The sequence below is a fragment of the Herpetosiphonaceae bacterium genome, from assembly GCA_036374795.1.
GTDB lineage: Bacteria > Chloroflexota > Chloroflexia > Chloroflexales > Kallotenuaceae > LB3-1.
Genome location: DASUTC010000123.1, coordinates 1 through 57,671, shown reverse-complemented (window position 1 = coordinate 57,671; position 57,671 = coordinate 1). Strand labels below are relative to the sequence as shown.

Annotated in this window: 48 protein-coding genes and 3 tRNA genes (1 of these 51 running past the window's edge); 27 read left to right on the top strand and 24 right to left on the bottom strand. The window is 64.0% G+C overall.

The window, feature by feature from the left end; genetic code table 11:
• Positions 1 to 974, top strand: the 3' portion of a protein-coding gene (locus tag VFZ66_08540) for a hypothetical protein (protein ID HEX6289224.1). 793 nt of this gene lie to the left of the window's left edge; the window shows 974 of its 1,767 coding nt (coding positions 794-1,767); the start codon falls outside the window, past its left edge; it ends in the stop codon at positions 972 to 974.
• 22 nt (positions 975 to 996) lie between these two features.
• A complete protein-coding gene (locus tag VFZ66_08535; GenBank protein HEX6289223.1) occupies positions 997 to 1,245 on the top strand; it encodes a hypothetical protein in 249 nt (82 codons plus the stop codon).
• A 195-nt stretch (positions 1,246 to 1,440) separates the two neighbouring features.
• On the opposite strand, the gene VFZ66_08530 is transcribed toward VFZ66_08535, so the two are convergent.
• The gene (locus tag VFZ66_08530) at positions 1,441 to 2,031 is read right to left on the bottom strand and encodes a hypothetical protein (protein ID HEX6289222.1); all 591 of its coding nucleotides are present in this window, start codon (positions 2,029 to 2,031) and stop codon (positions 1,441 to 1,443) included.
• Between the two features lie 461 nt (positions 2,032 to 2,492).
• Here VFZ66_08530 and VFZ66_08525 point away from each other — a divergent pair, with 461 nt between their 5' ends.
• The 14 genes from VFZ66_08525 (at position 2,493) to VFZ66_08460 (ending at position 24,483) form a co-directional block, all read left to right on the top strand.
• The gene (locus VFZ66_08525; protein ID HEX6289221.1) at positions 2,493 to 3,857 is read left to right on the top strand and encodes a branched-chain amino acid ABC transporter substrate-binding protein; all 1,365 of its coding nucleotides are present in this window, start codon (positions 2,493 to 2,495) and stop codon (positions 3,855 to 3,857) included.
• Positions 3,858 to 4,001: 144 nt separating this feature from the next.
• Positions 4,002 to 5,171 carry a branched-chain amino acid ABC transporter permease gene (locus VFZ66_08520; protein ID HEX6289220.1) on the top strand — a complete coding sequence of 390 codons (1,170 nt, stop codon included), beginning with the start codon at positions 4,002 to 4,004 and terminating at the stop codon, positions 5,169 to 5,171.
• A 9-nt stretch (positions 5,172 to 5,180) separates the two neighbouring features.
• Entirely contained in the window at positions 5,181 to 6,548 is a 1,368-nt protein-coding gene (locus VFZ66_08515; GenBank protein ID HEX6289219.1) for a hypothetical protein, read from the top strand.
• 59 nt (positions 6,549 to 6,607) lie between these two features.
• Positions 6,608 to 7,474 carry an ABC transporter ATP-binding protein gene (locus VFZ66_08510; protein ID HEX6289218.1) on the top strand — a complete coding sequence of 289 codons (867 nt, stop codon included), beginning with the start codon at positions 6,608 to 6,610 and terminating at the stop codon, positions 7,472 to 7,474.
• A gap of 13 nt (positions 7,475 to 7,487) precedes the next feature.
• The gene (locus tag VFZ66_08505; GenBank protein ID HEX6289217.1) at positions 7,488 to 8,198 is read left to right on the top strand and encodes an ABC transporter ATP-binding protein; all 711 of its coding nucleotides are present in this window, start codon (positions 7,488 to 7,490) and stop codon (positions 8,196 to 8,198) included.
• Between the two features lie 210 nt (positions 8,199 to 8,408).
• On the top strand, positions 8,409 to 11,300 hold the full coding sequence (locus tag VFZ66_08500; GenBank protein HEX6289216.1) for a glycosyltransferase family 39 protein: 2,892 nt from the start codon (positions 8,409 to 8,411) through the stop codon (positions 11,298 to 11,300).
• Positions 11,301 to 11,350: 50 nt separating this feature from the next.
• Positions 11,351 to 12,589, top strand: coding sequence for a glycosyltransferase family 4 protein (locus tag VFZ66_08495; protein HEX6289215.1), 1,239 nt, complete (start codon positions 11,351 to 11,353; stop codon positions 12,587 to 12,589).
• Positions 12,590 to 12,792: 203 nt separating this feature from the next.
• A complete protein-coding gene (gene iscB / locus VFZ66_08490) occupies positions 12,793 to 13,968 on the top strand; it encodes an RNA-guided endonuclease IscB (protein ID HEX6289214.1) in 1,176 nt (391 codons plus the stop codon).
• 26 nt (positions 13,969 to 13,994) lie between these two features.
• The gene (locus VFZ66_08485; GenBank protein HEX6289213.1) at positions 13,995 to 15,323 is read left to right on the top strand and encodes a nucleotide sugar dehydrogenase; all 1,329 of its coding nucleotides are present in this window, start codon (positions 13,995 to 13,997) and stop codon (positions 15,321 to 15,323) included.
• The gene (locus VFZ66_08480; GenBank protein HEX6289212.1) at positions 15,320 to 17,407 is read left to right on the top strand and encodes a glycosyltransferase family 39 protein; all 2,088 of its coding nucleotides are present in this window, start codon (positions 15,320 to 15,322) and stop codon (positions 17,405 to 17,407) included. The genes VFZ66_08485 and VFZ66_08480 overlap by 4 nt, the downstream gene beginning before the upstream one ends.
• A gap of 31 nt (positions 17,408 to 17,438) precedes the next feature.
• Entirely contained in the window at positions 17,439 to 19,694 is a 2,256-nt protein-coding gene (locus VFZ66_08475) for a glycosyltransferase family 39 protein (GenBank protein HEX6289211.1), read from the top strand.
• An 18-nt stretch (positions 19,695 to 19,712) separates the two neighbouring features.
• Entirely contained in the window at positions 19,713 to 21,821 is a 2,109-nt protein-coding gene (locus VFZ66_08470; GenBank protein ID HEX6289210.1) for a glycosyltransferase family 39 protein, read from the top strand.
• Complete coding sequence (locus VFZ66_08465; protein ID HEX6289209.1) at positions 21,818 to 23,953, top strand: tetratricopeptide repeat protein; 2,136 nt, start codon at positions 21,818 to 21,820, stop codon at positions 23,951 to 23,953. The genes VFZ66_08470 and VFZ66_08465 overlap by 4 nt, the downstream gene beginning before the upstream one ends.
• A 161-nt stretch (positions 23,954 to 24,114) precedes the next feature.
• Complete coding sequence (locus VFZ66_08460; protein ID HEX6289208.1) at positions 24,115 to 24,483, top strand: response regulator; 369 nt, start codon at positions 24,115 to 24,117, stop codon at positions 24,481 to 24,483.
• 66 nt (positions 24,484 to 24,549) lie between these two features.
• Here the strand turns inward: VFZ66_08460 and VFZ66_08455 are convergent, their stop codons facing one another.
• From VFZ66_08455 to VFZ66_08430, 6 genes are all read right to left on the bottom strand, one after another.
• Positions 24,550 to 25,371 carry a sortase gene (locus VFZ66_08455; protein HEX6289207.1) on the bottom strand — a complete coding sequence of 274 codons (822 nt, stop codon included), beginning with the start codon at positions 25,369 to 25,371 and terminating at the stop codon, positions 24,550 to 24,552.
• Positions 25,372 to 25,439: 68 nt separating this feature from the next.
• Entirely contained in the window at positions 25,440 to 26,594 is a 1,155-nt protein-coding gene (locus VFZ66_08450; GenBank protein ID HEX6289206.1) for an aminotransferase class V-fold PLP-dependent enzyme, read from the bottom strand.
• Between the two features lie 114 nt (positions 26,595 to 26,708).
• Positions 26,709 to 27,347: a GNAT family N-acetyltransferase gene (locus tag VFZ66_08445; GenBank protein ID HEX6289205.1), complete on the bottom strand. Its 639-nt coding sequence runs from the start codon at positions 27,345 to 27,347 to the stop codon at positions 26,709 to 26,711.
• Positions 27,344 to 28,078, bottom strand: coding sequence for a glycerophosphodiester phosphodiesterase family protein (locus VFZ66_08440; protein HEX6289204.1), 735 nt, complete (start codon positions 28,076 to 28,078; stop codon positions 27,344 to 27,346). The genes VFZ66_08445 and VFZ66_08440 overlap by 4 nt, the downstream gene beginning before the upstream one ends.
• A 75-nt stretch (positions 28,079 to 28,153) precedes the next feature.
• The gene (locus VFZ66_08435; protein ID HEX6289203.1) at positions 28,154 to 28,441 is read right to left on the bottom strand and encodes a hypothetical protein; all 288 of its coding nucleotides are present in this window, start codon (positions 28,439 to 28,441) and stop codon (positions 28,154 to 28,156) included.
• 489 nt (positions 28,442 to 28,930) lie between these two features.
• The gene (locus tag VFZ66_08430; GenBank protein ID HEX6289202.1) at positions 28,931 to 29,512 is read right to left on the bottom strand and encodes a response regulator; all 582 of its coding nucleotides are present in this window, start codon (positions 29,510 to 29,512) and stop codon (positions 28,931 to 28,933) included.
• A gap of 132 nt (positions 29,513 to 29,644) precedes the next feature.
• Between VFZ66_08430 and VFZ66_08425 the strand changes: the two genes are divergently transcribed.
• The gene (locus VFZ66_08425; protein HEX6289201.1) at positions 29,645 to 30,691 is read left to right on the top strand and encodes a peptidase C39 family protein; all 1,047 of its coding nucleotides are present in this window, start codon (positions 29,645 to 29,647) and stop codon (positions 30,689 to 30,691) included.
• 262 nt (positions 30,692 to 30,953) lie between these two features.
• Here the strand turns inward: VFZ66_08425 and VFZ66_08420 are convergent, their stop codons facing one another.
• The 5 genes from VFZ66_08420 to VFZ66_08400 all read right to left on the bottom strand — a co-directional run bounded on the left by VFZ66_08420 (position 30,954) and on the right by VFZ66_08400 (position 37,269).
• Positions 30,954 to 31,814, bottom strand: a complete 861-nt coding sequence (locus VFZ66_08420) for a metallophosphoesterase (GenBank protein ID HEX6289200.1) — start codon at positions 31,812 to 31,814, stop codon at positions 30,954 to 30,956.
• A 231-nt stretch (positions 31,815 to 32,045) separates the two neighbouring features.
• The gene (locus VFZ66_08415; GenBank protein ID HEX6289199.1) at positions 32,046 to 34,607 is read right to left on the bottom strand and encodes a heavy metal translocating P-type ATPase; all 2,562 of its coding nucleotides are present in this window, start codon (positions 34,605 to 34,607) and stop codon (positions 32,046 to 32,048) included.
• A gap of 46 nt (positions 34,608 to 34,653) precedes the next feature.
• On the bottom strand, positions 34,654 to 35,709 hold the full coding sequence (locus VFZ66_08410) for a Gfo/Idh/MocA family oxidoreductase (protein HEX6289198.1): 1,056 nt from the start codon (positions 35,707 to 35,709) through the stop codon (positions 34,654 to 34,656).
• Between the two features lie 70 nt (positions 35,710 to 35,779).
• The gene (locus tag VFZ66_08405; GenBank protein ID HEX6289197.1) at positions 35,780 to 35,992 is read right to left on the bottom strand and encodes a copper ion binding protein; all 213 of its coding nucleotides are present in this window, start codon (positions 35,990 to 35,992) and stop codon (positions 35,780 to 35,782) included.
• A gap of 230 nt (positions 35,993 to 36,222) precedes the next feature.
• Positions 36,223 to 37,269, bottom strand: coding sequence for a DUF4367 domain-containing protein (locus VFZ66_08400; protein HEX6289196.1), 1,047 nt, complete (start codon positions 37,267 to 37,269; stop codon positions 36,223 to 36,225).
• 299 nt (positions 37,270 to 37,568) lie between these two features.
• On the opposite strand from VFZ66_08400, the gene VFZ66_08395 reads away from it, so the two are divergent.
• Positions 37,569 to 38,666, top strand: coding sequence for a dipeptide epimerase (locus VFZ66_08395; GenBank protein HEX6289195.1), 1,098 nt, complete (start codon positions 37,569 to 37,571; stop codon positions 38,664 to 38,666).
• 37 nt (positions 38,667 to 38,703) lie between these two features.
• Here VFZ66_08395 and VFZ66_08390 read toward each other — a convergent pair.
• The 3 genes from VFZ66_08390 to VFZ66_08380 all read right to left on the bottom strand — a co-directional run bounded on the left by VFZ66_08390 (position 38,704) and on the right by VFZ66_08380 (position 39,003).
• A tRNA-Phe gene (locus VFZ66_08390) sits at positions 38,704 to 38,779 on the bottom strand.
• A 49-nt stretch (positions 38,780 to 38,828) separates the two neighbouring features.
• Positions 38,829 to 38,904: transfer RNA gene (locus VFZ66_08385), tRNA-Val, on the bottom strand.
• A gap of 12 nt (positions 38,905 to 38,916) precedes the next feature.
• Positions 38,917 to 39,003: transfer RNA gene (locus VFZ66_08380), tRNA-Leu, on the bottom strand.
• A 156-nt stretch (positions 39,004 to 39,159) separates the two neighbouring features.
• Between VFZ66_08380 and VFZ66_08375 the strand changes: the two genes are divergently transcribed.
• The 4 genes from VFZ66_08375 (at position 39,160) to VFZ66_08360 (ending at position 43,852) form a co-directional block, all read left to right on the top strand.
• Complete coding sequence (locus VFZ66_08375; GenBank protein HEX6289194.1) at positions 39,160 to 39,900, top strand: metallophosphoesterase; 741 nt, start codon at positions 39,160 to 39,162, stop codon at positions 39,898 to 39,900.
• 98 nt (positions 39,901 to 39,998) lie between these two features.
• The gene (pepF, locus tag VFZ66_08370) at positions 39,999 to 41,813 is read left to right on the top strand and encodes an oligoendopeptidase F (protein HEX6289193.1); all 1,815 of its coding nucleotides are present in this window, start codon (positions 39,999 to 40,001) and stop codon (positions 41,811 to 41,813) included.
• A gap of 88 nt (positions 41,814 to 41,901) precedes the next feature.
• A complete protein-coding gene (gene trpB / locus VFZ66_08365; protein HEX6289192.1) occupies positions 41,902 to 43,089 on the top strand; it encodes a tryptophan synthase subunit beta in 1,188 nt (395 codons plus the stop codon).
• A gap of 1 nt (position 43,090) precedes the next feature.
• Complete coding sequence (locus VFZ66_08360; GenBank protein ID HEX6289191.1) at positions 43,091 to 43,852, top strand: hypothetical protein; 762 nt, start codon at positions 43,091 to 43,093, stop codon at positions 43,850 to 43,852.
• 144 nt (positions 43,853 to 43,996) lie between these two features.
• Here VFZ66_08360 and rlmN read toward each other — a convergent pair whose 3' ends face one another.
• Complete coding sequence (gene rlmN / locus VFZ66_08355; protein HEX6289190.1) at positions 43,997 to 45,082, bottom strand: 23S rRNA (adenine(2503)-C(2))-methyltransferase RlmN; 1,086 nt, start codon at positions 45,080 to 45,082, stop codon at positions 43,997 to 43,999.
• Positions 45,083 to 45,144: 62 nt separating this feature from the next.
• Positions 45,145 to 45,918 carry an inositol monophosphatase family protein gene (locus VFZ66_08350; protein HEX6289189.1) on the bottom strand — a complete coding sequence of 258 codons (774 nt, stop codon included), beginning with the start codon at positions 45,916 to 45,918 and terminating at the stop codon, positions 45,145 to 45,147.
• Positions 45,919 to 46,045: 127 nt separating this feature from the next.
• Here VFZ66_08350 and VFZ66_08345 point away from each other — a divergent pair, with 127 nt between their 5' ends.
• The gene (locus VFZ66_08345) at positions 46,046 to 47,041 is read left to right on the top strand and encodes an MBL fold metallo-hydrolase (protein HEX6289188.1); all 996 of its coding nucleotides are present in this window, start codon (positions 46,046 to 46,048) and stop codon (positions 47,039 to 47,041) included.
• 88 nt (positions 47,042 to 47,129) lie between these two features.
• Here the strand turns inward: VFZ66_08345 and VFZ66_08340 are convergent, their stop codons facing one another.
• From VFZ66_08340 to VFZ66_08320, 5 genes are all read right to left on the bottom strand, one after another.
• The gene (locus VFZ66_08340; protein HEX6289187.1) at positions 47,130 to 48,341 is read right to left on the bottom strand and encodes an MFS transporter; all 1,212 of its coding nucleotides are present in this window, start codon (positions 48,339 to 48,341) and stop codon (positions 47,130 to 47,132) included.
• A gap of 42 nt (positions 48,342 to 48,383) precedes the next feature.
• Positions 48,384 to 50,120: a GAF domain-containing sensor histidine kinase gene (locus tag VFZ66_08335; protein ID HEX6289186.1), complete on the bottom strand. Its 1,737-nt coding sequence runs from the start codon at positions 50,118 to 50,120 to the stop codon at positions 48,384 to 48,386.
• 28 nt (positions 50,121 to 50,148) lie between these two features.
• Positions 50,149 to 50,757 carry an RNA polymerase sigma factor gene (locus VFZ66_08330; protein ID HEX6289185.1) on the bottom strand — a complete coding sequence of 203 codons (609 nt, stop codon included), beginning with the start codon at positions 50,755 to 50,757 and terminating at the stop codon, positions 50,149 to 50,151.
• A gap of 170 nt (positions 50,758 to 50,927) precedes the next feature.
• Positions 50,928 to 51,869, bottom strand: coding sequence for a malate dehydrogenase (gene mdh / locus VFZ66_08325; GenBank protein ID HEX6289184.1), 942 nt, complete (start codon positions 51,867 to 51,869; stop codon positions 50,928 to 50,930).
• A 196-nt stretch (positions 51,870 to 52,065) separates the two neighbouring features.
• Entirely contained in the window at positions 52,066 to 53,397 is a 1,332-nt protein-coding gene (locus tag VFZ66_08320) for a TldD/PmbA family protein (protein ID HEX6289183.1), read from the bottom strand.
• A gap of 201 nt (positions 53,398 to 53,598) precedes the next feature.
• On the opposite strand from VFZ66_08320, the gene VFZ66_08315 reads away from it, so the two are divergent.
• From VFZ66_08315 to VFZ66_08300, 4 genes are all read left to right on the top strand, one after another.
• The gene (locus VFZ66_08315; GenBank protein HEX6289182.1) at positions 53,599 to 54,024 is read left to right on the top strand and encodes a hypothetical protein; all 426 of its coding nucleotides are present in this window, start codon (positions 53,599 to 53,601) and stop codon (positions 54,022 to 54,024) included.
• 95 nt (positions 54,025 to 54,119) lie between these two features.
• Complete coding sequence (locus tag VFZ66_08310; protein ID HEX6289181.1) at positions 54,120 to 54,512, top strand: TraR/DksA C4-type zinc finger protein; 393 nt, start codon at positions 54,120 to 54,122, stop codon at positions 54,510 to 54,512.
• Between the two features lie 42 nt (positions 54,513 to 54,554).
• Positions 54,555 to 55,088 carry a signal peptidase II gene (lspA, locus tag VFZ66_08305; protein HEX6289180.1) on the top strand — a complete coding sequence of 178 codons (534 nt, stop codon included), beginning with the start codon at positions 54,555 to 54,557 and terminating at the stop codon, positions 55,086 to 55,088.
• Entirely contained in the window at positions 55,078 to 56,064 is a 987-nt protein-coding gene (locus tag VFZ66_08300; GenBank protein HEX6289179.1) for an RluA family pseudouridine synthase, read from the top strand. Before lspA ends, VFZ66_08300 begins: the two co-directional genes overlap by 11 nt.
• Before the next feature lie 118 nt (positions 56,065 to 56,182).
• Here the strand turns inward: VFZ66_08300 and VFZ66_08295 are convergent, their stop codons facing one another.
• Complete coding sequence (locus VFZ66_08295) at positions 56,183 to 57,355, bottom strand: hypothetical protein (GenBank protein ID HEX6289178.1); 1,173 nt, start codon at positions 57,353 to 57,355, stop codon at positions 56,183 to 56,185.
• Between the two features lie 190 nt (positions 57,356 to 57,545).
• Positions 57,546 to 57,671 (bottom strand): Fe-Mn family superoxide dismutase (locus VFZ66_08290; protein HEX6289177.1); only part of this gene is annotated, 126 nt, incomplete at its 5' end.

The following is a 57,671-nucleotide window of genomic DNA, read 5'->3' as shown; positions in this document are numbered from 1 at the left end:
CGGGGCGCGCACAGCCGGTGGTGGAAACGCCGGAGCTTGAGATCGGCCTGGCGGTCAGCCCCGATGGCACGCTGCTGGCCGTGTGTCGCGCCGCTGCGGATGTCGAGCCGTTTGCGCTGCCCTACGATGTGCGGGCGACGCTCTGGGTGATGCAGGCCAACGGCTCTGATCCGCGCCAGCTTGCCGACATCGGCGGCTGCGCCGAGCCAGTCTTTGCGGCCAGCGGCAAAACGATCGCCTTTACCGCCAACGTCGCCGCTAGCCCGCCTGCGGTCCTGCAAGTCTTTACGCTGCCGGTCGTCGGCGGCGAGGTAACGGCGGCGACAAACGGGATCGACGAGTGGAGCCGCTTCCAGCCACGCTGGCTGCCCGACGGGCGCCTGGTTTATCGGGCACGCAACGATAGCGGCCAGAACAGCATCTACGTGCGCGAAACCGACGGCGACGAGCGCGAGATCACGGCGCAGTTGCTAACCGGCGCGGAGTATCGCGGCGTGGGAGACTTTGTGGTCGATCCCGTCGATGGGCTGCTGGCGATCGAGGCGCTGCACGCCGCCGACGATGGCGCGGATCTGGTAGTCCTGCGACCTGACGGGACGCAGGTCGCCGCCGAGAAGCGCGGCTTCTGGCAGCGTCCGCTGGCGTTCACCTCGGCGGGGCTGATCTACCTGACGGCGCAGTGTCCCTCGGAGACGGTGCTGAGCTACACGGTGCATCGTCGCTCGCCGCAGGGCACGATCGAGGCGCTGGCTGCGGGCGATACCAACGCGGCGATCGGCGCGGCGGCGGTGGTGGGCGATACGCTGCTCTACGTGCGGACGCCATCGGAGGCGACGGGTGTGCGGGGCGCGTACGTCGAGCCGGAGCCGGATGATGTCAGTACGATCTGGGCCATGTCGAGCGACGGCACGAATCGGGCTGAGCTATGGGCAGCCGATGCTGCCGTGACCGGCTTGCAGGTGGCGACGCAGTAGCCGAAGCAGAAAGGATGGCAGCGTGACGATCATCGGAGTAGTCCTGGTTCTCGGTCTGGCGGTCGTGGCGGCTGGAGCCGCTGGCTTGATGCTCTGGAGCGGCTGGCTGGCGCTTAAAGACGAGGTGCTGCCCGGCTTCAGGATGGTTCGGCCCAATCCTGGCTCGCTTGTGCTGACGGCGCTGGGTGTGGTTCTGCCGATTCTGATGATCGCCGCGTTTACCCTATACCTGGCGATCTGGATGCTTCAGGTGGCGTTCAGCGCGCTCTAAATTTCGGGTTCTGAGCTCAGGCCCGTACCCCAATCGCCGCCCAGCGTGTACCCCGCGCCCGGAGGGCACCCGCCTTGCCTGCGGTCAGGCGGGCCTCTGCGTTCGTTGCGCGGTGATGGGGAATTGGGTGCCTAGTGCTCGTTCCTTTGCTCTTTCGTTTGTTTCTCGATTCTTTCATTCCCCGACCTCGCGGCGCTATGGCGTCGGCGTGGGCGGCGTGTTGAGCAGTTGCAGCTCGATCTTGCCCTGGTCTGGCTGCTCCACCTCGAGCTTGAGCACGGTCGGGTTGGCAATCGGCAGCGTAATATCGAGCGGCGCTTGCTGCCCAGGCTCCAGCGTGGTGCTTGGCCCACCGGAGGATGCGTAGACCGTGCCGGAGGCGTCGATGAACTTGAACGCATCGAGCGAAACCTGGGCGGGCGCTGTACCAATGTTCGTGGCGGTGCCGGTCATCCGCAGCGTTTCGCCCTCGGCCTTGACGCTATCGACGCGCACCCGGAGCGTCTCGTTCTGCGCAACCGAGTTCAAGGGCGCTCCTGCCTGACCGCCTAGCAGCCGCGCGGTGGTCGTGCGCGCCAGGGCGACCATATCGGTGGGGATCGGCGGAAGCGGAATGGTTCCAGCGTCGGCGGGCGGAGGGCTGGCCGCGAACTGCTGCTGTAGCAGGCGCTCCTGAGCGGGGCCGCGCCGCTCGATGATCTGGATCAGCGCGACAAGGAAGACGAAAATCAAAATGGCGGTCAGCCAATTTGCCCAACGATTCTGCGGATTGCCATAGACACGCATAGCTAGCCTCTTTGTGTGCAGTGTGCCACAGGTTGTTTTTCTTGACAATTATTTGAGGCACGTTGTACACTCTTTCCAATCTTCCAATCTATATCGAACTTTGCTCTGGCGGGCAAGGCGCTCGATTAATTGCTGACACACGTACAGACGAGTCGTGGAGGTTAGATGCACCGAACCCAGCAATACAATCAGCGCCATCCTTGTCGCCGGGACAGAGAGCTGCCTAGCCAGCGCCGTACCAGCGCCCGGCAGCGGTCGATCGATAAGTTTGGACAGCACTGTGGCCGTAGCACGCACCAACCTTCGTACGTATTTTCTACACCTACGATCCGGTCACAAAGGAGGTGTCCCACGTCAAGAGCAAGATCATAACCGTGCGAATGAGTGTGGTGTACCCTAACGTGTGCCACAGCGTCCGTGTTCACATATCGGATTGTGTTAAACGAGGAGCTACGAAACCTATGAAACGTTTTGCTTCAGCGCTCATGCTGCTGGTCCTCATGGCATCGCTGCTGGCCGCGTGTGGTCAGACAACAGCAAGCCCGTCCGCAACCACCGGCGCCGCCTCGCCGGCCCCAGAATCACCGATGGCCTCGGCCTCGCCCGCAGAATCACCGATGGCCTCGGCCTCGCCCGCAGCGTCGGCGGCTGCCTCTCCATCTACCTCAGAAACCGCAACGGCTGGCGCAGCGGCAGAGCTGCCCAACGTCGAGGGCCTGGATCTCGGCACGATCAAGATCGCGTCGCAGACCCCGCTCTCCGGCCCACAGTCGGCGCTGGGCACCGGTATTCGCAACGGCTCTGAGCTAGGCGTCGAGCAGATGTCGAAGAAGGTGGGCATGGAGGTGCAGTTCGTGCCCTTCGACGATCAGGCGACCGAGGATATTGGCGCGTCGAACGCGAACCAGATCGCCGCCGACCAGGACATCCTGTGCGTCGCCGGTCACTTGAACTCAGGCGTGGCGCTGGCGGCGCTTCCGACCTACAAGAACGCCAGCCTGCTGATGATCTCGCCGGCCAACACCAACGTGCGCATCACCGACGACTTCGGCGCGAATCCGGCCTATCGCGTCGTCGGTCGCGACGACGTGCAGCCTGCCGTGGCCGCCAAGCACGCCTTCGAGACGCTGAAGGTCAAGAATGTGTATATCCTGCACGACAAGACGGCCTACGGCCAGGGCGTGGCAGACTTCTTCCGCCAGCTGGCTGAGAAGGCCGGCGTTCAGGTGCTTGGCTTCGAGGGCACCGATGAGAAGTCGGTCTTCGACCCGGTGCTGAACCCGATTCTGGCGGCGCAGCCCGAAGCCGTCTTCTGGGGCGGCATCTACTCCGAGGGTGGCCCGCTGCTGAAGCAGATGCGCGAGAAGGGCATCGAGGCTCGCTTCCTCGGCACCGACGGCCTCGACTCGTCGGAGCTGTCGCGTCTGGCCGGTGAGGCGGCAGTCGGCGTCAACTTCATTACGATCGCCGGTCCGGTGGGCCAGTATCCCGCGGCGTCGCAGTTTGCCAAGGACTACGAGGCCAAGTTCAGCGCGGCCACGCCGTCGTTTGCAGCGCAGGGCTACGACGCCGCCGCGCTGTGCGTGCTGGCGATTGCCAAGGCCGCCGAGAAGGCCAACGCCCGCCCGACGCGCCAGCAGGTGCTGGAGGCGATGAAGGAGATCGGCCCATACGATGGCGTGACCGGCACCGTCACCTTCAACGAGAAGGGCGACCGCGTCCCAGCGACCTACTTCGTGATCGAGGTCAAGACGGGCGATCCGGCACAGTGGGATCAGGCGAACCAGATCATCAACAAGATCGACATCTCGCCAGAAGGACAGTAGGCACGGTCAACGTACGAAACAGGAGGACGGGCGCTAGCTCGCCCTCCTGTCCTATCATCAATCAAGCAGAACATTTAACCGTTTGTCGTCGACCATTTCGTTGCAGCGTCGGCGCGGCATCAACCGTTGGATGTTTGAGGGCGTATGGCAGTAGAAGCGCAATCGAAACCAATGATCACGCGACAGTCGTCCTGGAACACACTGCGCCAGGTATTCGCGCCGATCGGCCAAATTCTTGTGTTTATTGTAGGCAGCGCCGTTATCCTGGGCCTTATTGTCGTGCTGCTTGGTTTGGTGCTTAGCCGGGTCATGGAGCAGCCGAATATGCTGAACGGCGTATTTTTGCTGCTGCCGATCGTGATCGTTGATGGGCTGGTGCTCGGCTTTCTCTACGCGACCATCGCGCTGGGCTATACGATGGTCTATGGCGTGCTGGAGTTTATCAACTTTGCGCACGGCGAAATCTTCATGGTGGGGGCGTTTGTGGCCGGTGGCCTGGCCCTGTTTCTCGCCTCGAACGGCTTGCTGGCCGCGATACCGCCGCTGCTCTTTGTGCTGATCGCGGTGCTGCTGGGCATGGCCGTGAGCGGAACGCTGGCGATGTCGATCGAGCGGGTAGCCTATCGTCCGCTGCGCAACGCGCCGCGCCTGGTGCCGCTGATCTCGGCGATCGGCGTTTCGCTGGTGCTGCAAGACCTCGTGCGGCTGATCGCAGGGCCGCGCCGCTTCTACCTGGCATTCCCGGATCTGGGCCTCAACCAGCGCTATCAGCTCTTTCAGGTAGCGCGCGCCGGTGGCGGCAACCTCAACGTGACGATCGATAGCAAGTCGCTGATCCTGATCGTGACGGCGCTGGTAATGCTGATCGGCCTGAACTATCTGGTCAACGCGACCAAGCTCGGCAAGGCGATTCGCGCCGTGGCGCAGGATCGGCCTACGGCAAGCCTGATGGGCATCAACGTCAACCTGATCATCGCGCTGACCTTCTTGATCGGCGGTGCGCTGGGCGGCGCGGCGGGCGTGCTCTTCGGCATTCGCTACAGCACGATCAACCCGTACGTCGGCTTTTTGTACGGCCTGAAGGCGTTTACCGCCGCCGTGCTGGGCGGCATCGGCAACATCACCGGCGCGATGGTCGGCGGGATTGTGCTCGGCTTTCTGGAGGCGTTCGTCGCCGGGTATCTGTCGCTCTTTACCCGTGGGCACTTTGGCGGCGCCGACTATGCCAGCATGGCGGCGTTTCTGATTCTGGTTGGTATCCTGATCTTCCGTCCGTCGGGCCTGCTCGGCGAGGCGGTAGCGCAGAAGGTGTAGGGGGAGACGATGAGTTCAACAGGACGAACCTCGCCGCAGGAGCCAGACGAGAGCACATCAGGGCGGCTGGAGGCGCTGCTGGGCCAGGGCTACACGCCGTACATCATCGTGACGCTCTACGTCCTGCTGACGAGTCTATGGCTGCTGGCATTTCCATTCTCGACGATCGCCTTTCTGGTCTTTCTCTCGTCGCTGATGGCAATCTACTACTTTCCGGTTTCGTCCTGGCTCAAGCTGGTGCTGGGGGTCATCGTGCTGGGCGTGGTGATGCCAATCGTCGGCAATCAAAACCAGGGCTTTCTGGATGTCGTCACCCAGTCGGCGATCTTCGTGGCGCTGGCGCTGGGCCTCAACATCGTAGTCGGCTTCGCGGGCCTGCTCGACCTGGGCTACGTTGCGTTTTTTGCGCTGGGCGCGTATCTATGGGGCATTTTCAGCACCGGGCAGGCGCTCAATATCTTTCCCGGCGCTGAGGCGACCTTTCCGCTTGGCGGCGGCTGGTTCTTCGTCTTCCTGGTGCTGGGCGTGATCGTCGCGGCGATTGCGGGCGTGCTGCTCGGCCTGCCGGTGCTGCGGCTGCGCGGCGACTACCTGGCGATCGTGACGCTCGGCTTCGGCGAGGTGATCCGCCTGCTGGCGAACAACCTGGACAAGCCGGTCAATATTACCGGCGGCGCGCAAGGCATTACCAGCATCGGCCAGGCACCGATGTTCTTCCAGCCGGTGGTCGCGGCTGCCGGGTTCCAGCCAAGCCAAGGCGCTGAGTACCGCATGTACATGTATGTGCTGGCGATCCTGATCGTGCTGCTGACGGTGATGGTCGCGCGACGGCTCAATCAGTCGCGGATTGGACGTGCCTGGACGGCGATCCGCGAGGACGAAACCGCCGCGATTGCGATGGGCGTGCCGCTGGTGCGCATGAAGCTGCTGGCCTTTGCCGCGGGCGCGTCGTTCGCCGGGGCGATGGGCGTGCTCTTTGCCGCCAAGCAGCTTTTTATCAGCCCGCCGACCTTCGATCTGGTGCGCTCGATCAGTATTCTGGCGATGGTGATCCTGGGCGGGATGGGCAGTATTCCAGGCGTGATCCTGGGCGCGACGGTGATCACGCTGCTCAATCTGCGTATTCTGCCGGATTTCGCGGCGCAGTTGAACGACTGGCGACGCGCGGGCCTGCCGATTCCCGCGCAGTTCGACCCCGTCTCCTATCAGCGGCTCCTCTTTGGGCTGGTGCTGATCCTGATGACGATCTTCCGGCCCGAAGGTATTTTGCCGGAGCGCCGCCGTCGCTTTGAGCTACACCAGGAGGCAGCCGAGGGCGAGCAGATGGCACAAGACGCGAAGAATCTGGTCCATCCCGATATAGGTATGAAGTCATAGCCGACGGTGCGGATCGGCAGATGCGCCGATCTGCATGCGGTAGACGAGGAACATAAGCCGTGGCATTGTTGGAAGCACAGCACATCACGAAGCGCTTTGGCGGTCTGACGGCGGTCAACGATGTGTCGCTCCAGGTCGATCCGCACAGCATCATCAGCGTGATCGGACCGAACGGCGCGGGCAAGACGACGTTCTTCAACATCGTCACCGGTATTTACCAGCCCGACGAAGGCACGATTACGCTCGACGGTCAATCGCTGATCGGCCTGCGGCCCGATCAGATCGCCGCGCAGGGGATCACCCGCACGTTCCAGAACATTCGCCTGTTCAACAACATGACCGTGCTGGAAAACGTGCTGGTCGGGATGCACCCGCGTCTCAAGACCAGCGTCTGGCAGATCTTGCTGCACTCGCAGGCGTTCAAAGAAGAGGAGCGCAAGGCGGAGCAGCGCGCGCGGAAGCTGCTGGACTTCGTGCGGCTGTCGCATCGCGCCAACGATCTGTCGCGTAGTCTGGCGTACGGCGAGCAGCGCCGTCTGGAGATTGCACGGGCGCTGGCCTCAGATCCGAAGCTGATTCTGCTGGACGAGCCTGCGGCGGGGATGAACCCGCAGGAGACTGAGGAGGCAACCGATCTGATCCGGCGGCTGCGCGACGACCTCGGCATTACCGTGGTGCTGATCGAGCACGATATGAGCCTGGTGATGGAGATCTCCGAGCGGATCGTGGTGCTGGATTACGGCAAAAAGATCTCGGAAGGAACGCCGCTCGATGTGCGCCGCGATCCGCGTGTGATCGAGGCCTATCTCGGCCCCGGCGCTGCCGCCGCGCTTGAGAAGCAGGCACAGGACGGCACGCTCAACACGCCGCACCCGGTGGACTCACAGCCATCGACGCTTCCGCATCCAACGCCTAACCAGAAGTGAGATAATCATGGCGCTGCTCGAATTGCAGGATGTCCACAGCTACTACGGGAACATCCATGCCCTCAAAGGCATTTCAATGGTCGTCAACGAGGGCGAGATCGTCACGTTGATCGGCTCGAACGGCGCGGGCAAGTCCACGACGCTCCGCACGATTTCGGGGCTGCTGACGCCGCGCCGTGGTCAGGTGCTGCTCCACGGCAAACGCATCGACAATATCCCGCCGCATGAGATCGTCAAGCTTGGCCTGTCGCAAGCGCCCGAAGGACGGCGGATCTTTCCCCGGCTGACGGTGCTGGAAAATCTCGAAATGGGCGCGTACACTCGCACGGGCCGTGACGGCGAGTTCGAGTCCGATCTGCAACGGGTCTTTGAGCTGTTTCCGCGCCTGAAGGAGCGCGTGACCCAGAAGGGCGGCACGCTCTCAGGCGGCGAGCAGCAGATGCTCGCGATCGGCAGGGCGCTAATGTCGCGGCCACGTATTCTGCTGCTGGACGAGCCGAGCATGGGCCTCGCGCCGATCCTGGTCGATCAGATCTTCAGCATCGTGCAGGACATCAACAGGCAGGGCACGACGATCTTGCTCGTCGAGCAGAACGCGCTCAAGGCGCTGGAGATCGCTCACACGGGCTATGTGCTGCAAACCGGCGAGATCGTCTTCAACGATACGGCGGTGAACTTGCGGCGCAACGAGGTGGTGCAAAAGGCGTATCTCGGTATGGATTAGCAACCAAGTTTCAAGTTCCAAAACTCGAAAATCGGAACTCGAATACACGACACACGAACGAGGGACGCTTTGATGAGCGTTCCTTGCTTGGTTAAACGCGCGGATCGCGGTTGCTGCTGGCTATAAGCCGCCTATCATCAACGACTCCGAATTTTTGGGTATAATGGCGGCGTTGTGCAACCGGCTGTGTCGTTACATCAGGCTCGACGCATGCGCGCACGCCGTCAGAAGATCGGCAGTGCGCTCTTTGTGCTGCCCGTGCTCTGGGCGCTGCTGGCCGGTCTGGTGGCCTATCAATTCCCATTTCACACCCGCATTTCCATCGGCGAGCCTGGCGACCGGCTCTTTCTTGAATCTTCAGAGGCGCAGGACGGGGCACAGATCGAGCTAGGCCGCTGGCACGTCGATCAGCTCGATCAGCCGGGACGTAGTCGCTGGAGCCGGGCGCGCGGCGCGATCGTCCTGCCGGGGGTTGGGCAGGGCCGCGACCTGGACATAACGCTGCTGGTGGGCGGCTGGCCCGCCGATACTGTGCGCGAGGAGCCCAAGCAGCCTGAGGTGACGGCGCTGGTCGAGCAGCAGGCCGTGGGCACATTCACACCCGACTCCGCCGCGGTCGCGCCGTTTTCGATCACAATCCCCGCCGCTGCTCAATCCAGCCCCGATCTTGAGCTGACGCTGCGTAGCTCCGCGACGTTTACCAGCACGGCAACCTACGCCGACGGGCGCGACAAAGGCATTCGGCTGGATGCGATCGAGGTGCGGGCGCGAGGCTGGGGCGCGCAGCCCGACTGGCGGGTGCTTGGCGAGCTGATGCTGATCACCGCGCTGGCGATGGCTACGGTGCTGACGCTTGGCCCAGGGCTAGCGGTTGCACGACGGCGACGGCTGGCGCTGCTCCTCGGCATGGGCATCGCGACGCTGAGCGTGACGGCGCTGGCGATCTGGCGGGTGTGGCTCGTGGCGCTGCTACCCGCGCTGCTGATCGGCGTGGCCGCGCTGCTGGCGGTGGTCAACTGGCGCTGGTTCGTGGGTGTCGTGCGCAGCCTGCGCTGGCGTCTGAGCGGCAGCAACGCGCTAAGCTGGGCCTTGATCGCGGTGGTAGCGCTGGCGTGCAGCTATCTGCTGGCGCTGATCGTAGTGCCGGGCCTATCGTCTTCATCGCGCGGCGATCTTTTCACCAACGACTCCTCCGATCGCGTGGCGCGGCTGCTGACGCGGCTGTCGCTCTACAGCGGCGCGGCGCTGGCCGTGCTGGCGAGTGTCACCTTACTGCCGAACTGGGTGCTGGCGCTGCGGCGGCGGCTGCTGACCGGGCGCCTGGCGGCGGTGGTGCTGGGGCTGATCGCGGGCGTCTGGATCGGCTACGAGGTCTGGCTGATCGCGACGCTGCCCTTCGTCGGCCACGCCGACTACGCCGATAACGCGGTGGTCGCGCGCAATCTGCTGCGCGGTCGCGGCTGGGTGGTCGATTACGTCTCGCAGTTCTACGAGCTTGTGCCGGGCGGCTCCGTGACTCGTCCGCAGGAGACGTGGCCGCTGCTTCAGCCGGTGCTGATGCTGCCCGCGATGGCGCTGCTTGGCCCGACCCCGTTCGCCGCGCGGCTGATCAACATCGTCATGCTGATCGCGCTGACGATTCTGATCTACCATATCGGCGCGCGCATCTGGGATCGGCGGGTGGGGCTGATCGGCGCGGTGCTGACGCTGACCAATCTGCTCTTCTTCCGGCTGGCGATCTACACCACCAGCGATCTCGCGCTCGTCGTCTGGAGCATGGCGGCGTTCTGGCTGGTGTATCGGGGGGTGGAAGAACCAAGAACCAAAAACTCGAAACGTGGAACGTGGAACGTGGAACGTGGAACGTGGAACGTGAAACTCGGCTCGCGCTGGCTGTGGGCAGGCATCTTCACCGGGCTGATGATTCTGCAAAAGCCCAGCTCGGCGATCTTCGCGGTCGGGGTGGGGCTGTGGGCGCTGGCGCGGCTTGAGCAGCAGCGGCGGGCGATGGCGCTGCCCTTCCGACAGGCCGTGTGCTGGCTGCGTCCGCTGGTGGTCTGGACGGCAGTAACGGTGCTGGTGGTATCGCCGTATCTCGCGCGGAATCTGCTGGTCTTTGACCGTCCGTTCTTCTCGACCGAGGCATACGACGCCTGGGTGCTCTTCTTTCGAGGCACCAGCAAGGAAGCTTGGGAGGACATCTACAAGATCTACGATCCCGCATTTGGCGGGCCGGGCACGCCGGATCGCTCGTGGATTCTGCGCTGGGGCTACGATCGGACGCTGGGCAAGATCGCGGAGCAGGCGCGCGATGCCTGGAAGTTTTTCGCGCCGCCCAGAGGCGAGCTGCTCGGCCTGGGAAGCGGCGACGAGCAGAATCGCGGCGTTGTAGCAACCTGGCTGATGCTGCTGGGCCTGATCGTGCTGCGGCCACGGCAGCGTGCGCTGATCGGGCTGGTGGCGGCGGCGCTGGTGCCGTACACGCTGTTTTTGATCCTGTACTGGCACACCTTCGACGAGCCGCGCTACTTCGTGCCGTTCGTGCCGTGGATGGCGCTGGTGGCGGCCTGGGGCGCGTGCTGGCTCTTCGATCGGATCGCGTCGATCGGGCAGGGGCGGCTGGCTGGCCTGGGCGGTCTGCTGCTCACGCTAGCGCTCTTCGCGTCGGCTGCGCCGCACTGGAACGCGATCGATACGTTTCTCGATCCGGGCAGCGGCAAGCACTGGGGCCGCGTCTGGCAGGCCAATCTTGAGGCGTACGACTGGCTGCGCGAGAACACGCCGCGCGACGCGGTGATTATGACGCGGGTGCCGTGGCAGCTCAACTATCACGCCGATCGACCGGCGGTGATGATCCCGAACGGCGACATAGAGCAGATCTTGCGCGTCGCGCAGCACTACGGAGCCGACTACCTCCTGCTGAAGGGCACGTCGACCTCGCAGCCGGAGCGTCAGGGCGGCGCGCTCAAGGCACTGGTCGACGGCTCGCCGCTGCCGGGCTGGGAACTGGTCCACGAGGTGCCGGAGACATTCGAGGGCGCGACCGGCGCGGTCAAAATCTACCGCTTTCCGCCGGGATACAAGATTGCTACGGGGAAGTAGTCGATCGTGGATGTTCGATGCTGGCTCTGGATGAGGAATGCGCGGGTAGTATGAAAATCGCGATGCTGACATCGTCGTATCCCAAGTGGCCCGGCGAGACGACCGCTCCGTTTATCGAGGAGATCGCGGCCAGCGTCGCGGCGCGCGGGCATGAGGTGCATGTGCTGATGCCGCACCGCAGCGATCTGCGTCGCCAGCCGTTCGAGCGCGGCGTGTACCTGCATACCTATCGCTACGCTCCCACGCAGGCGCTTGAGGTCTGGGGCTACTCTGCGGCGCTGCATGGCGATGTCGGCGTGCGGCCCGCGACACTTGCCGCCGCGCCGCTGGCGCTCGGAAGCGGGCTGCGGTCGCTGCTCAGATTGACGCGAGCTGAGCGCTACGATATGATCCACGGCCATTGGGTGCTGCCGAGCGGCGCGGTCGCCGCGCTTGTCGCGCAGCTTCGCAGGCTGCCGCTGGTGCTCTCGCTGCATGGCTCGGATGTGTTCCTGGCGGAGCAGAGCGTGCCGACGGCCTGGGTGGCGGGCTGGGCCGCGCAGCGCGCCGACGCCATCACCTCGTGCTCCGGCGATCTGGCGGCGCGGCTGGCGGGCCTGGGCGGTCCTGCCGAGCGCATGCGAGTGATCCCGTATGGGATCGACGCCGAGCAGTTCTATCCAGCGGCGGCGGCAGGCGCTAAGATCCGCGAGCAGCTTGGCGCCGCGTCCGACCGTCCGATGCTGGTCTGGGTCAGCCGGATGGTCTATAAAAAAGGCTTGAGCGTGCTGCTCAGCGCAATGCCCGCCGTGCTGCGGCAGCATCCGACAGCGGTGCTGGTGCTGGGCGGCTACGGCGATCTGCGTGACGCGCTTGAGCAGCAGGCGCGGCAGCTTGGCATCGGCGGCAGCGTGATCTTTCCGGGGCCGGTTGGCCGCGAGGCGATCAACGCCTACTGGAACGCGGGCGATCTGGTGGTGGTGCCCGCGATCCATGATCATCGCGGCAACGTCGATGGTCTGCCGAACATCATTCTGGAGTCGATGAGCGCCGGTCGTCCGATCGTCGCCAGCCGCGTGGCGGGCATTCCCCAAGTGATCGAGCACGAGCGACACGGCTTGCTGGTGCCGGAGGGCGATCACACGGCGCTGGCTGCGGCGATCACGCGGCTGCTGGATCAGCCGGAGTTCGCTGCGGAGCTGGGGCGCGCGGCGCGGCGACGTGTCGAGCAAGAGCTACGCTGGTCGCATATTGCGGCGCGCTTCGAGGCGGTGTACCTGGAGGCACAGGCCCACTTTGCCGCGCGCTAAACAGAGTGTGAGATAGGTCAGTAACCACCCCGTGAACGGGGTGGCTTGTGCGAACAAGCCCATACTGACCAGCTCCCTATCGCGTGATGGGAACCGTTGATCGGGTCATGACACCCTGGGGCAAGGGGTGAAGCGGCTGGATCGAAGAAGCCCGATCCACTGAGCGAGGCGACCATCACCTGCGCAAGCAGAGAGGTTTTTGTATGAGTCATGTCTTGGTCATCGACACCCACAAACAGCCCTGCGATCCGGTCCATCCAGCGCACGCACGGAAGCTCTTATCGAGTGGACAAGCCGCCGTGTGGCGACGCTATCCGTTCACCCTCATCCTCAAGACAGTCCGCACCGCCGACCCGGAGTCGCTGCGGCTCAAGCTCGATCCCGGGTCTCAGACGACGGGCATCGCGGTGGTCAACGATACCACCGGCCACGTCGTCTGGGCGGCCGAACTGACCCATCGCGGCCAGCAGATTCGCGATCGGCTCCTGGCGCGGCGCGCCATCCGGCGCAATCGGCGGCAGCGGAAGACGCGGTACCGGCAAGCCCAGTTTCTCAACCGCAGGCGTCCCGTCGGTTGGCTTGCTCCCAGCCTCGAGCATCGGGTCCAGACCACGCTGACCTGGGTCGAACGGCTACGGCGCTCCGCGCCCATCGGGGCGATCAGTGTCGAACTGGTGCGCTTCGATACCCAGCAACTGCAAGATGCCGAGATCCGGGGCGTCCAGTATCAGCAGGGCGACCTGGCGGGCTACGAGGTGCGGGAGTACGTGCTCGCCAAATGGCAGCGGAGCTGTACCTATTGTGGCGCGACCAACGTGCCGTTGGAGATTGAACACCTGATTCCCAAGAGTCGTGGTGGCTCCAATCGGGTCAGCAATTTAACGCTGGCCTGCCACGCCTGCAACCATCGCAAAGGGAATCAGACGGCGGCGGAATTTGGCTATCCGCACCTTCAGGCCCGAGCCAAACAGCCACTGAAGGCTGCGGCTGCGGTCAATAGCACGCGCTGGGCGCTCTACCAGCGCCTCGTCGCAGCAAGGCTGCTGGTCGAGGTTGGGTCGGGCGGTCGCACGAAGTTCAATCGTACCCGGCGTGGCCTGCCGAAAGCCCACTGGCTGGATGCCGCGTGCGTCGGCGCGTCCACCCCGGAGGATCTGCGAACACGGGGCGTGGACCCGCTCCTGATCCGCGCGGTGGTGCCTCACGGGAAGCAGCGCGGCACGTTTGTCGGGCGCGTGGCGGTGCGGACCAGTGGCAGCTTCAATATCACCACGGCCAGCGGCACGGTCCAGGGCATCACGCATCGGTATTGCCAACGCCTTCAGCGGAGTGATGGCTATTCCTATCAGCACGGAGGCGGCGCTTCCTCCCACCCGTAAACGGGCGGGTTTCCGCGCCGGTTTTTATGAAGCAACAATTTGCGGATTTGCAGGAGCGCATCGCGCGACGGGATGTGCTGATCGGGGTCAATGGGCTGGGCTACGTGGGTCTGCCCCTGGCGGCGCGGGCGGCGCGCGCCGGATTTCGCGTGCTGGGCTTCGATGTCAGCCCTGAGCGTGTCGAGCAGATCATGCGCGGCGTGAGCTATGTGGGCGATGTTCTGTCGTCGGATCTTGCGCCACTGGTGACGGAGGGCCGCTTCGCGGCGACCAACGATTTTAGCCGTCTGGCGGAGTGCGACGCGATCATTATCTGCGTGCCGACGCCGCTGGATGAGCACGGACAGCCCGATATTTCCTACATCGAGCGGGCGGGCGATGCGATTGCGGCTACGCTACGTCCCGGCCAGGTGATCGTGCTCGAAAGCACGACATGGCCCGGCACGACCGACGAGGTGCTGCTGCCGCGCTTCGCGGCGCGCGGCCTGACGGTCGGGGAGGATTTTTTCCTGGCGTTCTCGCCGGAGCGGATCGATCCCGGCCAGACCAACAGCCAGGGCTGGACGGTCGAGAACACGCCCAAGGTCGTCGGCGGCGTGACGGGCGCGTGTACCGCGCTGACGACGGCGCTCTACGGCCAGATCGTGCAGCAGGTGGTCGAAGTCTCGTCGGCGCGAACGGCAGAGATGACCAAGCTGGTCGAAAATATTTTCCGCAACGTCAACATCGCGCTGGTCAACGAGCTGGCGCTGCTCTGCGACCGCATGGATCTGAATATCTGGGAAGTGCTGGATGCCGCCGCGACCAAGCCGTTCGCGTTTATGAAGCACACGCCGGGGCCGGGCCTGGGCGGTCACTGCATCCCGCTCGATCCGTTCTACCTGAGCTGGAAGGCGCGCGAGTACGGCTTTCACACGCGCTTTATCGAGCTGGCCGGGCACATCAACAACGGCATGCCTTACCACGTGGTCAACCTGATCGGTCGCGGACTCAACCGGCGGCGGATGAGCATCAACGGCGCGACGGTGGTGCTGCTGGGCGTCGCGTACAAGCCCGACATCGACGACTACCGCGAGTCGCCGGTCTTCAAGATCATCGAGCTGCTGGAGGCGGAGGGCGCGCAGGTGGTGACGGTCGATCCACATGTCGAGGTCTTCTGCGATCATCACGGCCACGAGCACCGCACGACGCCGCTGACCGACGATCTGCTGCGTAGCGCCGACTGTGTGGTGATTATCACGAACCATCGCGCCTTCGACTACGAGCATATCGTGCGCGAGTCGGCGGTGGTGGTGGATACCCGTAACGCGACCCGCAACGTGCAGGAAGGCCGCGATAAAGTCGTGCTGCTATGAGGCTGGTCGAGCACAGCGAACAAAGAACAAAGAACAAAGAGCCGGATTCGGTATCGATCTCACCCTTCACTGGCTCCTCCGCGCTGGCCGTGTGGCTGCCGATCGCGCTGCTGCTGGTGGCCGCGCTGTGGCTGCGACTCTACCGCCTGGACGCGCAGCCGCTCTGGCTGGACGAGGGCACGACCTGGGCGCAGGTGACAGGCAGCAAGATCAGCACGCTGCTGCTCGATCTCTTCCGTCCGTCGCAGGCGTATCCACTGTTTCACGTGCTGCTGAAGCTCGATACGCGGCTGCTCGGCGACGGCGAGTGGGCGCTGCGGCTGCCGTCGGCGCTGGCGGGCGCGCTGGCGGTTCCGGCGATCTTCGCGCTGGGTCGCGTCGTGCGCGGCTGGGTGCTTGGCCTGGCCTCGGCGCTGCTGCTGCTGCTCTCGCCGTTCGGGATCTGGCAATCGCAGGATGCGAAAGCGTACAGCCTGACGCTGCTGACGGCGATCGTGCTGGCCTGGGCGCTGATGCGCGCGCTGCGATCGAACACCCGCCGAAGCTGGCTGGTCTTCGTCGCGGTCGCTGCGGTCGCGCCGTTCGTCCATCGGCTGCTGGTCTTCTCGCTGCTGGGCTGCGTCGTCACGTGGGCGCTGGCGACGGAGCATCGCTGGCGGCGCTGGGTGCTGGCGGGCGCGGCGCTGATGGGCGGCGCGCTGGTGGCGGCGCTGGCCTTCTCGCTGGCGTATCAAAACGCGGGCGGCCAGTTCGCGGCGGTCGGTCCCGTGCGGGCGGCATGGCTCACCTTCAGCCAGTTTGCGATCGGACAGTGGCCCGGCGCGGTGCGTCGGCTCTGGCTGCTGCCGTTTGCGCTGCTGATGCTGCTCGGCGGTCTGCGGCTGCTGCTCGATCTGCGGCGCGCGGATCGACGGGGCACGCTGCTGGTGCTGGCGCTTGGCGGCCTTCCCGCGCTGCTCTTCGCGATCGTACTGCTTGTTCAGCCCGCGTTCGAGGCGCGCTACCTGACGATCGTCTTACCCTTCTGGCTGCTGGCCCTGGGCTGGAGCCTGCCTGAGTGGCGCGATCTGAACCTGCGCCGCGTGCATGTTGCGCGGCTCGGCGGGCAGCTTGCGGCGCTGGCGGTGTTCGTCGGCGCGCTGATCGTCTCAAGCTGGGCGCTCTCCCTGCCCGAAAAAGGCATCTTCAGCGGCAGCATCGTCAAAGAGAACTACCGCGACGCGATTGCCAGACTTGCCCGGCACGTCCACCCCGACGACCTGGTGATCGTCCATCCCGACTCGATCCTGCCGCTGTACCGCTACTACGCGCCGCGCGTCTCGGATCAGCCGTTGCCGGAGCCGACGACCTACCCTGAGCTGGGGCGGGCCGAGGGCTTTGGTCTGCGCGAACTCGATTGGAAGATTCGGGCCGATCTCGGCAGCCGCAAGCGCGCCTGGCTGATCATCGCGCCGGACCACGCGCGAGTAGCCGATCCGCCGAAACAGGGCGATGAGCTGGGCCTGGTCGGGCTGGCCTTCCAGTACGGCGATCTCAACGATCGACTTCAGTGCGGCGAGGTGCCCTACGCGGGCTTTGTCGGCGTGCGGCTGTACTGCAACAATATTCCGACCGTCCGCAGCCGCATCGAGCATCCGGTCGAGGCGCGCTTCGGCGATGCGCTCAAGCTGCGCGGCTATACGCTGACGCCCTTCTCCACAGGTATCCATGCAGGCGGGACGCTGCCGCTCTCGCTCTTCTGGGAGCCGCTGCGCTCGCTCGACGGCACCGATTATCAGGTATTCGTCCACCTGACGCTCCCCGACGATCCCAAGCCGCTGGCGCAGCTCGACGGTCGTCCGATGGAGGGCGGCCAGCCGACGCGGCTCTGGACGCAGCCCGGCATGCTCTACCACGACGATCGCGCGCTGCCGCTGCCCGCGACGCTGCCGCCCGGTCGCTATGTGCTGCGCCTGGGCGTGTACCGGCCTGAGGACGGCGCGCGCCTGCCGATCGGTGACACGCGGCAGCCCGTGGAGAGCGACGCGCTGGTGCTGGGAGAGGTGGACGTAGAAGAACCAAGAACCAAGAACTTGAAACTTTGAACTTGAAACTTTGAACTTGAAACCTGAAACGTTGAACTCAAGACGCGAAACGCGGCATGTCGCGGCGATCCTGCTGGTGGCGTTCGGGCTGCGGCTGCTAGGCTGGTGGATTCTGCCGTATCGCGGCTTTATCAGCGACGAGGCGGAGTATCTCGCGGCGTCGGCGTGGCTGGCGGATGGCCGTGGCTTTAGCTTCTTCCGCGATTGGATCTGGACGCGACCGCCGCTCTACGTGATGTTTCTGGCGGCGCATATCACGCTCTTCGGTCCCGAAATACTCTGGCCGATCCGCCTGTCGCAGGCGTTGCTCGGCACGCTCTCGGTCTGGCTGACGATGCGCCTGGGCGCGGCGCTGGCACCACCCGATCGGGCGCGGCAGGTGGCGCTGGCGGTGGGCTGGGCGATGGCGCTGACCTACAGCTTTATCACCTTCGCCTTCCTGCTGCTCTCGGAGACGCTGTTCGTCACGCTGCTGCTGGCTGCGTTTCTCGCGCTGACGCGCTGGGCACAGCGCCGACAACACCGCTGGCTGATCGCGGGCGGCGTGCTGCTTGGCCTCGGCGCGCTGACACGTGCGGTCCTGGCGGGCGCGCTGCCGCTGATCGCGCTGTGGGTGTGGTGGGAGACGTACGTGGAACAGAGGGCAGACAGGCCAAGGGATGAGGGTCTGCTCAAGAACAAAGAACGGAGCACAAAGCATAGGTCGCTATCGTTTTATTATTCTTTGTTCTTCCCCGCTGCTCTGCTGACGATCGTGGTGTCGAGCCTGATCCTGCCGTGGAGCATCTATAACACGCGCTTCTACGGCGCGAGCGGCCTGATCCTGATCGATACCACTGGCGGCTACAACGCGATGCTCGGCGCGCAGGCAGCGCACCAGGAGATCGATCCCGATCCGGCCTGCGCTCCCACGGCGACACGCTGCGAGGCCGGTATCTACACAACGTTGAGCGCGGTGGAGGATCATGCCGATCGGCAGCGGCTTGCCTACAGCACGGCCTGGCGCTGGATCGCCGAAAATCCGGGCGGCTTCCTGCGCAAGACGGGCCGCGAGCTGCTCGATCTGCTGCTGGTAAACTACGGCGGCGCGGAGCGGCTGTACAACGGCTACGCGGTCGGCGAGGTGCCGATCCCGCATCTGCTGGGCTTGCTGATCGACGATGCGCTCTACGTGCTGGCGACGCCGCTGGCGCTGCTCGGTCTGGCACGGCGGCAGGACCGGGCCGGCAAAGGGCTGGTGCTGGCCTGGCTGCTCTACAACCTTGTCACCGGCCCGCTCTTCTTCGCGATCAACCGCTTTCGGCTGCCGCTGCTGCCGTTCGTCTTCATCTACGCGGCGTGCGGCATCTGGCAGTGGCGCGCGGCCTGGACCAGCGCGCCCCGGCAGCTGGCGGGCGTGGGACTGGCTGCCGTGCTCGCGCTGGTGCTTGTGCCGCCGTTTCTCTACTGGCGCGAGGACTGGGGCGGCCATAAGGCCACGGTGGCCGAGACGATACGCGGCTTCGGCGGGCTGCTCGATGCGGGCCGCTGCGCAGAGATCGAGGCGCTGCTCAACCAGGGACAGCTCGATCGGGCGCAGCAGCTCCACGACGCCGAGGATAAGCGCTATCCACGCACCTGCCTGGCGCTGCTGCAATCGCAGATCTTCGCGGCGCGCGGCGAGTATCACCGGGCGCTCGATCTGCTGCAATCTATGGCCGAGATTCCGCAGCGCTATCTGCTCGAAGGCGATATATACCGAATGATGGGCGATCTTGATGCGGCGCGCAATCCGTTCGCGGCCAGTCGGCTGGAGCCGCAAAACCCGACGCGCTGGGCCTGGGATCATCTGCACCCGCCGCCGACCAAGCGGATCGATCTGGGCAATGGCCTGGACTGGGGCTACATCGACGGTTTTTTCCAGCGCGAGTTTCCGCCCGAATCGCCGGAGCCATTCAAAGATGGCTTTCGCTGGACCGGCCCGCAGGCGCGGCTGCGCTTCGTGGGCGCTGGCACGGGCCTGCCGCAAACCCTGAAGCTGCGGGTTCGCCGTCCGGTCGAGCCGCCCGCGCGTCTGATCGTCGGCGGCGAGGGCGTGCAGGCGCGAGCCTTCGAGGTATCGGCGGATTGGCAGATCGTGACCGTACCGCTCCCCGCCACGTCCGCTGGCGAGGATGTGATCGTGGCGCTACGATCGACGGTATTCGTGCCGGGGCCTGCCGATTTGCAGGCGCGGCAGCAGGTTGGCCTCCAGTTGCGGCTGCTCGGCGTGCAGGTCGACTGGGCCGAGCTTGAGGAGCAAGGATAAGCGTTGAGAGTAGCTGACATGCGACGTTCGCTCGCGTCGATGCGACGAGGCTCGACGATCGTGATCCTGCCGGGGCTGATCGTGCTGGGCCTTGGTCTGCGGCTGCTGATCTGGCGCTGGCACGAGTTCTATCCGCTCGGCGGCGACGAAACCGAATATTTCAATCAGGCGCTCACGTGGCTCCGGGGCAAGGGCTACCGCGAGCTACAACTGATGCGACCGCCGCTCTACACGGTCTTTCTCGCGGTCGTCTTCCAGCTCTTCGACTCGCAGGTCCAGCGGGTGCGGCTGGTACAGGCCTTGATCAGCACCGGCGCGATCGGGCTCGTCTGGCTCTGGTCGCGCGCTGTGTGGGCCGGTGCCGAGTGTGGTCATCGCGCCGCGCTGATCTCGACCGCGATTGCCGCGTGCTGCTACACCTTCGCCGCCAATGCTACCGAACTGCTCACCGAGACACTCTTTGTCGCGGGCCTGACGCTCGTCCTCTGGCTGATCGTCCAGGCCGCGCAGCGCAAAAGCTGGCGCTGGGCGCTGCTGGCTGGCGCCATCGTCGGGTTGCTCAGCCTGCTGCGCTCGGTCGCACTGCCGCTGCTGCCGCTGGGGGCTGTGTGGCTGCTATTGACGAACAAAGAACGGGTGCCCTCTGGGCACACAAAGAACAAAGAATTACGCCCCCTGTTCGCTCGTTCGCTTGTTCCCTTGTTCCTTCTCCTCGGCGCTCTGCTCGTGATCATGCCGTGGACGCTGCGCAACTATGCGCGCTACCACACGCCGATCCTGATCGATACCACGGGCGCCGAAAATCTGTGGCTCGACAACGATCCTGCCGGACGCGAGGCGGTCAAGCGGCAGCTCTACGCGCTGGGCGAGGATCGGGGGCTGCGCCAGCGGCTAGCGATGGAGCGCGGCCTGGCGACGATCACGGGCGATCCGGGGCGCTTCGTGGCGAAAGCGTGGGGCGAGGCCAAGAAGTTTGTCGCGCTCGAATACTTCGACGATCTGCGGGCGCGGCCAGAAATCTGGGTGCCGCCGCAGGAAGTCTGGCTGCGTCTGCTGCTGGGCGATGGTATCTGGCTGCTGCTGCTCTTCGGCGGCCTCGCGGGACTGTGGCTCAGCCCGCCGAGCGCGCTCAAGTGGCTGATCGTGCCGTGGATTGCCTACGTCGCGCTGACGGGGCTGCTCTTTCATGTCGAGCTGCGCTACCGGCTGCCGCTCTATCCCGCGCTGCTGCCGTACACCGGCTGGATCGCGGCGTCTACGCTGCGTCTGCCGCGCCGCGTGCTGTGGAGCTGGCGCGGCCTGGGAGCGGTGGCGACCAATATCGGCGTGCTGGCGCTGGTGCTGCTGCATCGTCCGTACCCCGGCGAGGCGACGATGCTTGCGCGCAAACATCTGCATCTCTGGCAGGCGGCACAGGCTCGTGAGAGTGGACGGCCCGCGCAGGCGCTCGAACAGGCCCAGGCTGCGCTCGCGCTCGATCGCGAATCGGCGCTGGCACGGGTCGCGCTGGGGCTGGCGTCGAGCGGAGCCGAGGCGGAGCGCTGGTGGCGTGAGGCGATCGACGTGCTGCCGGGTCATCCCTACGCGCATCTGCTGCTTGGCAACCGGCTGCGGGGCGCGGGCGATCTGGAAGCCGCCCGGCGTGAGCTAGCCTTCGAGTCCAGCTCGCTGGAAGATCTCCAGCGCTGGTCGCTGCGTATGTTCGATCGGCCTGCTGAGACACGCATCGATCTGGGCGATGGGCTGGACCTCGGCGCGATCAGCGGGTTTTACCTGGCGCAGGATGGTGCCGGTGCGCGCTGGACGCGCTCCCGCGCGGCGGTCGATCATCTCGCGCTCGAATCGTTTGTACATGTACGGCTGTCCAGTCCGCGTCCGGCGGCGGCAGATCCGGCGATCGTGGAGCTTGCGCTCGACGGCGTCTCGCTCGGAACGGCCCGGGTCGGCGGGGAGTGGCAGACGTTTACATTTGAAGTGCCGGAGCGGCTGCGCGGGCATGAGGCCATGCTCGCGCTGCGTACCACAACGTTTCAGCCGCGCGCCTATGATCGCGCCAGCCCGGATAATCGCGCGCTTGGCGTGCAGGTCGATTGGGTGGCGACGACCGGCACACGCATGGCTCCATGAACGATCCTTTTTTCTGGCCGACGACCCGGCGGCGTCGCTGGGCGCTCGGATTGATCTTGCTGATTGGGCTGGCGCTGCGGCTATGGCTGTGGTGGCGGTCGCCGATCCATCAGGCGGCTAACGACGAGACGGAGTATATCGCCGTGGCCCGCGATCTGCTCGCCGGACGAGGCTGGCGCTTTTACGAGAGCTACCACTGGCTGCGCGCGCCGCTCTACTCGCTCTGGCTGGCAGGATCGCTGTGGCTCTTCGACGATCTGCGGCTGGCATCGCTGCCGAATATCGCGCTCAGCGGCGCGACGGTCTATCTGTTCTATCTGCTGGGCCGCGAGCTTGGGCTGCATCGTCGTGCTGCGGAGCCTCACGCGCTGCGCGATGCCGAGCAGGTGGGGCTGCTGAGCGCTGGCAGCGCGGCGCTGCTGCTGACGCTGGCGACATTCGCCAGCCTGTGGATGTCGGAGACGCTCTTCACGGCGCTGTTTGTGGGCGCGCTGCTGCTGCTGCTGCGCTGTGCGGCGCGTCCACGGCTGTGGCTGGCTCTCGGCGCGGGTGTGCTGCTTGGCCTGGCGATCCTGACGCGCTCGATGCCGCTGCCGATCGTGCCTTTTGCCGCGCTCTGGCTGCTCGTGAATGTGTACCGGCAGGTAGAGCCTGGCACCGGGCGGCGAGCGCTGCGCTACGGCCTGGTGTACGGCGCTGGCTTCAGCCTGAGCTGCCTGCTGACGATCGCGCCCTGGACGATCCGCAACTATCTTGCGTACGGTGACGTGATCGCCGTCGAGACTGGCCTCTCGTACAACCTTTGGGCGTTCAACGAGCCGCACGAAGACCCCGACACGATCTTCAAGACGCTTGAGTCGATCGCGAATCCTGCTGAGCGGGCTGATTACGCGACGAGCAAAGGACTGGCGCGGCTGCGCGAAGATCCCACGATTCTGCTGCATAAGCTCTGGCCGAACTGGAACGCGCTCTGGATGATCAAGCCGATCGAAGACCGCTTTCTGCTACCGACGTACTATCAGGACGTGCCGCTGAGTATGTTCGGCACGGCGCTCGTGCTCGACGATGCGCTCTACGTCGGGCTGGCGCTGCTCGGTCTGTGGGGCCTGCTGTCCGCGCCGCTCGATCGGCGCAAGGCGCTGCTTGGCGGCTGGCTGGCGTTTGTCGTCGTCGTGGTGCTGCTGACGCACGGCGAGGGACGCTACCGACACTTTATCTTTCCGGTGCTGCTGCCCTACGCCGCGCAGCAGATCATGCTGCTGCGTCGCTGCTCGTCGCGCTCGGCGTTCGGGTGGTGGCGCGGCGCGAGTCTGGCTATGGTGGTGGCGCTGCTCTGGACGGCGATCGTGGGAGCGTACGATCGGCCCTGGGCGCTCCGTAATCTCAAGCGCGGCTGGGCGGTCCAGCGGGCTGAGTGGGCGCTGAAAGCCGGTGATCCGTCCGCTGCGATCGGCTACTACCGCCAGGCGAATGCCGCCGATCCCGGCTCGCCGGATGTATCGCTGGCGCTGGGCCAGCTCCACGAGCGGCTGGACCAGTATGAGCAGGCTCTTGCTGCCTACGATGCCGCCTACGCGCAAACGCCGTCCTATGCCACGGTCAACCTGCTGCGCGGCGATCTGCTGCGTCACCTGGGCCGCTTCGACGAGGCGCGGCAGGCATTTGAGGGCTTTTACAACGACGAGCAGCAGATGCTCGACTGGGGCTGGAGCGAACTGGACTCGCCGCCACCTGCGGCGGTTGAGGTTGGCGATGGGCTGGATTTTGGCTATGTCTCCGGCATGTATCCCGATGAGATCCAGCAGCAGCGCCAGGTGCGCTGGACGAAGGAGCACGCGGCAATCAAGCTGGCGGGCAGCGCAACCGGCGTTCGGATCGGGCTGGCACTCGCCGCGCCCTGGCCGAGCGGCGCGTCGGTGCCGGTGCGCGTCTGCGCCAACCAGATCTGTCAGCAGCTTGTGCTGGATGCCGAGTGGCGCGTGTACTGGCTGGCAGTACCAGCCGCGTCACAGTACTATGTCACCATCGATGCTCCCACGTTCAGCCCGCGCCGGTTCGATCCACGCTCTCAGGATGAGCGCCGGTTGGGCGTACTCGTGGATGCTGCGGTGAGGGTTGCGCTGGCGCGGTAGCCTACGAGCCTCTGTCGTGGTCCGCGTTGCATCTAGCCGCATGGAGCCGGGTAGCCGTGAATAACGTACCGCGAAGGAGTAGATGAAACGCGCTACAATGCGCCTATCCTGTTCCTGTTATTTCTTGAGTGCGGTCTATTGATTCCCCCCGTGGAGCACGTATGCGTATTTTGGTCGCCGAAGATAATGCTGCGATTCGGATGATGGTTCAGCAAGTTCTGGAAGATGCAGGCCATGAGGTGGTCCTGGCGGAAAATGGGCTTGAAGCGCTCCAGCGGGCCTTGATGCACAAACCCGACGCTATCGTGCTCGATGGGAGCATGCCCGTGATGGATGGCTGGGAGGTCTGCCGCCGGATTCGCGAGCAGAACGCTACTCCGATCATGATGCTGACGGTTCACGCCGAGCGCGCCGACCGCGAGCGCGCCCACACAAGCGGCGCGAACGATTTCCTCGCCAAGCCCTTCGATATTAACGAGCTGATCTCCAAAGTGAACGGCCTGCTACGATTGTCTCACACGCGGCGCTGATCGCGCGCTCTCGAACCGATACCGTAGGGGCCGGGCAGCACGCCTTCGCCCCGGGTTGGCGTTGCCCTAGCGCATCGTCCAGGCGCTCGTCTCTTGATTCGCTTGATCGCCGGTTGGCGGCGCGCCCAGCGGACGGGAGCGGATGATGATACGCTGCTTGAATTTGTCGGGGCCGGTCAGCGGCCAGCACGCGACCATCGTGATCATCTCTTCGTCGGTCGGCTCGATGTAGCGGGCGTTCTCCAGCCGTTTTTCGAGCGGCTGCCCAACCTCATCTACCAGGATACGGTCGGTCACGGTGTACTGGTAGAGCTGGTCGCTGCTGTAGAGCTCGATCAGATCGCCGGGCTTGAGGTAGTAGATCTCGTTGAAGGGATAGGCATAGCCGCCGCTGTGGCCGGCGAGCACGATGTTGCCGCCGCCGCCCGGATTGCTCGATCCTTTGTGGTGCCCCACGCGGTACTTGTCGACATCCCAGACCGCGATCTCCTGTCCGTCAGCCGCCTGCTGAATCATCCAGCCGACCTCGATCACCTTTTTGTCGAGCTTGATCGCCGGGATCACGATCCGGCTGATCGTCGAAGGCCCGGCCTGGCTGGTCTTGCTGGGAACGGCATTGGTCGGCGCGCCGCCCGTCTCGTTGTTGAGCACCGGAATGCTGCTGCGGCTCGGTGTCGCTGATGGCGCTGGCGAGGCCGATGCCGCCTGCTGGCTCGCAACCGGCTCGACGACCGCCGGAGTTGGCACGGCAATGTCGTTATCGCCGCTGGCGGCATAGACGTTGTACTGCTCATCGGCCTTCAGACCGCCGACGATCAGCAGCAGGTACAGGCCGATCAGCGTCAACAGGTTGCCGAAGGTCCAAAAAATTTTGCGAGATCGTGTCATACCAGAGCGTGCTTCCGCTTCCCATCGTTCGTACTGTTGTAATCTACGTAACATAGGTATCGCACGATCTATACCTGCAAAACATCCAGCACAGCGTCGATGTCGTCCAGCGTGTTGTAAAGATGCGGCGAGAGACGCACGCCCCCTTCGCGCAGCGCCCCGACGATCCGCGCCGCCCGCAATGCGTCGAACAATTCCTGCGCCGAGCGCTGCGGATGTGAGAAGGCGATGATCCCCGAACGATGCTCGGACTCCAGCGGCGTTAAAATTCGGTAGCCCAGCACCGCCAACTGCTGCGCCAGCCGATCCGTCAGCATCCGCAGATGATGTTCGATCCGCTCCTGGCCGACCTCCAGCAGCAGGCCCAGGCTTTGCTCCAGCCCGGCAATGCCCACCAGCGACCGCGTGCCTTCTTCGTAGCGCGCCGCGCCGTCTGTGAGCGGCGTGTCATAATCGAAGGCGGTGTAGTCGCGCCAGTCCACGCCGAGCCAGCCCACATTTGTCGGCTGGAGGAGATCGCGCACCCGCTGGTTGATGTAGAGCACGCCCACGCCTTGCGGCGAGAGCAGCCACTTGTGCGCGCCGAACGCGCAGAAATCGACGGGGACGGCCTTCAGATCGAGCGGCAGAGCGCCCGCGCCCTGGATCGCGTCCAGGCTGAGCAGCACGCCACGCCGCGCGCACATCTCGCTGACCGCCGGAAGATCGATCCGAAAGCCGGTGCTGTACTGCACCCAGGAGATCGCCAGCAGGCGCGCGCCCGCGAGCGCGGCGTCGAGATCGTTCAGGCAGATGCGCCCGTTGCGCGGCTGGACGAACCGCACCGTGACGCCATGCTGCTGCAAGGCGAGCCAGGGATAGACATTGGCCGGGAACTCGCCGCGCACGCTGACGATCACGTCGCCCGGCTGCCATGGCAGGCTGGCCGCGACGATGCTCAGGCCCTGGCTGGTGTTTTTGGTAAAGGCGATCTCGTCGGTCGCCACGTTGAGCAGCCGGCTGACCAGCCCGCGCGTCCGAGCGATCGACCGGAACCATTTGGCCTCGGCCAGAACGCCTTTGTCGCGGAAGTCCTGCGCCAGCTCGGCGACGACATCGGCGGTGCGGCGGGGCAGCGGGCCGAGCGCGGCATGATTCAGGTAGGTGTACCGCTCGGCGACGGGAAATTCGGCTTGACGCAGCGCGTTCAGGTCGAGTATAGAGGTGGCATTACCGATGCTCATAGAATGATGATACCAGCGCGACGATCGATTGACAAGGTAGGAACGCGCTACGTACGGAACAGGCGAACAACCGAACAAAGAACAAAGAGATTAAGTTTTTGTTTTCTCTGTGCGCTACTGTTCGCTGTTCCGGGTGCCCTCCGGGCGTCTTTGTTCGACGCTTTGCCAATCGCTCGCGTCGAGCACCATCTCGGCATAGCGCATGCACACGCTCTCGACGCTCCAGCGAAGATACTGCCGCAGCGACTCGTAGCGCGGATCGGCGAGGAACGCGAATTCTGCGGCAGCGCCTAGCTCGTACCAGAAGGTGCCTGTCTCGCGGAAGCCAAGCCGCTGGTAGAGCCGCAGCGCGCGCTGGTTGTGCAGGCTGACATCAAGGTGCAGCCGTGCGAAGGCGAGCGGCCCGAAGAACGCATCCAGAAACGCGCGCAGCGCCTCGGAGCCGTAGCCTATGCCGATGTAGGGGTAGCCCATGCCGATGCCGAGCCGCGCGCTCTTCTGGCCCGGCTGAATATCACGCAGGCCGAGATGCCCGACAACAGCACCATCCGTGGTGGTAATCGTCCACTCGCGCCGCCGGTGATCGGATGTCCGCGCCAGAAAAAACATATCCGTCGTGCCGTGCTCGCGCAGCGTGTGCGGCCAGTTCCAGATGGCATCCAGCGGATCGGGATAGCGCGGCCACCGCGCCATCGCATCAATGTCGGAGCGCTGCAAGGGCCGTAGCGTAAGCCGTGACGTGCTGATGATCATGGGGACTGGGCTTCGGCCTGCCAGGCACGCATCACTTCCGCCAGCAGCGCCGGGCGGTTCGTCATAATGCCCTCGACCCGCAATCCCAGCAACTGCCGCATCACCGCCGGATCGTCGACGGTCCAGACGTTGACGGCATAGCCCGCCTCGCGAATCGGCGGGATGAGCTGCTCTAGCTGCGGCAGTTGCCGCGATGGATGCCACGCCCGCGCCTCAAGGCTGCGCAGCGGCTCCAAAGGCCAGAGCGAGGCCGCTCCCGGCGGCGTGGCGTCCGCATCGGTCAGCACGCCGCGCGCCAGATCCGGCGCGACTATCCGCATGGTTTGCAGCGCGCCCAGAGCGAACGACGAAATAATCACCTGCTCGTCGATGCCGTGGGCCTGGATCGTCCGCGCGACCGCCGCTTCGATGCCAGCGACTTTGATCTCGACGTTCAGCAGCATGCCGGTGGCGCGTGCCCAGTCGCAAACCTCGTCAAGCGTCGGCGCGCGCTCGCCGCGCAGGTCGATCTGCTGCATGGCGGCCAGCGTGAGCGCCGCGACGGCATCTGATCGTCCATTCCAGCGCGCGGTGGTATCGTCATGAAACACGACGATCGCGCCGTCGGCGGTGGGCCGCACGTCGAACTCGATCATCTGCGCGCCCTGGCGATACGCCAGCTCAAAGGCCGCGAGCGTATTTTCGGGAGCGTCGGCGGAAGCGCCGCGATGGGCAATGATCTGTGTCTGCATATTCTGTGCAAGGGAGCGGCCCACCCTGCGACGAGTGGGCCTGCTGTACGTACGTGTGTTACGTTGTGTGCTGTTCTAACCAGCCGCCTCGAGCAACTGCTCGCTCACATATTCCGGCCCGCCCGGACGCCGCGCGTCATGTGACAGCATCGGAGCCAGCAGGCGCTGGACGGCCATCACGTGGCTGCATGTGTGCCAGGAATGGAAGAAATTACAATCGCAAGACCAGGAGTCGCCGTCGAGCGTAATGATATGATCCCCACTGCCTCGGAAGCGGGCGTCCAATTTCTCAATCGTGAAGCGTTCCGGCTCCTGGGCATACCGCTTGGCCTTCTCAATCTTGTTGATCAGATCGGAGTGCATGGCCTTAACCTCCTCGTCTAGCTAAGCGACACCGGGGGTGAAACACACGTGTCCACTAACATACCGCATATACACACAAAGGGCGGTCGCAGAGTGCTGTGCTCTGCGCCGCCCCTTCAAAACAGCTTTACTGGTGCTGCTGATCGTTGCATGTATTGCGTCCTTGCCCCTCTCTTTAAGAGGTTGTTGACTTTATTATCCCATAGCTCCTACAGGGCGTCAAGCGCACTCCGCGATGCGCAGCTTGGCCCTGGAGCAGTAGGACCCGGCGAAACGCATCAGTCCCGGCTTCCAGCCCGATCCGACGTGCTCACATAAGCTACGCTGCTTCCCAAGTTGCGAGTTCCAGGCCCTCACCCCGGCCCTGCGGGCCACCCCCTCCCGGCCCGCGCGGCCTGCGGCACAGGCGCGGGGGAAGGCGTGCTTAGTTCTTGGTTCTTGGTTCCCCTTTGTTCCCTTGTTCTTTTGTCCGTTAGTTCGTTCGATCTCCTACGACAGCAGCGACTCCGCCTCGACGATCGCCTGAGCGATGTCTTTGACTTTGCAGTGCCGCTCGCGGGCGCGCTGCCGCATCAGATCGTATGCCTCATCCTCGCTCATCTGGCGGCGCTGCATCAGAATGCCTTTGGCGCGCTCGATCACTTTGCGCGATTCCAGCGTCTCCTGAAGCGTATCGACCTGCTCGCGGAGCCGCTGCATCTCGCGGAAGCGGGCGATTGCTACGTCGATCGCGGGCGGCAGCTCTTCGGGATTGATCGGCTTGACCAGATAGCCGAGCGCGCCCGAAGATTCGGCTTTGCGAATATGCTCGGTGTCGCTGTACGCCGTGAGCATTACCACCGGCGTGGGATGCTGCTTGGCGATCTGCTGCGCTGCGGCATCGCCGCCCAGCTCCGGCATCTGCATATCCATGATCACAATATCCGGGCTGAGCTGCGTACACAGGCGTACGGCTTCGACGCCCGTGCGCGCCACGCCGACTACGGTGTAGCCTAAGTTGGTGAGCTGCTCCTCAAGCGTCAGCGAGACTAACTCGTTGTCTTCCGCAATCAGTACGCGGGTCGTAGACATCATCATCATCCTTATGGGAGTAAAGCGTAGCTTCAGCCGGACACGCTACGGATCGCTCCTGGCGATACGCACGTGTCGTCCGGTATCTCCATTATAATGCGCTGTGCAAACCGATGGTAGATCGAGGAGTCGATGATGACGATATTGCCGCCCTGGCTGCTGCGCTGGCGTGCCGCCGATCCGACGGTGACGTTTGAGCACACTGTCTATCTTGAGCCGCAGGGAGTTGTGCTGACCGCAGATGCGCGCGAGGGACAGGTGACGAGCGCGCCCTACCTTGGTGCCTGGACGCAGGCTATTCCTTCCTGGCAGGCCGATGCGCCAGCCGGAACGTCGATCGTCGTGCGGCTGCGCGCCGAGCTTGATGGACGCTGGACGCGCTGGTACACGCTCGCCGAGTGGTCATCCGATGAGACGCTCCGGCACAGCGTACCCGGCCAGTCCGACGCCGACGCCGAGGTTGCGACCGATACGCTGCTGCTGCGACAGCCTGCGCAGGCCGTGCAGTGGCGCGCTGTGCTGCGTCGGACGGGCGAGGCGTCGCCGGTGCTGCGTGGCGTTGCCGTGGCGCTCGATCCAGAGTCCGCAGAGGCTGCGCAGCCCGCGCCGATGAGCACGATCGAGCCGCTGCCGGTGCCTGAGCGCTCGCAGATGATCTATCCCGGCGGCGGCCCTGTCTGGTGCTCGCCTACGTCGCTGACAATGCTGCTGGCCTACTGGTTCGATCGGACCCGCATGCCGCAGCTTGCGCGCTTCGCCGATATGCAGGCGGTGCCCGACATTGTCGCGCCCGCCGTGTACGACTCGGAGTACGACGGAACCGGTAACTGGCCGTTCAATACGGCGTATGCGGCGACGCTGGGACTGGAAGGCTATGTCGTGCGGCTGCGCGATCTGGGCGATCTGGCGCACTGGCTTGCCGCAGGCGTGCCGGTGGTTGCCAGCATTGCGTGGCAGGATGGCGAGCTTGAGGGCGCGCCCGTCGGACACAGCAACGGGCATCTAGTCGTCGTCGTGGGCATCGCGCCGAACGGCGATGTGATCGTCAACGATCCCGCCGCCGACCCGCGTCGCGGCGAGTCGGTGCGGCGCAGCTATCCGCGCGCGCAATTTTGCAAAGCGTGGCAGCATTCGGGGCGCGCCGTCTATCTGGTGTTTCCGCCTGAGTATGGCGGGTGAGATGATGTGATGCAGCCCGCGACTATCGCCGCTTGGAGCAATTGTTACCATCATGACACGATTTATGTATGCTGTGAGGTATGCAGAAGGAACGAATCATGGAAATCACACGAGCAATATATTTATTGGGATGCTAGGAGGACATCAGTATCAGGCTGCACTGTGGCGACTATAATCTACGCGGCAACTTGTTGTACATGAATTTACGTTATCTATCGTTCGATAGACGGCTCGGCGCTCGAAGTTATTCGGTAATGTACCACTACCACCGCCAGACCGGATCGGCGTACTCCGGGTAGGGCTGTGGCGGCCCTGGCAGGATCTCGCGCAGGTAGCTGCGCATGCCTCGATCAAACTCCCAATTTCTCGGATAGCCCAGCGAAACCTCTTCGTAGCGCACGCCGTCGCGGTAGTCCGTGGCGCGTACGTGCAGATGCCCGTAGATCACGGTCGAGATCGGGAAGCGCATGTGCCAGTCCTCGGTGCGGTGCGTGCCGCACCAGATTGAGAAGCGTGGAATTTTGGATAGCCGCACGAGATCGCGGCGCAGTGGAAAATGGCCGATCACGATCAGCGCGGCGCTTTTCGGCACCTGCGCCAGCCGTCGCTCGGTGTAGTCGCAGCGCGCGGCGCACCACTCGGCTCGCGAGGCGTACGGATCAGGATGCAGCACGAACTCATCGCTGCACACCACGCCTGTCTCCTCGGCCCAGGCCACGGCCTGATCGAGCGGCACGTCATCCGGGCGAAAGCTATAGTCGTAGAGCGTAAAGATCGGCGCGAGCACGTAGGGCCTGGGCGAGCCCGGCCAGGTGACGTACGGATCTTCGGGCGTGAGGACGCCGTACTCCCGGCAGGCCGCGACCAGCCGCCGGTACTTGGCATCGCCGCGCAGCGACGGCCCATCCGATGGCATGGTCCACAGATCGTGGTTGCCGGGCACCCACAGCAGTTGAGCAAAGCGTCTGCTCAGCGTCGCCAGCGCGAACCTGAGCTGCTCTTCCGTCTCGCCGATGTCGCCGCCGAGGATCAGCCAGTCCTCCGGCTGAGGCGGGAGCGCTTCGAGCGCCTGGCGGTTGGAGGTACAGGCGAGATGCAGATCGCTAATCGCGTAGAGTTTCATGTGCTCGCCTGGGTTGAGCGTCGTAATCGAAGCAGGAACTTTCTATCGTGCATATCTTCATGGTTGATTATAGTTTGAAAGCCGCCAAAAGCAAGCGCATCGCAGCATCGATCGGCGACGCTCAGCTTCGATGTGGTTTCGGCGTGCGTCTTCGTGGCTGGTCAGCGTCGTGCAGACGAATCAAAAAAAGCGCGTCCTGACACATCGCTGCATCAGGACGCGCGGATGATGTTATGCGCGCTGCGGCGCAAGCTGCGGGTGAGGCTGCTGAGTGGCCGCGACCGGCTCAAGCTTGAGCCGCCGCAACCGCAGCGAGTTCGTGACGACGAACACCGACGAGAAGGCCATCGCACCGGCGGCGATCATCGGCGAGAGCTGCAAGCCCGTGAAGGGATAGAACAGGCCCGCCGCGACCGGAATGCCGACGACGTTGTACGCAAAGGCCCAGAAGAGATTCCATTTGATCGTTCGCATCGTCTGCTTCGACAGCTTGATCGCCTGGGCTACCGAGCGCAGGTCGCCGCGCAGCAGCGTAATGTCGGCGGCTTCCATCGCCACATCGGTGCCCGTGCCCATCGCGATGCCGATGTCGGCCTGGGCCAGCGCGGGCGCATCGTTGATGCCGTCACCGACCATCGCCGTGATCTGGCCGCCCGACTGTAAGCGCTTGACTTCGGCAGCCTTCGCCTCCGGCAGCACGTCGGAGAGCACATCGTCGGGCGTGAGGCCCACCCGTCGCCCGATCGCCTCTGCCGTGCGGCGGTTATCGCCGGTCAGCATAATCGCGTGCAGGCCCAGGCGCTTCAGCTCCGCGATGGCGGCAGGCGAGGTTTCCTTGATCGTGTCGGCGATGCCGATCACGCCCAGCACCTCGCGGTCGGCGGCGACTACGACTGCGGTCTTGCCGTCGCTTTGCAGCCCCACGATCGCGGACTCGATCGCGTCGATCGCCAGGCCATGATCGCGCATCAGCCGTGGCGAGCCAACCAGCACCGTGCGCCCCTCGACCTCGGCGCGCACGCCGTGCCCGGCCAGCGCCTCGAAGCGCTCCGTCGGTGCCAGCGCCAGCCCTTGCGTCTGCGCCGCCCGCACGATCGCCTCGCCCAGCGGATGCTCCGAGTTGCGCTCCACGCTGGCCGCAAGCTGCAAGACCCGCTGATCCCCGCCTGTTTGCGCTCCGCCCGCGACCACATCCGTCACCGTCGGCTCGCCCTCGGTGATCGTGCCGGTTTTATCCAGCACGACGGTCGTGATCCCGCTGGCGCGCTCCAGCGCCTCGGCGTTTTTGATCAGAATGCCGTGCTCAGCGCCGGAGCCCGTCCCAACCATAATCGCGGTCGGCGTGGCGAGGCCAAGCGCGCACGGGCAGGCGATCACCAGCACCGCGACCGCGAAGATCAACGCCTGGGTGAAGCTCGCGCCGCCGATGAAGTACCAGGCCAGGAACGTCACCAGTGCGATCCCAATCACGATCGGGACGAAGACCGCCGAGATCTGATCGGCCAGCCGCTGGACGGGCGCTTTCGAGCCTTGCGCCTCCTGCACCAGCCGGATGATCTGCGCCAGCGCCGTGTCTTTGCCGACGCGCGTCGCCCGGAACTGGAACGCGCCCGACCGGTTGATCGTCGCGCCGATCACGTTGTCGCCCACGCGCTTCTCGACCGGCATGCTCTCGCCCGACAGCATGCTCTCGTCGATCGTCGACTGGCCGCTGGTCAGCACGCCGTCGACCGGCACTTTCTCGCCGGGCCGCACTACCACAATGTCGCCCACGCGCACCTCGGCGATCGGCACGTCGGCCTCGGCGCCGCCGCGCATGATCCGCGCCGTGCGTGGCTGCAAGCCGATCAGCGCCTTGATCGCAGCGCTGGTCTGGCTCTTGGCGCGGACCTCAAGGAAGCGACCGAGCAGGATCAGCGCGATGATCACCGCCGCCGTCTCAAGATAGACGTGGCCGGGAGCGCCGGAGACGATCAGCGCGAGGCTGTAGAAATACGCCGCCGACGAGCCGATCGCGATCAGTGTGTCCATGTTGGCCGTGCCGTGGCGCAGCGCCTTCCAGGCATTGCGGTAGAAGTCGCGGCCTGCGTAGAACTGCACCGGAGTCGCCAGCGCCAGGAACAGCCAGTTGAGCATATCGGCGTAGGCCGGGTAGTGGTGGATGTTGGTGCCCTCGTGCGCCATCTGGCCCTCGACCGCCGCCCAGTAGGGCGTGAGCCAGGGCGAGATCACGCCCAGGTCGCGCGCCATCGCCAGCAAGAACAGCGGCAGGCCAAACACAGCCGCGACGATCAGCTTACGGCGCTGGTTGGCAACCTCCGCCCGCCGGGCCGCCGCCTCGATGTCCTCGTGCTCCGCCGCATCCTCAGCCGCAGGCTCGATCACGCCGTAGCCTGCCGCCTCCACCGCTGCCTTCAGCGTCGTCCAATCGGCGACGCCGGGCGCATACTCGACGACCGCGCGCTCGGTTGCGAGGTTGACGTTGGCGCTCAGCACGCCGTCGACTTTGCGCAGCGCTTTTTCGACGCGCGTCTGGCACGAGGCGCAGGTCATGCCCGTGACAGGAAACTCGACGCGGTCGGTGATCACGCCGTAGCCGCTGCCCTCGATCGCCGCGATCAGCGCGGGCGGCTGTACCTGCTGCGGATCGAAATTGATAGTCGCCTGCTCGCTTGCCAGGTTGACCTGCGCATGCTCGACACCGCCGACCTTCTTCAGGCCGCGCTCGATCCGATTGGCGCACGAGGCGCAGGTCATACCCGTGACGGGTAGCTTCAGTTGTTTGGTAGCCATAACGTTATCCAACCGTTTCCGACAGCGAGCATCAGTCTCGCCGCGCTTAATCCTCTATGCCAATCCATCCGCCGTTGGTCGCGCTTGAGCGACGTGCCGCGTCCAGAATGCGCTGCACCCGATCGCCGTCGACGAAGGTTGCCGCCTCCGCCAGCGCCGTGAGGTCGCCGTTCAGCGCCCGCTTGAGCGCGTGGCCCAGATACACCGAGCCGCGTGGAAACTCGCCGCCGCGCAGCTCGTCAGGAATATCGACCGAGTCGGTGGGCGTGAGATCGCGGAAGTCGCTACCGCCCTCCGAGAGCAAGAGCCGTCCCGCTTCGATACGCAGCGCTCCGCGCTCGAAGTGCGCGGTCATGCGTGTTGGCTCGGCGACGCCCGCAACTGCGCTCATGGTGATCGTGCCGGGCACGCCATTCGCCAGACGCAGCAGCAGCGCGCTGTAGTCGTCGGCTGTCACCGCTCTGGGGCCGGTATCGCCGGGACGCTCGCGAATACATATGTGGGTCAGCCCGTTGACGGCGGCGATCGGGCCGAGCAAGAACCGGATCTGATCGATCATGTGCGAGCCGAGCGCGCCGAGCACACCGCCGCCCTGCTCCGCGTCGCTCCACCATGTCCACGGACGGCTCGGATCGCTCCGTGAGCTGCCGATGATCGTCGCCTCGACGTGGCGTAGCGCTCCCAGGCTGCCGCTCTGGATTTGCCGCCGCGCCAGGTGCAGCGACGGCAGGCAGCGTAGCTCGTGATCGATCAGCGTGAAGAGCTGGCTGTGCCTCCGGGCCGCCTCAACCATCGCCTTCGTTTCGTTGGCGTCCAGCGCCATCGGCTTTTCGCACACGACATGCTTGCCCGCCTCAAGCGCCGCGATCGCCATCTCTTTGTGCAGATTAGGCGGTGTGACGATGCTGACAAGCCGGACCTCGTCGCGCCGGAGCACATCGCGCCAGTCGTCCGTGGCAAAGCCGACGTTTTGCTCCTGAGCCAGCCGCCGCGTTTTGTCGCGGTTGCGCCCGGCCAGCGCGACGACTTCTAATCCTGCGGCGCGAAACGCCGGGATCTGGACGCGCGTGCTCCAGCCTGTGCCAATCACTCCGATGGTCATATCATGCTGGCCTTCGTAGGGGCGGAGTCCACTCCGCCCCTACCAGATGCGATTGTGAAAGCGCGCCAGATCAATTCAGCACTGTTACGTCGTCGTAGCCCGCCTCGTTGATCGCGTTGACGATCGCGTCGGTCGAGACTTGATCGTCGGCCTGAACGCTGACGCGCTTGCTGCCGAGATCGACCTTGACGTTCTGGACGCCGCTGAGGCTCGTCACTTCTTTGGTGATCGCGTTGACGCAGTGCTGGCAAGAAATCGCCGGAACATTGAATTCCTTGGTCATGGTAGCCTGTCTCCTTGTGGTATTTGATGCTGTTCGCTGATAGGATCTTACCCCGCATCAGACGTGCCAACAATGCGCTAGATCGCCTATATCGGGCATGTAAGTGGCGCATAGCTGCTGCGTGTGATCTGCGGCGCGGGGAGCTGGCAAAAAGCAAGCCAGGCCGCGTAGCTGCGCAGCCTGGCTGATTGATGGTGAGAATGGCTTTAGCATCGTGGCCTCGCTCGATGCTATTTGATCTCCGCCAGGCGCGATTGCCAGGTGGCAAGATCGACGCTCTGAAGCGCCTCGGTGATAGCCTTGTTCTGGTCGAGGCTGAGGCCGCCGATGATGGCGTAGGGCGTGCCCTGCTCTTCCCAGTAGAGGCTGTAGCCCGCGCCGTGCTGGTAGGCCAGGCCCTTCACGCCGCGCACGGTGACTTCTGCGCGCTGTCCCGCGTCGGTGGGATGCTGACTCGCGGGGCTGCCCTTGCCGCCAACCAGCGACGCGATCGGCTCCGTGCCGCTGGTGCTGCGGAAGTCGAGGGAAAAGCCGCTCTGATCCGCCGAGGAGCGTGTAGGATCGATCGCCAGCCCTTCGGGGAGTTTCATCGGCCAGAGGTAGGGAACGGCGTCCAACTGCGGCGGTGGCGTCGGGTCGAGCGGCGGGTTTGTATCTCCACCGGCGGGCGGGTTGGCTCCACCACCAGCGCTGACCTCGGCTAAGTTGCTCTCCCAGGTGCTGAAATCGACGCTCTGAAGCGCCTCGGTGATAGCCTTGTTCTGGTCGAGGCTGAGGCCGCCGATGATGGCGTAGGGCGTGCCCTGCTCTTCCCAGTAGAGGCTGTAGCCCGCGCCGCGCTGGTAGGCCATGCCTTTGACACCGCGCACGGTGACTTCTGCGCGCTGTCCCGCGTCGGTGGGCGGCTCTGCCGCAGGGCTGGCTTTGCCGCCGACCAGCAAAGCGCTCGATTTGTCGGCGGTGTTGTGGAGTTCAAGCGTAAACATATTGGAATCTATGGAAGATCCGGCGGGGCGGATCTCGAATCCGGCGGGGAGTTTGGTCGGCCAGAGGTAGGCGAATGCAGCGGATTGGGGCGTTGGCGGCTCTGTCGCCGCTGTCGGCTCCTGGCTAGTCTGGGGCGCCGTGGGTGTTTCTGCTGCGGGCGAGGGCGATGCCGAAGGCGCTGGTGATGGTGAGGGCGCGGCTGGCGCGCCGCAGGCGCTGAGCAGCAGCGCGACGAGCAAGCCGATCCAGATGGGATACATTCGGCGATGCGATCGATGCAGGACAGGCATGAATATCTCCTTGCAAGGGGGGTGATGCGTTGCTTAATCTTGCTCCTCAACGATAGCGCAAACCGCGCGGCAAGGGTATACTTGCGGTGTGATGCGTCTATGATGATTTCGTTCATTTTTGGTAGGACTTACTCATCGCGCTGTCAGATCGCTATCATGGCTGTAGCCAGCGTAGGGAACAAGGGAACAAAGGAACAAAGGAACAAGGCAGTTAGCCGTTTTGTTCGCTTGTTCCCTTGTTCCTTTGTTCTCCGCTTTGTTCTTTGTTTCGTTGTTCTTTGTTCCCTAGAAGGAGCCGTATGCACGCCACCACGCCCACCACGATCGCCGATCTCCGTTTCGGCCCTCTCGATGTTCCGCTGATCGAGCCGTTTGCGATTGCGACGGGCGCACAGCCGGTTGCCCACAACGTTCTGCTTGAGGTGCGGCTCTCCGACGGTACGCGCGGCTACGGCGAGGCCGCGCCCTTTCCTGCCGTCACCGGCGAGACTCAGGCGAGCACATTGGCCGCGCTTGAGTCGCTTCGGTCGCTGGTGCTTGGCCGTGATGCGCGGCAGTGGCGCGCGCTCGCGCTTGAGCTAAAGGCCGCCGATCCAAAGGCCGCCGCCGCTCGCTGCGCGCTCGAAACGGCGCTGCTCGACGCGCTGACCAGGCAGGCGGGCATTCCGCTCTGGGCCTTTTTCGGCGGCGCGTGTACCGAGCTAGAGACTGATATGACGATTACCGCCGGGTCGATCGAGCATGCGGCACAGTCGGCTCGCTCGATCGCCGCGCGCGGTATCAGGACGATCAAGATCAAGATCGGCGGCTCGCCCGATCTCGACCTCGCGCGAATCGCGGCGATCCATGCCGCCGTGCCCGACGCGCCGCTGGTGCTCGACGGCAACTGCGGCTACGACGCATCAGGCGCGCTCGCGCTGCTGGAACACCTGCGCGCGGCTAATATTCCGATCGCGCTGTTCGAGCAGCCGGTGACACGCTACGATCTCGATGGCCTCGCGCAGGTGACACGCGCAGGCGCAACGCCGGTCGCGGCGGATGAGTCGGTGACAACTGCGGAAGATGTGCTGCGTATCGCCCAGGAGCGCGCGGCGCATGTCGTCAATATCAAGCTGATGAAGTCGGGTGTGGTCGAGGCGCTCTCGATCGCGGCGATCTGCAAGGCGGCTGGGATCGGCCTGATGATCGGCGGGATGGTCGAGACGCTGCTGGCGATGAATATGAGCGCACATTTCGCGGCGGGCCTGGGCGGCTTCTCGTTCGTGGATCTCGATACACCGATGTTCATGGCCGAGCAGCCCTTGCGCGGCGGCTGGCTGCAACACGGCGGCACGCTCTCGATCGGCCATGTCAGCGCGGGTCACGGCGTCGATCCCATCGAGGATCTGCTGAGTTAAACACAACGGCCAGTCACAACGTGACTGGCCTTCTTGTTGGTGCCAAGGACCAGGATCGAACTGGTGACCCCACACTTTTCAGGCGTGTGCTCTACCAACTGAGCTACCTTGGCATGCCCCGCGCCGACTTCCGACTGGCGCTATCGGTTGTTTGGTTACACATGGTGGGCGATAAGGGACTCGAACCCCTGACATCTTCGGTGTAAACGAAGCGCTCTACCAACTGAGCTAATCGCCCACAAGGTAACATTGGTGCCGAGGAAGGGACTTGAACCCTTACGGGGTTGCCCCCACTACCCCCTCAAAGTAGCGCGTCTGCCAATTCCGCCACCTCGGCCTGGATGCGTGCGTATTATACAAGCCCTGTCGGCTTTGTCAAGGGCGATTTTTGAAGAGCACAGAACAGAGAGCTTCCTCCGCTCCCTTTGTTCCCTTGTTCTCTTGTTCCTTTGTTCCCACGCTCCCCCGGAACTGATGTTACAATGTAGCCACTATGCGCATCTGGGCTATCGCCGACCTGCATTTATCGTTTGCCGCGCCGAAGCCGATGGACGTTTTCGGCGAGCGCTGGCGCGACCATCCCCAGCGCATCGCCGCCGCGTGGCGCGACCGCGTGGCCGATGACGATTTCGTGCTGCTCGCGGGCGATAACTCCTGGGCGCTCAAGCTGCCAGAAGCGCTGGTCGATCTCCGCTGGATAGCCGGGCTGCCCGGCCACAAGGTGCTGACTAAGGGCAACCACGATTACTGGTGGGATACTGCCCGCAAGCGTCGCGCCGAGCTGCCGCCGAGCATGACGCTGGTGGAGGCCGACGCGGTGGTGTGCGGCGATTGGGTGCTGTGCGGGACCCGCGCCTGGCTCACGCCCGGCCACCCGACCTTCAACCCCGAAACAGACGAGCGGATCTACAACCGCGAGCTAGGCCGCCTGGAGCGCGCGCTGGCTGCGGCGCAGCGGCTATCCGAGGAGACGAAGCCGATCGGCGTGCTGCTGCACTACCCGCCCTTCTACCCCGATGGGCGGCCAACGCGCTTTGCCGAGATGCTTGCCGCCGCCGGAGTAACCTTCTGTGTCTATGGACACCTCCACCGCCGCGCCGACTGGAACCTGGCCGTGCAGGGTATTCGCGACGGCGTGCGCTATCATCTCACAAGCTGCGATTTTCTCAATTTCGTGCCCTCGCTGATCGTCGACGCGGCGGGCCAGGTTGCCGAGCGCAGCTTTGGCGGCTGAGCGGCCCGCGCAATTCGATCGATCCAAAACCGGACCCGTCTCGTGTACAATAGTACTGTTGTTCGTGATATGCAGATATACCGATAAAGGAGTGCGCCGTGGCGACGAGTGCTGTACCCAAGCGACATGAGCTACCCCTGGAATACACCTGGAACCTGGAAAGCTTTTATGCCAACGATGAGCAGTGGGAGCAAGACTTCAAGCGGCTTGAGGAGCTGATCCCGCAACTGTCGCAGCTTGCCGGCATGATCGGCCAGGATGCGGAATCGATGCTGGATGCGTTTCAGCAGCGCGACGAGGCCAACAAGCTGATCGAGCAGTTGTACATTTATGCCTATCTACGCCAGTCCGAGAACACGGCAAACTCGCGGTATCAGGCGCTCTTCGATCGAGCATCCAGCCTGCACGTGCGCCTGGGCGCGGCGACAGCCTTCTTCGAGCCGGAGATTCTGGCGGTGTCCGATGAGCGCTTGAGTGAGTTTCTGGCCTCGATCGCCGAGCTGCGCGTGTACGAGCATGCGCTGAAGGAGTTGCGACGGCAGCGCGATCATATCCGCTCCGCCGAGGTCGAGGCGCTGCTGGCCGAGACAGGCGAGATCGCCCGCGCGCCCGAGTCGGTCTTTGAGATGCTGAACAACGCCGACATCAAGTTTCCGGTCATCAAAGACGAAGAGGGCAACGACATCGAGCTGAGCCAGGGCCGCTACCTGCGGCTGATGGAGAGCAAAAATCGCGATGTCCGCCGCTCTGCGTTCGAGGCGATGTACGATACCTACGGCAAGGTGCGCAACACCACGGGCACGCTTCTGTCCAGCCATATTCGTACGCACATGTTCTATGCCAAGGCGCGAAACTATGGATCGTCGATCGAGGCCGCGCTCGATCCCGACGCTATTCCGCTGGCGGTCTATACCAATCTGGTCGACACGATCAACGCCAACCTGCATCATCTCCACCGCTATATGCGGCTGCGCAAGCGCCTGCTCAAGCTCGACGAGCTGCATATGTACGATATTTACGTGCCGCTGATCGGCGATGTCGAGGCCAAATACACCTACGCTCAGGCGCGTGAGATGATGCTGGCGGGCATGGAGCCGCTCGGCAACGATTACGTCTCGGCGATGCGCCACGGCCTGTACGATGGGCGCTGGGTTGATGTCTACGAGAACGAGGGCAAGCGCTCAGGCGCGTTCAGCTATGGCGCATACACCAGCCAGCCCTTTATCCTGATGAACTTTCAGGATAATCTGGAGAGCATGTTTACGCTGGCGCACGAGCTGGGCCACTCGATGCACTCGTTCTACACCCGCCGCACGCAGCCGTACACCTACGGCCACTACACGCTCTTTGTCGCCGAGGTTGCCTCGACGCTCAACGAGGCGTTGGTGGTCGAGCATATGCTCCAGAACACCGACGATCGCAATCTTCAGCTCTATCTGATCAATCACCGCATCGAAGATTTCCGCCGCACGATGTTCCGCCAGGTGATGTTCGCCGAGTTCGAGCACGATATACATCGCCGCGCCGAGGCTGGCGAGGCGCTGACCGCCGATCGCTTCAGCGAACTCTACTATGAGCTAACCAAGCGCTATCACGGTCCCGATGTGGTATCCGATGAGCAGATCGCGCTTGAGTGGTCGCGGATTCCGCACTTCTACTCGAACTTCTACGTCTACAAGTATGCGACCGGCATCGCGGCGTCGGCGGCGCTCTCGAAGCAGATTTTGAGCGAGGGACAGCCCGCCGTCGAGCGCTATCTCAACTTCCTGAAGGGCGGTAGCTCCAAAACGTCGATCGATCTGCTGCGCGATGCGGGCGTCGATATGGCCTCGCCTGAGCCGGTCCAGCAGGCGTGCGAGGTCTTTGGCGAGCTTGTCGCGCGCATGGAAGAGCTGACCGCCGACGTGAAGTAGCTTAGCTTCATCGCACATGGGTATAATGCTTGCAGCGACCACCGACCTGGGGTTGCTGCAAGCATTTGTATTGCCTGAGGGATGTACTATGGCAACTCCTACCACTGCCGGTCGGTTTGGCGCGTATGGCGGCAAGTACGTGCCCGAAACGCTGATGCCGGCGATCCTCGAACTTGAGCGCGCCTATGCCGAGGCGCAGGCCGACCCTGCGTTTCTTGCCGAGCTGCGCCGCCTTGAGCAGACCTATACCGGTCGTCCCACGCCGATCACCTTCGCGGCGCGGCTGACCGAGCACTGCGGCGGCGCGCAGATCTATCTCAAGCGCGAAGACCTGGCGCATACCGGCGCGCATAAGATCAATAATGCGCTCGGCCAGGGCCTCCTCGCCAGGCGCATGGGCAAGCAGCGCGTGATCGCCGAAACCGGGGCGGGACAGCATGGCGTGGCGACCGCGACGGTCTGCGCGCTGCTGGGCCTGGATTGTGTCGTGTACATGGGCACCGAGGACATGGCCCGCCAGAGGCCGAATGTGTTTCGGATGCGGCTGCTCGGCGCTGAGGTGCGCGGCGTGAATAGCGGCTCCTGCACGCTCAAAGACGCGATCAATGAGGCCATGCGTGACTGGGTGACAAATCCCGATTCGTACTACCTGCTCGGATCGGCGCTCGGCCCGCACCCCTACCCGACGATGGTCCGCGATTTTCAGTCGGTGATCGGGCACGAGGCGCGGGCACAGATGCAGGAGTTGGTCGGACGGCTGCCGGATGTCGTGATCGCCTGTGTCGGCGGCGGCTCGAACGCGATCGGCATCTTTCACCCGTTCCTCGACGATACCGGCGTTGCGCTGCGCGGCGTCGAAGCCGGCGGCCTGGGCGTGGAGTCCCAGAAGCACGCCGCGCGCTTCGCCGGTGGCCGTCCTGGCGTGCTGCAAGGAACCTACTCCTACGTGCTGCAAGACGACGACGGCCAGATCGCGCTGACGCACTCAGTCTCCGCCGGTCTGGACTACGCCTCGATCGGGCCGGAGCACGCGATGCTCCACGACACGGGTCGGGCGAGCTACACGCTGGCAACCGACGACGAGGCGCTGGATGCGTTTCAGGTCTTATGCCGCACCGAGGGCATTATCCCCGCGCTGGAGTCGGCTCACGCCATCGCCGAGGCGCTCAAGCTCGCGCCGACGCTGGACGCCGACATGATCGTGCTGGTGAATCTGTCGGGTCGGGGCGATAAGGATATTTTCACGGTTGCCGATCAGCTTGGAGTGGCGATCTAGTATGGCTGATGTACACGAGGCACGTCCGCAGGAGTGGTCGTCGCATCCGGGGTGGTGGGGGGTGGCGCTGGGCTACGCGGTGCTGGCGATGCTCGGCTGGCTGACGCTCGGCATCATGCGCTGGTCAGAGCGGCGCGGCGTGCTGAGCCGGGTTCAAGCACTGCTGGCTCAGCGTGATATTGAGCGCGCGATGCAAGGCTGGGACTACGCTGGCGGTGTGGCCGTTGATATGGGCTACGCCTTCGCCGCTGCGGCGGTCTTTGCCTTTGTCGCCGCCGCGCTGTTCCGCCGCACCTGGAATGCGTGGGACTACGCGACAATCGCGATCGGTTTTACGGCGTGTTTGTCGCTGATCTTCCTGTGCGCGTTCGAGCGGATCATGGCCTTGATTCCGATCACCAGCGCGCCGCTGCTTGGCCTGCTGTATCTGCCCGGAGTTAAGGCGGTCTGCAATGTCGGCGAGCGCGACACTGATCCGCCGCAGCCGGAGCAGGCAACCGCACAGCTCGACCGCGACGAGATCGAGCGGGAGATCGCCAGGGAGCGCACGCTGATCGGGCAGCTTTCGCAAAACCTGGACGTGTTCGAGGTCGAGCGGGGCATCGATACGGATCTGTTTATGATGCGCTATACGCAGGGATTGGAAGAAGAAACCGCCGACAACGCCGAGTGGTTTTCAATCGGGCGGGCGGTGCGCCGCAGCCACGAGCGGATCGCCGCGCTGAGGGCGCAGCTTGAGGAGCTTCCTGACCAGACCACGTAGGGGCGACCTGACGGATCGACGAGGGCGAGGCACCGCCTCGCCCCTACGATTCGATCCCGATTAATGTGTAAACCTTGACGATCACGCCCAGGGCACGGCACGGCTGTGCCCATACCCGCCGGGATGGTTGGTTTAATCCTGCCGCTACGCTGCCTGCGGCACGGCTGCAAGCTGTCCGCACGCTGCGGCAATCGCGACGCCGCGCTCCATGCGCACGGTACAGGGAATGCCGCGCTCGATCAACACGTTCTGGAACGCCTCGATCTGTTTGCGATGCGAGCGCTGGAGCGGAGCGCCAGGCACCGGGTTCCACGGGATCAGGTTGACGTGGCAGAGCATACCCTGGATCAGATCGGCTAGCTGCCGTGCCAGCTCCACCGAGTCGTTCTGGCCTTGCAGCAGCACATACTCGAAGCTGACCCGGCGGTGCGTCTTGTCGATGTACTCCTCTGTAGCAGCCATGAGATCGCGGATCGGATACTTGCGATTGACCGGCATCAGCGCGGAGCGTAGCTCGTCGTTGGGCGCGTGCAGCGAGATCGCCAGATTGATCGGGATCTTTTCGCTTGCCAGACGACGAATGCCGGGCACCAGGCCCACCGTCGAAACCGTCAGGTTGCGCGCGCCCAGGTTGAATCCCTGCGGGTGGTGCAACTGCTCGACGCTGGCCCACCACCGATCGTAGTTGGCGAACGGCTCGCCCATGCCCATGAAGACCAGATTGGTGATATGATCGTGACGATGCGTGGCGTCGAAGCTGCCGTTGCGCAGCCCGCGCGCAAAGTACAAGGCCTGCTCCACGATCTCGCCGGGCGTGATGTTGCGCAGCAGGCCCATGCGCCCGGTCGCGCAGAAGACACAGCCCATCGCGCAGCCCGCCTGCGTCGAAATGCAGACCGTGGCGCGGTCGGGGTAGAGCATCAGCACCGACTCAAGCACGTTGCCGTCGGGCAAGCGCCAGAGCACTTTGCGCGTATCGCCGTCGTCTGCGGTCTGCTCGCGGCTAAGCTGAAGCGCGCCTAGCTGCGTCTCGGCCTTCAGCCGCTCCCGCAGCGTCAGCGGCAGATCCGTCATCGCGTCGAAGGATGGCACGAGGTTGCGGTAGAGCTGGGTGAAGATTTGTTTGGCGCGAAACGCGGGCTGGCCCCAGCTTTGCATCAGCTCGCCAAGCTGCGGCAGCGTCAGATCGTAGAGATTAATCGCTCGATTCGGTTCGAGCGTGATGGTCATTGATTCGTTCAGCATCACGGTGTATTGTACCAAATACTAGACATAACTGCGGCTACCCGCGATCACCAGCGGCGCTCGCGCATCTTGATGCGATCAAGCAGCAGCTCGACGGCCTCAGGCGAGCCGACGACGACCGGCTCCGGCGCGGCGCGGCCCGTCAACATCTGCCGCAGGTCGAGGGGCGCGCCCGATCGCAGCAGGCGCGCGCCACCACCGGCCCGCTCAAGCATCGCCATGCCCGCCGCAATATCCCAGAGCTTAGGCTGCCCGATCAGCGCTCCGGCGGCGATGCCCCGCGCGACATAGCAGACGTAGGCCGCCATCGAGCCGAACGAGCGGACCTTGCCGGGATAGTTGATCGTGTAGCGGCGGTGAATGTTCGACGGCACGCAGATCCAGGCTTCGGGATCGAGCAAGCCCTCGCGCATCACCTCCACGGGCTGCCCGTTGAAGAGCGCCGGACCCTCCAGGTCGACCTCGTACCACTCATTCAGCACGGGCATGTAGAAGCAGCCCAGGATCGGATGGCCGCGCCGGAGCAGCCCGATCGAGATGCCCCAGATCGGCAGCCCGCTGACGAACGCGCCGGTGCCGTCGATGGGATCGAGCGCCCAGAGATACTCTGCGTCGATATTATGCTGGCCCTCTTCCTCGCCGAGCACGCCATGATCGGGATAGCTCGCCTTGATCCGTGTACGCAGCAAGCGCTCGATCTCCTCGTCGGCGGCGGTCACATAGCTGCGGTCTGGCTTGCGCCGCGCTTCAACCGCGTTGTAGTATTTGAGGCCGATCGCGCCTGCCTCGCGCGCCCATGTGCGGATCTGCTGCAATTCCATAAACGATTTTCCTGGTGTGTGCTAGACTTAGCCACGCTCGCTTCAGAAAGGGAAGTTTGGGGAACACTCCCACACCCCCGGCCTGATGGCGCACTAAGCACACAGTATGCCTTGAAAAGGAGCCAGTATGGTTGTCGCTCCTGACATTATACAGGTTGAAATCCCTCTGCCGTTTCCGCTCAAGATCGTCAACTGCTATCTGGTGCGCGGCCCCGACGGCTGGGCGCTGATCGATACCGGCATTCACTGGCCGCCCGCGCTTGAGGCGTGGCAGGCGGCGCTCGCCCGCTGGTCGCTGCGGCCCGCCGACATTCGCGCGATCTGCGTGACCCACTACCACCCCGATCATGCGGGTCTGGCAGGCTGGTGGCAGCGGCTCAGCGACGCGCCCGTGCTGATGACACCCGCCGAGGCGCGATCGGTGTACGATGTGTGGAGCGACGGCGAGCGGACGGGGTACGAGCTGAGCGCGCTCTTTCAAGCGCATGGCACGCCCGAAGCACTGGCGGTAGCCGTGGCTCGTCGCGCCCACGCGACGCAGCAGATGACGCAGCCGCTGCCCGACGTGACGGCGCTTGAAGCGCTCGCGATCGATGAAGGCGCGGAGTACACGATCGCATCGGAGCCGCTGCTGCTCGCGGGCCGACCGTTTCAGCCGCTAGTCTTGCCGGGCCATGCCGACGAGCATCTCTGCCTGTACGAGCCGTCCACGCGCACGCTGATCGCCGCCGATCACGTGCTGCCCCGGATCAGCCCCAACATCAGCGTTCTGCCCCACACCCGCCCTGATCCGCTCGGACGCTACCTGCGCAGCTTTGCGGCGCTTGAGTCGCTCGATGTCGCTGTGGTGCTGCCAGGACACGGCCCGGTCTTCACCGATCTGCCCGGTCGGCTGCACGAGCTATCCGAGCATCACGCCGCGCGTCTGGAGCAGATCGTCGCGGCGCTCGGAGCGAGCAGCACGGCCTTTGAGGTCGCCACCCGCGTCTTTCCAATGGGTGACTTCTCGCCGCATCAGGTGCAGTTCGCGATCGGTGAGACGCTGTCGCATCTCGATTATCTGGCAGCGCAGGGCCAGATCGAGCGATTGGCTGGGCTGCCAATCGTGTATCGCGTGAGGTAGGCAACAACGGAACAAACAAAGACGCCGGGTACCCATGCCCTAAGGGCACCCGCATGGCACCCGGAACAAAGAACAGAGAGGTTAAACTTTATCCTTTGTTCTCTGTTCTTTGTTCTTTGTTCTCGTCCTCGTGTACGTATCGCAGCGCAATGCCCACGCCGATCAGCGTCAGGATGGCGGCGATCAGGCAGTTGACGAAGAGCGATGATGCCGCCAGCACGGGCACGCCGATCTGCGAGCCGATCGCGCGGCTGACCTGGATCGCCGTCACCACCAGCGCCATGACCGTCGCGCGGCCTACGGTGCTGACCGTTGTGGCGAGCGTCAGCGAGGCGACGATCGCGAACTCGACGAAGATTGCGAAGAGCATGTAGCAGACCAGATAGCTCGTCCAGTTGACGCTGACGAAGGGCTGTGCCAGGAACAGGAGCGCGGCGATCACAAAGCTTAAGGTTGCCGCTCGCCGCTTGCCGAGCCGATCGGTGAAGAGCGTCGAGCCGATCGAGCCGAACAGCTCGCCGATGCCGAAGACGAAGGCGGCGGTTCCCAGATCGGTGAGCGAGGCGTTGAAGCGCTCGGTTGCCCACGGAGCCTGCACGATAAACAGCACCTCCCAGCCGCCGAGCGCCAGAAACAAAAAGCTGAACAAGCCCAGCACGCCTGGTCTGCGCGCCACGCTTAAGAACGACGGCCCCGCAGCCCCGTCGGCGTGCAGATGCGTCGCCTCGTCGGGCAGCGCGAGCGCGGCGATCACGATGATCGCGCCGATGCAGCCGCTCAGGATCAAGAACGTTCCAGCCAGGCTTTGCTGGCTCTGCACCAGCCAGGTCAGCGGCGGCACGGCGGCGATGCCAGCCAGCGCCCACGACATCTCGATCAGCCCCACGGCGCGGCCTCGCTGCTGATACGATGTGAGCGCGCTCACATATGCCTGAACTGCGGGCTGATACAGCGACACGCCCAGGCCGCATGCGCCGTATGCCGCGATCAACAGCCCCAGGCTGGGCCCTGCCGTAATCCCCAGCGTCCCGATCAGCGTCGCGCCCAGGCCCAGCAGCATGGTCATGCGGTAGCCGATCCGATCGCCGAGCCAGCCGCCCAGCGGACTAGCCAGCCCGAACAAGACCTGGATCGTCACGATCCAGGTCGCCTGCTCGATGGTGACGTTGAAGCGCGCGGCGACAAACGGCACGAGCGGATAGGCGATGCGAAAGATGGCGTTGAGCACGAAACGACTGGCAACCAGAGTTGCCAGTCGTCCACGAGATAAACGAGGTGTTGCAGAGATTGTTGTCACCATAGCGCTGCATCATACCACGAAGCAGCAAGCTTCTGGTGAGCGCTAGCCTTCCAGCGGCACGCCGACTCGGACGGTGGTTCCGGCTCCTGGCGCCGAGATGATCTCAGCCGAGCCGCCGACCAGCCGAGCGCGCTCTTCCAGGCTCAGCAGGCCGAAGCTGCCGCGCTGATCGTATGAGGCTTTGACGCTTTGCAGATCGAAGCCTTTGCCGTCGTCCTGAACACATAGCAGAACATCGTCGCCCTGCTTCTGGATGCGAATCCAGATGTGCTTGGCCTGGGCATGTTTGATCGCGTTGTTGACCGACTCCTGCACGATGTTGAAGAGCGTGCCCTGGACGCGCTTGGTCAGCGGGCCGATCGATTCGCCGCCCTCAAGGATGATCTCCGGCGTGTTGCTGTTCGGCTCGAAGCGCTCAAGGTACTGCTGAAGCGTCGGCAGCAAGCCCTGGGTTTCGAGCACCAGCGGACGCAGCTCGAAGAGCAGTGTGCGCACCTCGTGGTTAGCCCGCTGCGCAAGCTGCGCCAGCTTGTCCAGCTCCGGCACGACGCGCTCCGGCTCTTTTTCGTACAGCCGCTTGATGAAGCCCAGCGTCATCGTGATCGCGGCCAGCGCCTGCGCCGGTCCGTCGTGCAGATCGCGGTTGAGCTGCTTGCGCACTTCTTCTTCGCGAGCGAGCAGGTTGTTGCGCTCGGTGCGGATCTCGGCGATCAACTGCGCATTTTGCAGCACCACCAGACCATAGCTGATCAGGGTCGTCGCCATCTCCATCTGCTCAAGATCGAACTGTACGGTGTCGCTGGCGAAGAGCGCCAGGCCGTAGGTGCGCCGCGCCGAGCGCAGCGGTAGCAGCAGCACCGCGCGGCGTCCGCTGATCGAGGGCAGGCTGGCAAGCTCCGCCTCGGCATGGGCGTTGTTCAGGATACCGCCGTCGCCGCCGCGTATGATCGTGCCCAGCGTCCCGCCGCCGACGGTAAACCGCGCATTCATCTCGGCAGCTTGCAGGTTACGCCCGGTCGCGACATGCACCTCGTTCAGCTCGCCGGTCGGCAGCAAGATCGCGCCGGTCTGATACGGCACCACTCGGACCATCTCGTTCAAGATCGTTTCGAGCACGGTACGTGGATGCGCGCTGGTGCTGAGCGAGACGGCAGCCTCGTACAGGGCGCGCATGCGGTCGCGGTACGCCTCGGCATGGGCCAGCGCCTGCGCCGATTGCTGCTCCGCCTGCGCGACGCGGTGCCGATTATCGATCGTCCACTGCTCCGACAGGAGGTTACACAGCCAGGGCAATACGCCGAACATCACGCCCTGGCTGGTGAAGCTGAGGATCTCGATCGAGGTGTGCGGCTTGAACTGAAGCGCGATCGACAGAATGACCGCGACGACGCTCATCGCCAGGACGTTGACCCGCTTGAGCCGAAACGCCGCCGCGACCAGCGGCAGCATAAACAGCGAGGTATAGCCGTAGGCCGATCCCGGCCCGGCGAAGGCCAGCGCCGCCAGCCACAGCAGATCGAGCAGATAGAACCACGGAATGATCCGCTGCGCTCGCGGCGTGATGACCAGGATACCGGCGACGACCGAAAACGCGGCGTAGCCCCAGAACACTTGGCCGAACGGATGCGGTGAGGGGACTGGAAGTAGCTCTAAACCGTGAAGCAGCGTCGACGCGCCAAACAGCAGCACCAGCAGGATCCAGCGCGCAACGGCATAGAGCCGATCGCCGCCGAGGATCTGAGTTGTCGTGGAGCGGAGTGCAGCAAAACCCGCGGCCATAGATCTCCCGAAATGATGGTAAGCATAGCTATGCGGGATCTGGCACTAACAGCTCGGTCGCGCCGTAGCGCTGCTCCAGGTGCTGTCTGAGCAGTTTTCTTGCGTGAAACAGCCGCGATTTGACGGTACCTTCGGGCACCGCTGTAATCTCGGCGATCTCATGCACTGCGTAGTCATGGAGATAGTACAACACCAGCACGGCCCTGTGCTTGGGGTCCAGCTCTGCCAGTGCCGACTGTACGAGCGCTTGCAGCTCGTTCCGTTCGGCAGCACGCTCCGGCGATGTACTGCTTGGCGTAAACAGCCGCTCGGCTAGCTCATGGAACGAGTCTGTCCATGCACGCAATCCCTTGAGGCGATTGTAACAAAGATTGATGGCGACCCGGTAGAGCCATGGGGCTAACGGCAGCGAACCATCCAGCCTACCTGCGTGACGGTACAACCGAAAAAAGGTGTCTTGGAGTACTTCCTCGGCGACCTGTGGATCGCGGGTGACGCCGAGCGCCGTTTGATAGACTGCGGCTTGATATTTCATAAAAAGCGACTCGAGCGCTGACATGTCGCCTTTTGCAATGGCGGTGAGCCGAGCAGCGTCCTCGGCTGTTGTGCTGTTGTGTTGGTCAGTAGTACCTGACAAACAACCCTCCATCCTAGTTAACAAATAGTATAGCATGGCAGCGATGCCCGCTCATAGCTCAAAATGTCAAGAAACGAAAAAATAGCGAACGTGAGAGGATTCTCACGTTCGCAGGCCAGGGCTATCAAGCTCTATACGGGAGCGCCAGCCTATCGGATGTATCAGGAGGCTTAGCGGCTGCGGTACTCTTCGGGTAGCGCGTTGATGCTATCGCGCACCAGCGCCGCCGATTTCTCGACGCCGGCCTTCTCCTCGTCGGTCAGCGGCAGCTCGATGATCCGCTCGATGCCGTTCGCGCCCAGCTTGACGGGCACGCCGAAGAAGATGTCGTTGAGGCCGTACTCGCCCTGCATGTAGGCCGATGCGGGCAGGACGCGCTTCTTGTCCTTCAAGATCGCCTCGACCATCTGGACGGTCGCCGCTGATGGCGCGTAGTAGGCGCTGCCGGTCTTGAGCAGCTGGACGATCTCGCCGCCGCCTTTCTTGGTGCGCTCGACGATCGCGTGCAGCCGCTCCTGCGAGATGAACTCGGTGACGGGAATGCCGGAGATCGTGGTGTAGCGCGGCAGCGGGACCATCTCGTCGCCGTGGCCGCCCATCAGCATCGCCTGTACGTCCTCCACCGACACGCCCGCCTCCTGCGCCAGGAAGGTCCGGTAGCGCCCGGCATCCAGCACGCCGCCCTGGCCCATCACGCGCTCACGCGGAAAGCCCGAAACTTTGTAGGCCAGGTAGGCCATCGTGTCCATCGGGTTGTTGACGACGATGATGTGAGCGTTGGGCGAGGTCTTGACCACTTTCTCGATGTTGCTTGAAGTGATCTCGGCGTTGACTTTGAGCAGATCCTCGCGGCTCATGCCCGGCTTGCGCGGCGCTCCCGATGTCAGGATCACGACGTCGGAGTTGTTGGTTTCTTCGTAGCCGTTGGTGCCGACGATGCTAATGTCGAAGCCTTCGATCGGCCCCGCTTCGAGCAGATCCAGGCCCTTGCCCTGCGGAATCCCCTCGACAATATCGACCAGCACGACATCGGCTAGCTCTTTTGATGCAATCCAATGGGCACAGGTCGAGCCGACAAAGCCCGCCCCGATGATTGTCACTTTCTTACGCATACGAAAACTCCTTCCTTCGGTTGGCCTGGCTATTCTAGCATACGTTATCAGACGGAGAGCGGAAAAACCGGGAACAACGAGCAACCATGCGTGTACTGTTCTTCACGTTTCGAGCTTTGCGTTTCGAGTTCAGGCCCTCACCCTGGACCGGGCGCCCATGCCCACAGGGCACCCGCAGGCACCCGGTTCTTGGTTCTTAAAACTCCGTCGCGCTGCTGAAGTTGAACGCGCCGATCTTGAGCGCCGGAGCGCGGCAACTCGCGCCCGTGAAATCGCGATCCAGCACCGTCTCGCGGCTAATGTCCTGCACGCCGCGCAGCGCTTCGAGCACGCTCTGAGTGAAGCGCAGGTTGTGGATCGGACCCGCGATCTCGCCGTTCTCGATCAGAAACGTGCCGTCGCGCGTCATGCCCGTGAGCAGCGATTGCTTGGGATGGACGATGTTGACGTAGTGGAAGCGCGTGACGTACACGCCGCGCTCGATGCCCTTGATCAGCGCTGCCTTGGGCGTGCCGCCGGGCTTGAGAAACAGATTCAGCGCCAGCGGGCCGAAGCTGTTGGGCGCGGCCAGCGCATGGCCGGTCGAGCGCGTGTGGTCTTTGGCCGCCGTCTGGGTGTCGTACACCACGCCCGTGCTGATGCCTTTTTTGATCAACTGGACCGGCTGCTTGGGCACGCCCTCGTAGTCGAAGGGCAGCGGCAAGCCCGTGGGATCGGAGCCGTCGTCGTAGATCGTCACCAGCGACGCAGCCTGCTGCGCGCCTATTTCCAGCGGCGAGCGCCCTTCTTGCAGCGCCAGCGCGCCAAAGCCGATCATATTCAGGTAGGCCATCATCTCGGCTACCGCGTACGGCTCCAGCACCACGGGATAGATCCCCGGCGCGAGCGGCTGCGGATTGCGCGAGCGGATCGCTTTGTCGCATGCCTCGCGTCCGATCGCCTCGGCGTCGATCTCGTCGCTGTCGCGGCTGGTGGCGGCAGCCCAGCCCGACGCCTCGCCCATGACGACGGTGCTGATCTGCGCATACGTGCCGGGATGGTAGGCCCACACGCCCAGCGAGTTGGCGACGGCAAGCTCCCGCGTGGTCGTCGAGTAGGCTCCGGCGGCGATCAAGCCCTGAGCCTCGGCCAGCCGAATGATCGTCGCGACATCGTCGGCGCGGCGCTGCGGCGTGCAGGCTGCGGTGATCTGGCTCCAGCCCTCGACCGGCGTGATCGGCTGGGGCCTGGGCAGCGACGTAAAATCGGGGTTGGGCGGCTGGTGCATGGCGATCTCCACGGCGGCCTCCAGCGCGCGCTGAAGGCTGTCCTCCGCCGGCTCGTTTGTCACCGCGACGCCGATCTGCTGGCCGATCACGGCGCGAATGCGAATCTGCGCGTTCGTCTCCGAAACATGCTGATGGATTTCGTTGTTGGCGAAGCGGGTAAGCTGCTCCGCGCCCGCGATGACGACGACCTCGGTCTGATCGGCGGGCGACGCTGAGAGCACGCGATCCGTTATGCGGCGGATGGCATCAGAGCCAATCATGGTTGCAATCCTTTCACCATGCGGATACCAGCATGATAGCAGAGCGGAGAACAAAGAACAAAGAACGAAGGGGTGAGCAACGGAACAAAGAAACTCGTAACTTGAAACTTGGAACTTGAAACTTGGAACTTAGGAAGCTGGCATATTTTCTGCTATACGTCTACATACCTTTTTCGCTCACGTCCGACCAGGAGGTTAAATATGCAACAAGAGCCATATGATCGTCGCGTCGTGCAGGAAGAGATCGTGCAGACGCCGGAGGGAGCAGACGCGACCAGGGTTGAGCAGCGGATGCATATCGATCCGACGCCCGCCGAGCGCCAGCTTGGCACGCTCTATCGCGCGAAGCAGGTGGTCTGGTTTATCACAGGGCTGATCGTCGCGCTGATCGGGCTGCGCTTTTTGCTGCTGCTGATGGGCGCGAATGTCGATACCGGCTTTGGCGCGCTGATCCTGGGCGTGACACAGCCGTTCGTCGCGCCATTCTTGCCGCTCTTCAACGAGCAGGGCGCGCGCGTCGAGTTCTCCGACCTGATCGCCATCGCGGTCTATCTGCTGATCGGCTGGGGCGTGAGCAAGCTGCTTGAGATTACACTCGCGCCACGAACACCACCCGCCGGCTACTAGACGCCTTCCGCAGACGGGCCACAGGCGGGCGATCGTTCCGTCTGCGGCCCTTTATTTCTGCAACCCATGCTATAATCTCTTAAAGGAGGATGGCTATGGCACAGCCACAGCTCGACGTTGACCATTTCCGCCGCCGCTTAGAAGATATGCGCCAATCGCTTCAGAATGAGCTGGCGAGCCTGGATGCCGAAACCGTCAATGTCGATCAATCGGATAGCTACGGGATCAAAAACCATCCTGCGGAAGACGCCACCGAACTCTTTACCCGCGAGCGCGGCCTGGCGATCGAGGCGCAGTTGCAGCGCGAGATTCAGCAGATCGACCACGCGCTGGAGCTGATGAACGCAGGCTCCTATGGCATCTGTGAGGTGGGCGGTGAGCCGATCCCGATCGAGCGGCTTGAGGCGCGGCCTCTGGCGACACTCTGTATTCAACACCAGCGTGAGCGCGATGAGCAGGAGGGCGGGACGACTCGCACGGTGGGCTAGCCGCGCGCATGTTTGCACGCTGGACGTTGGTGTAACGCTACTATGAATCAACACTATGTGCTTGGACGGCGGCTGATGATCCCTGCGGTCATTGCCGCCGTTGTCCTTCTCGTCGATCAGTTGAGCAAAGCCTGGGTGCTGCGCACCTGGCCGCAGCCCTACACCGGCGATCTGCCGATCATCGATAACTGGCTGGAGCTGACGTATATCCAGAACACGGGCGTGGCCTTTGGCCTGTTCAGCGGCGTGCCCCAGCTCTTCACGATCACTTCGATCGTGATCGTCGCGGTGGCGATCCATTTTTATCTCAAGCATGTGCCCGAAGATCACGGCTGGCTGGCGCTGAGCCTGGGCCTGATCGTCGGCGGCGCGCTCGGCAATGTCGTCGATCGGATTCGTTTCGGCTACGTCGTCGATTTCATCAAGACGTTCGATGGCCGCTTTCCAGTCTTCAATGTCGCCGACTCATGTATTGTGGTCGGCGTGTTTGTGATGGCAATCTTTTTGGCGCAATCCGAAGATCGCTCGCCTCCGCCACGGGTCGCGCCGACGATCGAGGCCGAAGATGGGCGCTGAGCTTGAGCCGCTGTATCTGGTTGCCGGGCCGGAGCATGCCAGCATCCGGCTCGATCGCTATCTGGCACAGGTGTTGCCCGATACGTCGCGCTCGTACGTCCAGCAGTTGATCGGCGACGCGCATGTTCGCGTCAACGGCAAGGTGGTCAAGCCGAGCTACGCGGTGCAGCCCGCCGACGAGATCAGCGTGACGCTGCCGCTGCCGCAGCCGACCGACATCGTCGCCGAAAATATTCCGCTGACGATCATCTACGAGGACGCCGACCTGCTGGTCGTCGACAAACCGGCGGGCATGGTGGTGCATCCCGCGCCCGGCCACGCGACGGGTACGCTGGTCAATGCACTGCTCTACCACTACCCGACGATGCAGATCGGCGACGATCTGCGGCCTGGCATCGTCCATCGCATCGACCGCGACACGTCGGGGTTGCTGGTCGTCGCCAAGAACGATCGCGCCAAGACGCATCTCCAAAACCAGCAGCAGGCGCGGCAGATGCTCAAGATCTATCTGGCGCTGATCGAAGGACACTTCAAGGAGCCGCAGGGCGCGATCGACGCGCCGATCGATCGGCATCCCACCGATCGGCTGCGCATGGCGATCGTCCAGAGCGGACGCCCGGCGCGCACGCACTACCGCACCTGCGATATCCTCGGCCCCTACAGTCTGATCGAGGCCAAGCTGGAAACCGGACGCACCCACCAGATTCGCGTGCATTTCACCCACAAGCATCATCCCGTCGTCGGCGATCCGCTCTACGGCTCGCGCCGGGGCACGCAGCAGCTTGGCCTGAAGCGCCAGTTTCTCCACGCGCATCGGCTGGGCTTTACCCGCCTGGACGGCCAGTGGATCGAGTGTGTGTCGCCGCTCCCCGCCGATCTGCAAACGGTCCTCGATCAGCTTCACGCACGCTACGGCAGCGGCACGAGCGACTCGTTCGATTCGGCCACGCCCTGGTGGCTGCCGCAGGACGATTGAACAAGGGAACAAAGGAACAAAAGCACAAAGGACCGAGGGATCAGGGGTCACGGGCCAGGGATCGGGGAAATGAACTCGAAACTTGAAACTCGAAACCTGGAACCTGAAACTTCCTCCGCTACTCGGCTGTTTTACGCGGCGGCTCGTCCCAGGGGATCGTGGTGGCGCGCTGGATCGAGCGCTGGACGATCGTGTTTTCCAGCCAGGTGTCGAACTGATGTACCGCCGTCGATGCGCGCGAGAGCAGGCTGGCGATCACGATCGCCAGGGTCGACACGAGGCTGAGAAAGACCGAGATCGCTTCGATGAACTCGCTCTGCACCTGCGAGCCGATGTTGAGCCGATCGACGGCGACCAGCGCCAGGCTGAAGACCGAGAAGACCAGAAAGCCGACCGCGACGGCGATGAGCAGCACCATGAGGATGGTGATCGTTCCGGCCAGCAGGTTGGCGCGGCGGCGAAAGCCGGGGCTTACGTAGTCCGACGGCTGCCGCGAGGCGAAGAGCAGGTCGCGCCAGGTGCGCACCTGGCGAAAGAGATTGAAGTGGATCTGCTGCGCTGGTGTGCGCGCCGGACGGCCCTGCACCGCGACGCCCACCTGACTCCACTCGTTTGCCGTGGTCCATGCCTCTTTTTGCGCGTCCCACTTCCAGGCTTCGATGCTATGCCCGATCGCGCTGCAAAGCTCGTCGCTGAAAGCTTCGTTCAGCTCGGCCATGCGCTCCTGAATGCGCTGGAGCCGATGCGGACGGAGCAAGGCCTCGGCGGATTGTCGCCCGCTGAGAAACGCCGATTCGGCTGGCTGTGCCATGTACCAGTAGGTGTCGGCCATGCTGCCGCCGTAGGTCATAGCGCGTCCCAGCGCCGCCGACCGGACGTTGAGCTGAATCCAGGCGGTGCGGCTCCAGGCTTCGAGCGCGCCGTGAATCTGCTTTTTTTGCTCGGTGCTCAGCGCGGGCACCGTGTCGGCGGTGAAGTGGGCCAGATCCGCGATCTCCGGCGGCTGTAGCTTGAGCGCGGCGGATAGCTCAACGAGCTGGCGGTAGCTGACCTCAAGGCGCTGCGCGCCGCTGAGATCGCCGTTGGAGTACGAGAAGCGCGGCAGCTCGTGCGGATCGTTGCGCTTGCTGGCGTATTCGGGCTGGTAGACCCGCAGCCGCCCGAAGGTTTCGGCGACGGCCCAGCCGAGCCGCAGCGCGCGCTGGATCTCTTCGCTCGGATTGGACGGCGCTACAGGCGCTACAGGCTGCGCAGACGTGCTGCGGTGTTTCAGGCGGCGTCGACGGATCATAAGCTATCGATCAGGTTGCATCTTGCTGGTTGATGTTCTCATCGCGCATCGTCGCATACTTCCGAGATCGCGTCAATGGCACGGGATGCCATCGTTTGGGAGCCTTGCCAGACCCCGGCATAGCGGGCCATTAAACCAACAACGGCAGGCTTCCACCCCTGCCGTTGCACATCCTGACTCCCTGGTCCACCTAGCGGCCCGCTTGCTCGAAACGTCGGCTGACCTCGTCCCAGTTTACCACGTTCCACCAGGCCTGAAGATACTCAGGGCGGCGATTCTGGTACTTGAGATAGTAGGCGTGCTCCCACACGTCGAT

Bases quoted from the DNA above. Each gene is read 5' to 3' on its own strand.
- VFZ66_08530 (HEX6289222.1), bottom strand. From the start codon at position 2,031: ATGCGTGTCTATGGCAATCCGCAGAATCGTTGGGCAAATTGGCTGACC.
- VFZ66_08525 (HEX6289221.1), top strand. From the start codon at position 2,493: ATGAAACGTTTTGCTTCAGCGCTCATGCTGCTGGTCCTCATGGCATCG.
- VFZ66_08520 (HEX6289220.1), top strand. From the start codon at position 4,002: ATGGCAGTAGAAGCGCAATCGAAACCAATGATCACGCGACAGTCGTCC.
- VFZ66_08515 (HEX6289219.1), top strand. From the start codon at position 5,181: ATGAGTTCAACAGGACGAACCTCGCCGCAGGAGCCAGACGAGAGCACA.
- VFZ66_08500 (HEX6289216.1), top strand. From the start codon at position 8,409: ATGCGCGCACGCCGTCAGAAGATCGGCAGTGCGCTCTTTGTGCTGCCC.
- VFZ66_08495 (HEX6289215.1), top strand. From the start codon at position 11,351: ATGAAAATCGCGATGCTGACATCGTCGTATCCCAAGTGGCCCGGCGAG.
- iscB (HEX6289214.1), top strand. From the start codon at position 12,793: ATGAGTCATGTCTTGGTCATCGACACCCACAAACAGCCCTGCGATCCG.
- VFZ66_08485 (HEX6289213.1), top strand. From the start codon at position 13,995: ATGAAGCAACAATTTGCGGATTTGCAGGAGCGCATCGCGCGACGGGAT.
- VFZ66_08480 (HEX6289212.1), top strand. From the start codon at position 15,320: ATGAGGCTGGTCGAGCACAGCGAACAAAGAACAAAGAACAAAGAGCCG.
- VFZ66_08470 (HEX6289210.1), top strand. From the start codon at position 19,713: ATGCGACGTTCGCTCGCGTCGATGCGACGAGGCTCGACGATCGTGATC.
- VFZ66_08465 (HEX6289209.1), top strand. From the start codon at position 21,818: ATGAACGATCCTTTTTTCTGGCCGACGACCCGGCGGCGTCGCTGGGCG.
- VFZ66_08460 (HEX6289208.1), top strand. From the start codon at position 24,115: ATGCGTATTTTGGTCGCCGAAGATAATGCTGCGATTCGGATGATGGTT.
- VFZ66_08455 (HEX6289207.1), bottom strand. From the start codon at position 25,371: ATGACACGATCTCGCAAAATTTTTTGGACCTTCGGCAACCTGTTGACG.
- VFZ66_08450 (HEX6289206.1), bottom strand. From the start codon at position 26,594: ATGAGCATCGGTAATGCCACCTCTATACTCGACCTGAACGCGCTGCGT.
- VFZ66_08445 (HEX6289205.1), bottom strand. From the start codon at position 27,347: ATGATCATCAGCACGTCACGGCTTACGCTACGGCCCTTGCAGCGCTCC.
- VFZ66_08440 (HEX6289204.1), bottom strand. From the start codon at position 28,078: ATGCAGACACAGATCATTGCCCATCGCGGCGCTTCCGCCGACGCTCCC.
- VFZ66_08435 (HEX6289203.1), bottom strand. From the start codon at position 28,441: ATGCACTCCGATCTGATCAACAAGATTGAGAAGGCCAAGCGGTATGCC.
- VFZ66_08430 (HEX6289202.1), bottom strand. From the start codon at position 29,512: ATGTCTACGACCCGCGTACTGATTGCGGAAGACAACGAGTTAGTCTCG.
- VFZ66_08425 (HEX6289201.1), top strand. From the start codon at position 29,645: ATGATGACGATATTGCCGCCCTGGCTGCTGCGCTGGCGTGCCGCCGAT.
- VFZ66_08420 (HEX6289200.1), bottom strand. From the start codon at position 31,814: ATGAAACTCTACGCGATTAGCGATCTGCATCTCGCCTGTACCTCCAAC.
- VFZ66_08415 (HEX6289199.1), bottom strand. From the start codon at position 34,607: ATGGCTACCAAACAACTGAAGCTACCCGTCACGGGTATGACCTGCGCC.
- VFZ66_08410 (HEX6289198.1), bottom strand. From the start codon at position 35,709: ATGACCATCGGAGTGATTGGCACAGGCTGGAGCACGCGCGTCCAGATC.
- VFZ66_08405 (HEX6289197.1), bottom strand. From the start codon at position 35,992: ATGACCAAGGAATTCAATGTTCCGGCGATTTCTTGCCAGCACTGCGTC.
- VFZ66_08400 (HEX6289196.1), bottom strand. From the start codon at position 37,269: ATGCCTGTCCTGCATCGATCGCATCGCCGAATGTATCCCATCTGGATC.
- VFZ66_08395 (HEX6289195.1), top strand. From the start codon at position 37,569: ATGCACGCCACCACGCCCACCACGATCGCCGATCTCCGTTTCGGCCCT.
- VFZ66_08375 (HEX6289194.1), top strand. From the start codon at position 39,160: ATGCGCATCTGGGCTATCGCCGACCTGCATTTATCGTTTGCCGCGCCG.
- trpB (HEX6289192.1), top strand. From the start codon at position 41,902: ATGGCAACTCCTACCACTGCCGGTCGGTTTGGCGCGTATGGCGGCAAG.
- VFZ66_08360 (HEX6289191.1), top strand. From the start codon at position 43,091: ATGGCTGATGTACACGAGGCACGTCCGCAGGAGTGGTCGTCGCATCCG.
- rlmN (HEX6289190.1), bottom strand. From the start codon at position 45,082: ATGACCATCACGCTCGAACCGAATCGAGCGATTAATCTCTACGATCTG.
- VFZ66_08350 (HEX6289189.1), bottom strand. From the start codon at position 45,918: ATGGAATTGCAGCAGATCCGCACATGGGCGCGCGAGGCAGGCGCGATC.
- VFZ66_08345 (HEX6289188.1), top strand. From the start codon at position 46,046: ATGGTTGTCGCTCCTGACATTATACAGGTTGAAATCCCTCTGCCGTTT.
- VFZ66_08340 (HEX6289187.1), bottom strand. From the start codon at position 48,341: ATGGTGACAACAATCTCTGCAACACCTCGTTTATCTCGTGGACGACTG.
- VFZ66_08335 (HEX6289186.1), bottom strand. From the start codon at position 50,120: ATGGCCGCGGGTTTTGCTGCACTCCGCTCCACGACAACTCAGATCCTC.
- mdh (HEX6289184.1), bottom strand. From the start codon at position 51,869: ATGCGTAAGAAAGTGACAATCATCGGGGCGGGCTTTGTCGGCTCGACC.
- VFZ66_08320 (HEX6289183.1), bottom strand. From the start codon at position 53,397: ATGATTGGCTCTGATGCCATCCGCCGCATAACGGATCGCGTGCTCTCA.
- VFZ66_08315 (HEX6289182.1), top strand. From the start codon at position 53,599: ATGCAACAAGAGCCATATGATCGTCGCGTCGTGCAGGAAGAGATCGTG.
- VFZ66_08310 (HEX6289181.1), top strand. From the start codon at position 54,120: ATGGCACAGCCACAGCTCGACGTTGACCATTTCCGCCGCCGCTTAGAA.
- lspA (HEX6289180.1), top strand. From the start codon at position 54,555: ATGAATCAACACTATGTGCTTGGACGGCGGCTGATGATCCCTGCGGTC.
- VFZ66_08300 (HEX6289179.1), top strand. From the start codon at position 55,078: ATGGGCGCTGAGCTTGAGCCGCTGTATCTGGTTGCCGGGCCGGAGCAT.
- VFZ66_08295 (HEX6289178.1), bottom strand. From the start codon at position 57,355: ATGATCCGTCGACGCCGCCTGAAACACCGCAGCACGTCTGCGCAGCCT.